This window comes from Desulfovermiculus halophilus DSM 18834 (genome assembly GCF_000620765.1).
Classification (GTDB): Bacteria; Desulfobacterota; Desulfovibrionia; order Desulfovibrionales; family Desulfothermaceae; genus Desulfovermiculus; species Desulfovermiculus halophilus.
Genome location: NZ_JIAK01000009.1, coordinates 57,672 through 114,804, shown reverse-complemented (window position 1 = coordinate 114,804; position 57,133 = coordinate 57,672). Strand labels below are relative to the sequence as shown.

At 58.4% G+C, this 57,133-nt stretch carries 50 protein-coding genes and 4 tRNA genes (2 of these 54 only partly in view); 26 read left to right on the top strand and 28 right to left on the bottom strand.

The window, feature by feature from the left end:
* Positions 1-1,322 carry the 3' portion of a TrkH family potassium uptake protein gene (locus tag N902_RS0106040; RefSeq protein WP_027370204.1) on the top strand. 127 nt of this gene lie to the left of the window's left edge, so 1,322 of the gene's 1,449 nt are visible here — the last part of the coding sequence; its start codon lies off the left edge, out of view; the stop codon is at positions 1,320-1,322.
* Positions 1,323-1,328: 6 nt separating this feature from the next.
* On the opposite strand, the gene N902_RS0106035 is transcribed toward N902_RS0106040, so the two are convergent.
* From N902_RS0106035 to N902_RS0106000, 8 genes are all read right to left on the bottom strand, one after another.
* The gene (locus N902_RS0106035) at positions 1,329-1,661 is read right to left on the bottom strand and encodes an STAS domain-containing protein (RefSeq protein WP_244147377.1); all 333 of its coding nucleotides are present in this window, start codon (positions 1,659-1,661) and stop codon (positions 1,329-1,331) included.
* Positions 1,658-2,080 (bottom strand): ATP-binding protein, encoded by a 423-nt coding sequence (locus tag N902_RS18630; protein WP_051564366.1) that lies wholly within the window; start codon positions 2,078-2,080, stop codon positions 1,658-1,660. Before N902_RS18630 ends, N902_RS0106035 begins: the two co-directional genes overlap by 4 nt.
* Positions 2,070-3,218: a SpoIIE family protein phosphatase gene (locus tag N902_RS0106025; protein WP_034621891.1), complete on the bottom strand. Its 1,149-nt coding sequence runs from the start codon at positions 3,216-3,218 to the stop codon at positions 2,070-2,072. The genes N902_RS18630 and N902_RS0106025 overlap by 11 nt, the downstream gene beginning before the upstream one ends.
* Before the next feature lie 39 nt (positions 3,219-3,257).
* Complete coding sequence (gene dtd, locus N902_RS0106020; protein WP_027370201.1) at positions 3,258-3,719, bottom strand: D-aminoacyl-tRNA deacylase; 462 nt, start codon at positions 3,717-3,719, stop codon at positions 3,258-3,260.
* A 2-nt stretch (positions 3,720-3,721) separates the two neighbouring features.
* Positions 3,722-4,123, bottom strand: coding sequence for a 6-carboxytetrahydropterin synthase QueD (queD, locus tag N902_RS0106015; RefSeq protein ID WP_027370200.1), 402 nt, complete (start codon positions 4,121-4,123; stop codon positions 3,722-3,724).
* Entirely contained in the window at positions 4,074-7,610 is a 3,537-nt protein-coding gene (gene dnaE, locus N902_RS16655) for a DNA polymerase III subunit alpha (protein WP_084287874.1), read from the bottom strand. The genes queD and dnaE overlap by 50 nt, the downstream gene beginning before the upstream one ends.
* A gap of 142 nt (positions 7,611-7,752) precedes the next feature.
* A complete protein-coding gene (gene gap, locus N902_RS0106005) occupies positions 7,753-8,751 on the bottom strand; it encodes a type I glyceraldehyde-3-phosphate dehydrogenase (RefSeq protein ID WP_027370199.1) in 999 nt (332 codons plus the stop codon).
* 203 nt (positions 8,752-8,954) lie between these two features.
* A complete protein-coding gene (locus N902_RS0106000) occupies positions 8,955-11,192 on the bottom strand; it encodes an AsmA family protein (RefSeq protein WP_027370198.1) in 2,238 nt (745 codons plus the stop codon).
* Between the two features lie 155 nt (positions 11,193-11,347).
* Here N902_RS0106000 and N902_RS0105995 point away from each other — a divergent pair, with 155 nt between their 5' ends.
* Positions 11,348-12,106, top strand: coding sequence for a TlyA family RNA methyltransferase (locus N902_RS0105995; RefSeq protein ID WP_027370197.1), 759 nt, complete (start codon positions 11,348-11,350; stop codon positions 12,104-12,106).
* Here the strand turns inward: N902_RS0105995 and amrB are convergent.
* Positions 12,099-12,908, bottom strand: a complete 810-nt coding sequence (amrB, locus tag N902_RS0105990) for an AmmeMemoRadiSam system protein B (RefSeq protein ID WP_027370196.1) — start codon at positions 12,906-12,908, stop codon at positions 12,099-12,101. The two genes, N902_RS0105995 and amrB, sit on opposite strands and share 8 nt — an antisense overlap.
* 383 nt (positions 12,909-13,291) lie before the next feature.
* Here amrB and N902_RS0105985 point away from each other — a divergent pair, with 383 nt between their 5' ends.
* Positions 13,292-17,488, top strand: a complete 4,197-nt coding sequence (locus N902_RS0105985; RefSeq protein WP_027370195.1) for an acyl-CoA dehydratase activase — start codon at positions 13,292-13,294, stop codon at positions 17,486-17,488.
* 230 nt (positions 17,489-17,718) lie between these two features.
* Here the strand turns inward: N902_RS0105985 and N902_RS0105980 are convergent, their stop codons facing one another.
* From N902_RS0105980 to N902_RS0105970, 3 genes are read right to left on the bottom strand one after another with little or no spacing between them, the layout of a single operon-like run.
* On the bottom strand, positions 17,719-18,309 hold the full coding sequence (locus N902_RS0105980; protein WP_027370194.1) for an indolepyruvate oxidoreductase subunit beta: 591 nt from the start codon (positions 18,307-18,309) through the stop codon (positions 17,719-17,721).
* Between the two features lie 3 nt (positions 18,310-18,312).
* Positions 18,313-20,151, bottom strand: a complete 1,839-nt coding sequence (iorA, locus tag N902_RS0105975; RefSeq protein ID WP_027370193.1) for an indolepyruvate ferredoxin oxidoreductase subunit alpha — start codon at positions 20,149-20,151, stop codon at positions 18,313-18,315.
* A 17-nt stretch (positions 20,152-20,168) separates the two neighbouring features.
* The gene (locus tag N902_RS0105970; protein WP_027370192.1) at positions 20,169-20,849 is read right to left on the bottom strand and encodes a tetratricopeptide repeat protein; all 681 of its coding nucleotides are present in this window, start codon (positions 20,847-20,849) and stop codon (positions 20,169-20,171) included.
* A 99-nt stretch (positions 20,850-20,948) separates the two neighbouring features.
* On the opposite strand from N902_RS0105970, the gene N902_RS0105965 reads away from it, so the two are divergent.
* The 3 genes from N902_RS0105965 to nadD all read left to right on the top strand — a co-directional run bounded on the left by N902_RS0105965 (position 20,949) and on the right by nadD (position 23,926).
* Entirely contained in the window at positions 20,949-21,707 is a 759-nt protein-coding gene (locus N902_RS0105965; RefSeq protein ID WP_027370191.1) for an MBL fold metallo-hydrolase, read from the top strand.
* A 258-nt stretch (positions 21,708-21,965) separates the two neighbouring features.
* The gene (locus N902_RS0105960) at positions 21,966-23,225 is read left to right on the top strand and encodes a glutamate-5-semialdehyde dehydrogenase (RefSeq protein ID WP_027370190.1); all 1,260 of its coding nucleotides are present in this window, start codon (positions 21,966-21,968) and stop codon (positions 23,223-23,225) included.
* 23 nt (positions 23,226-23,248) lie between these two features.
* On the top strand, positions 23,249-23,926 hold the full coding sequence (gene nadD, locus N902_RS16650) for a nicotinate (nicotinamide) nucleotide adenylyltransferase (protein WP_084287871.1): 678 nt from the start codon (positions 23,249-23,251) through the stop codon (positions 23,924-23,926).
* 188 nt (positions 23,927-24,114) lie between these two features.
* On the opposite strand, the gene N902_RS0105950 is transcribed toward nadD, so the two are convergent.
* Positions 24,115-25,023: a hypothetical protein gene (locus N902_RS0105950; RefSeq protein WP_027370189.1), complete on the bottom strand. Its 909-nt coding sequence runs from the start codon at positions 25,021-25,023 to the stop codon at positions 24,115-24,117.
* Positions 25,024-25,053: 30 nt separating this feature from the next.
* Between N902_RS0105950 and N902_RS0105945 the strand changes: the two genes are divergently transcribed.
* Positions 25,054-25,920 carry a glycosyltransferase family 2 protein gene (locus N902_RS0105945; RefSeq protein WP_034621887.1) on the top strand — a complete coding sequence of 289 codons (867 nt, stop codon included), beginning with the start codon at positions 25,054-25,056 and terminating at the stop codon, positions 25,918-25,920.
* Positions 25,921-25,938: 18 nt separating this feature from the next.
* On the opposite strand, the gene N902_RS0105940 is transcribed toward N902_RS0105945, so the two are convergent.
* The 7 genes from N902_RS0105940 to N902_RS0105910 all read right to left on the bottom strand — a co-directional run bounded on the left by N902_RS0105940 (position 25,939) and on the right by N902_RS0105910 (position 30,146).
* The gene (locus N902_RS0105940) at positions 25,939-26,295 is read right to left on the bottom strand and encodes a molybdenum cofactor biosynthesis protein MoaE (protein WP_027370187.1); all 357 of its coding nucleotides are present in this window, start codon (positions 26,293-26,295) and stop codon (positions 25,939-25,941) included.
* 108 nt (positions 26,296-26,403) lie between these two features.
* Positions 26,404-26,721, bottom strand: coding sequence for a TusE/DsrC/DsvC family sulfur relay protein (locus tag N902_RS0105935; RefSeq protein WP_027370186.1), 318 nt, complete (start codon positions 26,719-26,721; stop codon positions 26,404-26,406).
* Positions 26,722-26,993: 272 nt separating this feature from the next.
* On the bottom strand, positions 26,994-28,751 hold the full coding sequence (locus tag N902_RS0105930) for a YcaO-like family protein (RefSeq protein ID WP_027370185.1): 1,758 nt from the start codon (positions 28,749-28,751) through the stop codon (positions 26,994-26,996).
* 385 nt (positions 28,752-29,136) lie between these two features.
* Positions 29,137-29,865: a class I SAM-dependent methyltransferase gene (locus N902_RS0105925; RefSeq protein ID WP_027370184.1), complete on the bottom strand. Its 729-nt coding sequence runs from the start codon at positions 29,863-29,865 to the stop codon at positions 29,137-29,139.
* 43 nt (positions 29,866-29,908) lie between these two features.
* Positions 29,909-29,983, bottom strand: a tRNA-Gly gene (locus N902_RS0105920).
* A gap of 7 nt (positions 29,984-29,990) precedes the next feature.
* A tRNA-Cys gene (locus N902_RS0105915) sits at positions 29,991-30,065 on the bottom strand.
* A gap of 6 nt (positions 30,066-30,071) precedes the next feature.
* A tRNA-Gly gene (locus N902_RS0105910) sits at positions 30,072-30,146 on the bottom strand.
* Positions 30,147-30,405: 259 nt separating this feature from the next.
* Here N902_RS0105910 and dksA point away from each other — a divergent pair.
* From dksA to N902_RS0105870, 8 genes are all read left to right on the top strand, one after another.
* The gene (dksA, locus tag N902_RS0105905) at positions 30,406-30,768 is read left to right on the top strand and encodes an RNA polymerase-binding protein DksA (protein WP_027370183.1); all 363 of its coding nucleotides are present in this window, start codon (positions 30,406-30,408) and stop codon (positions 30,766-30,768) included.
* A 102-nt stretch (positions 30,769-30,870) separates the two neighbouring features.
* Positions 30,871-32,403 carry an NFACT RNA binding domain-containing protein gene (locus N902_RS0105900; protein ID WP_027370182.1) on the top strand — a complete coding sequence of 511 codons (1,533 nt, stop codon included), beginning with the start codon at positions 30,871-30,873 and terminating at the stop codon, positions 32,401-32,403.
* Positions 32,404-32,482: 79 nt separating this feature from the next.
* On the top strand, positions 32,483-33,448 hold the full coding sequence (locus N902_RS0105895) for a response regulator (protein WP_027370181.1): 966 nt from the start codon (positions 32,483-32,485) through the stop codon (positions 33,446-33,448).
* Positions 33,445-34,044, top strand: coding sequence for a 16S rRNA (guanine(966)-N(2))-methyltransferase RsmD (rsmD, locus tag N902_RS0105890; RefSeq protein WP_027370180.1), 600 nt, complete (start codon positions 33,445-33,447; stop codon positions 34,042-34,044). Before N902_RS0105895 ends, rsmD begins: the two co-directional genes overlap by 4 nt.
* Positions 33,990-34,487, top strand: coding sequence for a pantetheine-phosphate adenylyltransferase (gene coaD / locus N902_RS0105885; protein ID WP_027370179.1), 498 nt, complete (start codon positions 33,990-33,992; stop codon positions 34,485-34,487). The genes rsmD and coaD overlap by 55 nt, the downstream gene beginning before the upstream one ends.
* A gap of 3 nt (positions 34,488-34,490) precedes the next feature.
* The gene (gene miaA, locus N902_RS0105880; protein ID WP_027370178.1) at positions 34,491-35,435 is read left to right on the top strand and encodes a tRNA (adenosine(37)-N6)-dimethylallyltransferase MiaA; all 945 of its coding nucleotides are present in this window, start codon (positions 34,491-34,493) and stop codon (positions 35,433-35,435) included.
* Between the two features lie 86 nt (positions 35,436-35,521).
* Entirely contained in the window at positions 35,522-36,421 is a 900-nt protein-coding gene (locus N902_RS0105875; protein ID WP_027370177.1) for a hypothetical protein, read from the top strand.
* 544 nt (positions 36,422-36,965) lie between these two features.
* The gene (locus N902_RS0105870) at positions 36,966-37,862 is read left to right on the top strand and encodes a hypothetical protein (protein WP_153304149.1); all 897 of its coding nucleotides are present in this window, start codon (positions 36,966-36,968) and stop codon (positions 37,860-37,862) included.
* Between the two features lie 68 nt (positions 37,863-37,930).
* Here the strand turns inward: N902_RS0105870 and N902_RS0105865 are convergent, their stop codons facing one another.
* Complete coding sequence (locus tag N902_RS0105865; RefSeq protein ID WP_027370175.1) at positions 37,931-38,143, bottom strand: twin-arginine translocase TatA/TatE family subunit; 213 nt, start codon at positions 38,141-38,143, stop codon at positions 37,931-37,933.
* A gap of 295 nt (positions 38,144-38,438) precedes the next feature.
* On the opposite strand from N902_RS0105865, the gene N902_RS0105855 reads away from it, so the two are divergent.
* The 10 genes from N902_RS0105855 to N902_RS16635 all read left to right on the top strand — a co-directional run bounded on the left by N902_RS0105855 (position 38,439) and on the right by N902_RS16635 (position 47,724).
* Positions 38,439-39,332 carry a hypothetical protein gene (locus N902_RS0105855; protein ID WP_034621883.1) on the top strand — a complete coding sequence of 298 codons (894 nt, stop codon included), beginning with the start codon at positions 38,439-38,441 and terminating at the stop codon, positions 39,330-39,332.
* A gap of 43 nt (positions 39,333-39,375) precedes the next feature.
* Positions 39,376-40,038, top strand: a complete 663-nt coding sequence (locus tag N902_RS0105850) for an HAD family hydrolase (RefSeq protein WP_027370173.1) — start codon at positions 39,376-39,378, stop codon at positions 40,036-40,038.
* 51 nt (positions 40,039-40,089) lie between these two features.
* Positions 40,090-40,389: a YggT family protein gene (locus N902_RS0105845; RefSeq protein ID WP_027370172.1), complete on the top strand. Its 300-nt coding sequence runs from the start codon at positions 40,090-40,092 to the stop codon at positions 40,387-40,389.
* Positions 40,390-40,563: 174 nt separating this feature from the next.
* A complete protein-coding gene (locus N902_RS16645) occupies positions 40,564-40,875 on the top strand; it encodes a DUF167 domain-containing protein (RefSeq protein WP_051564361.1) in 312 nt (103 codons plus the stop codon).
* A gap of 36 nt (positions 40,876-40,911) precedes the next feature.
* Positions 40,912-41,154, top strand: a complete 243-nt coding sequence (locus N902_RS0105835) for an HP1242/YdcH family protein (protein ID WP_027370171.1) — start codon at positions 40,912-40,914, stop codon at positions 41,152-41,154.
* Positions 41,144-42,835, top strand: a complete 1,692-nt coding sequence (gene ilvB / locus N902_RS0105830; protein ID WP_027370170.1) for a biosynthetic-type acetolactate synthase large subunit — start codon at positions 41,144-41,146, stop codon at positions 42,833-42,835. The genes N902_RS0105835 and ilvB overlap by 11 nt, the downstream gene beginning before the upstream one ends.
* Before the next feature lie 86 nt (positions 42,836-42,921).
* Positions 42,922-43,407, top strand: coding sequence for an acetolactate synthase small subunit (ilvN, locus tag N902_RS0105825; RefSeq protein WP_027370169.1), 486 nt, complete (start codon positions 42,922-42,924; stop codon positions 43,405-43,407).
* Between the two features lie 47 nt (positions 43,408-43,454).
* Positions 43,455-44,444, top strand: a complete 990-nt coding sequence (ilvC, locus tag N902_RS0105820) for a ketol-acid reductoisomerase (protein ID WP_027370168.1) — start codon at positions 43,455-43,457, stop codon at positions 44,442-44,444.
* 47 nt (positions 44,445-44,491) lie between these two features.
* Positions 44,492-46,645 (top strand): GspE/PulE family protein, encoded by a 2,154-nt coding sequence (locus tag N902_RS16640; RefSeq protein WP_244147376.1) that lies wholly within the window; start codon positions 44,492-44,494, stop codon positions 46,643-46,645.
* A 53-nt stretch (positions 46,646-46,698) separates the two neighbouring features.
* On the top strand, positions 46,699-47,724 hold the full coding sequence (locus N902_RS16635) for a cation diffusion facilitator family transporter (RefSeq protein WP_084287867.1): 1,026 nt from the start codon (positions 46,699-46,701) through the stop codon (positions 47,722-47,724).
* 103 nt (positions 47,725-47,827) lie between these two features.
* Here N902_RS16635 and N902_RS0105805 read toward each other — a convergent pair whose 3' ends face one another.
* From N902_RS0105805 to N902_RS0105780, 6 genes are all read right to left on the bottom strand, one after another.
* Positions 47,828-48,961, bottom strand: a complete 1,134-nt coding sequence (locus N902_RS0105805) for a 2-aminoethylphosphonate aminotransferase (protein WP_027370167.1) — start codon at positions 48,959-48,961, stop codon at positions 47,828-47,830.
* The gene (locus tag N902_RS0105800) at positions 48,951-49,694 is read right to left on the bottom strand and encodes a phosphocholine cytidylyltransferase family protein (RefSeq protein ID WP_027370166.1); all 744 of its coding nucleotides are present in this window, start codon (positions 49,692-49,694) and stop codon (positions 48,951-48,953) included. Before N902_RS0105800 ends, N902_RS0105805 begins: the two co-directional genes overlap by 11 nt.
* Positions 49,695-49,728: 34 nt before the next feature.
* Complete coding sequence (gene aepY / locus N902_RS0105795) at positions 49,729-50,868, bottom strand: phosphonopyruvate decarboxylase (RefSeq protein WP_027370165.1); 1,140 nt, start codon at positions 50,866-50,868, stop codon at positions 49,729-49,731.
* On the bottom strand, positions 50,865-52,469 hold the full coding sequence (gene aepX, locus N902_RS0105790; RefSeq protein WP_027370164.1) for a phosphoenolpyruvate mutase: 1,605 nt from the start codon (positions 52,467-52,469) through the stop codon (positions 50,865-50,867). The genes aepY and aepX overlap by 4 nt, the downstream gene beginning before the upstream one ends.
* A gap of 6 nt (positions 52,470-52,475) precedes the next feature.
* On the bottom strand, positions 52,476-53,717 hold the full coding sequence (locus N902_RS0105785) for a LicD family protein (RefSeq protein ID WP_153304148.1): 1,242 nt from the start codon (positions 53,715-53,717) through the stop codon (positions 52,476-52,478).
* A gap of 153 nt (positions 53,718-53,870) precedes the next feature.
* Positions 53,871-53,947: transfer RNA gene (locus tag N902_RS0105780), tRNA-Arg, on the bottom strand.
* A 273-nt stretch (positions 53,948-54,220) separates the two neighbouring features.
* Here N902_RS0105780 and N902_RS0105775 point away from each other — a divergent pair.
* A complete protein-coding gene (locus N902_RS0105775; protein ID WP_027370162.1) occupies positions 54,221-56,224 on the top strand; it encodes an oxidoreductase in 2,004 nt (667 codons plus the stop codon).
* Positions 56,225-56,296: 72 nt separating this feature from the next.
* On the opposite strand, the gene mutL is transcribed toward N902_RS0105775, so the two are convergent.
* A protein-coding gene (gene mutL, locus N902_RS0105770; protein WP_034621878.1) for a DNA mismatch repair endonuclease MutL crosses the window boundary here: on the bottom strand, positions 56,297-57,133 show its final stretch. 939 nt of this gene lie beyond the right edge of the window; only the last 837 of its 1,776 coding nucleotides appear in the window; the start codon falls outside the window, past its right edge; it ends in the stop codon at positions 56,297-56,299.

Genomic DNA, 57,133 nt, shown 5'->3' with positions numbered 1-57,133 from the left:
TGCTGATCAGTACAGCGGCAGGGGGTGGGCTCTTTCTCGCCTTTCGGATGGATAAAGGGCACACGGTCACCCATCGGGAGGGGATGTGCATTGTCGCTCTGGGATGGATAGGGGCCGGGCTGTTCGGGGCCCTGCCTTTCTGGCTCAGCGGCAGCATTTCCGGGGTTACGAACTGCATTTTTGAGACATTTTCAGGGTTTACCACCACTGGATCCACAGTTCTCGAGGACATTGAAGCCTTGCCGGCAGGCATTCTTCTCTGGCGGAGCCAGACCCAGTGGATGGGCGGCATGGGCATTGTCCTTCTGTCCCTGGCTATCCTGCCCTTTTTGGGAGTTGGGGGGATGCAGCTGTACAAGGCCGAAGTTCCGGGGCCGACGCCGGATAAGCTTCGTCCCCGGGTTCGGGATACGGCCAAGCTGCTGTGGCAGGTGTATCTTCTGCTTTCCGTCTTGGAGTTTGGGTTCCTTCTGGCCGGGGGGATGCCGGTTCTTGATTCCCTGCACCACACCTTCACCACCATGCCCACCGGGGGGTTCTCCCCGAAAAACGCATCAATCGGGCACTACAACAGTGTGTATATCGACACGGTGATCACGGTCTTTATGTTTTTGGCCGGGGTGAACTTCGCCCTGCATTTTCGGCTCCTGCAGGGCAGGCCGTCCGCCTGGTGGCAGAGCCCGGAGTTCAGGTTCTATCTCCTGGCTACCCTGGGGGCTGGCCTGGTCGTCACCCTGAGCATATATGGTGCTGTCTATTCCAGTCTGGGCCAATCCCTGCGTTTTGGCCTGTTTCAGGTGGTGTCCATTATTACCACCACAGGCTATGGAACGGCGGACTACGAGCTCTGGGGTCCTTTAGTACAGTTTCTGCTGGTTGTGTGCATGATCGTGGGCGGCAGCGCCGGGTCCACAGCCGGGGGGGTGAAGTGCATGCGCCTGATCGTCCTGATCAAGCAGGTTCAGCGGGAAATCATGCGTCTGGTCCATCCCCGGGCAGTCGTCCCGGTCAAACTGGGGGGGAAAGGCGTATCAGATGAGATCATAAGCGGCATTGTCGGTTTTTTTCTTCTCTATCTGGCTCTGACCGCCATTGCCGTATGCATTTTGACTGCCCTGGATGTGGATATGCTGACCAGCTTCGGGGCGGTTATCGCCTGCATCAGCAATATCGGCCCCGGCCTGGGGGAGGTGGGCCCCACGGACACCTTCGGCCACCTCCCGGACCTGGGCAAATGGGTCCTGAGCTTTTGCATGCTTCTGGGGCGTCTGGAGATATACACAGTGGTCGTTGTTTTGAGCAGGGAGTTCTGGAAGAGCTGATCAAGCTCAGAGATTTCCCTCCGGGATTTCGTCCTCCTGTTCCAGGATATGAAAAAAATCAATCAGCTTGACCAGGTTCAATGTCTTGCGGACTTGAGGTGAGGGGGCCAGGAGGTAGAACTCCTTGTTTTTCGTTGTCTTGCGATTGTTGATATGGACCAGAAACCCTATGCCGGAGCTGTCCAGGAACACCGTCTGGGACAGATCCATGACCAGGACCATGCAGTCATCTCCGCTGAGATACCCCTCGATCTCGTCCTTCAGGCTGTCTATAACCTCCAGGGTCAGCTCCCCTGAATAGCGGAGGATGCAGGCCTGCCCTTTTTTTTCTATGCTCATCCTTTCCATGCACGCTCCTCTATAACTCGTTCCATGCTCAGGGTGTTCTGGCCCTGGGCGTATTGATAGGCAAAAGAGTCCACCAGCCGGGAAATAATGAACAGGCCCCGTCCGCTCTCGTCCTGAGGGGCGGAGGATCGAATGGATTGTTCCGGCCCCTGGAATGGAGGGCCGTTGTCCCGGACTTCCAGGCGGATCCGCTTTCTGGGGTCGATGTGGATATGCACCTCCAGCTCCCCGCCGGCATCGCGGCCGTAGCTGTGGAGCAAAACGTTTGTGCATGCCTCGTGGAGCACGAGACGCAGATCGTAGATCAACTCCTGGTCATGGATCCAGTGCTGGAGAAAGTCGGCGACAGATTTGGTCAGGGCGTTGATCTGCTCCGGGGCAGCCAGGGACTGGTAGATTTTATGGGCCATTGTTTTTCCAGTGGATCCACAACGCACTGCGATCATCCGGGAAGGACGGTCGTCCGTCCAGGCCTTGCACCATCTGGGCTTCAAGGGTCTCCATAGAGAAGTGCGGGGTGCACAACAGCTCCGAGGCCAGATTCAGGAAGTTGGTCAGGCCGAAGCGCTGGGTCGGGGAGACCATCCATTCGTAGTATCCGTCAGTGAACAGGAACAGGCCGCAGCTCTCGGAAATATCCAGAGTGACCGGCTGGAACTCGAGGTCAAAAAAACCCAGGATGGTGCTGGTGGGCTCCAAAAGATCAGTGTGATTATTGCGGCTGACAATCAGTCCCGGGCAATGTCCGGCATTGATATAGGTGATCACATTGTTGGTCTGGTCGATGTCCGCAGCGAACATGGTCACAAAGTCCATCTCCTGGCCCAGGATGTCGATCAGCTGGGTGTTGATCAGGTCAAAGGTCTGGGCCAGATCCAGGTAGTGGACTTCCGTGGTTCTGGCCAGGGCCCTGACGATGCCCATCAGGAAGGCTGCCCTGGCTCCGTGGCCGGACACATCGGCGATGACCACCCTCAGGATGTTGTTTTGGACGCTGAAAAAATCGTAGTAGTCTCCGCTGGCCCGGCCTGACGGGTAGTAGGCGCTCTGAATGGCCAGATCCTGGGTGTAGTAGCAGGACTTGGGGATGAGCTTGTTCTGCAACGAGGCAACGGTATCAAACTCCTGGGCGATGCGCTCAAAGGCTGCCCGGAGCTGCTTGTTCAGCCGGATCTGGCGTTTGGCCACATTGATTCTGGCCTTGAGCTCTTCGTGGTCGAAGGTCTTGACCAGAAAGTCGTTGGAACCGAGGTTCAGGGCCTGGGTCTTGGTCTCCACGTCAGCAACCGAGGTCAGGGAGATGATGTACAGATCGTTGTCCCCTACCTGGTTGCGAATGGAGCGGATGATGTCCTTTCCGTCGCAGCAGGGAAGATTCAGGTCCAGGATGAGGATGTTGGGCTTGAACTCTCTATATTCCTGCAGGGCCTTGTGACCGTCTTCGGCCATGCGCAGCTGATAATTCTGACCTTCAAAGATAGAATTCAGGCTGTCCCGCCAAACCGGCGAGTCATCTATGATCAGGATTTTGATCTCGTTGTTTTGCATGCAAGCGATAGTCCAGGGATAGAAGAAATGGGCTCCCGGTCACTGATTGCTGTCCAGGGTCAAGGTAAAGGGGCCCCAGTTGCAGAGCTCAATCTCCATGTCCTGCCCAAACGCCCCACTGGCCACGTTGCCCGCAGCCCTGCGGCTCAGGCCTTGGACAAAGGCATCAAAAAGTGGATGGGCCCGGTCTGGAGGAGCGGCGGACGTGAAGGAGGGACGCCTTCCTTTCCGCCAATCAGCATACAATGTGAATTGGGAGACTGCCAGGATAGACCCGTTCACCGCATTGAGGCTGACCTCAGATCGTCCCTTATGGTCCGGAAAGATACGCAAGCTCACGATCTTGTCAAGGAGGGTGGACCAGATAGGAGTCTGGGGCAGATCCGGTCCATCCTCCCGCCCGAATCCGACCAAAACGACCAGGCCCTGCCCGATGCCGGCATGTTCGGCGCCGCGTACCGTGAGCCGGGCCTTTGTCACCCGCTGGAGGACAATACGCATGTTCAGACTTCGCTGTAGATGGCTTCTGAGCTGTGTTTTTCCGCCACCCCTACTTCCCTGATCTGGACCGGATGATCCATGAGCAGGGATTTGAGCCGGGTGTAGATGTATTTGGCCAGGTTTTCAGATGATGGGTTCTCCCGGGCAAAGGGCTCCAGCTCATTGAGGTGGCAATGGTCCAGGGTGTCCAGGACGGAGGCCAGCTTTTTCTTCAGCTCCTTGAAGTCCATGAGGATTCCTGTCTTTGGTTCCAGCTGGGAGCCCTGAACTTCAACCCGGACCTGAAAGTTGTGTCCGTGCAGCTCCTCGCATTTGCCCTGATAGTGGTGCAGCTGGTGTGATGAGCTGAAATCGTCAGTGATTCGCAGCCGGAACAACGGCTGGGGAGGTGTGGTCTGGGGCATGCGTTCCTCGTTGCTTTACTGTCTGTTTCCAATTGGCGATCTCCTGCTGCAGGCCGGCACCGGGCAGGATACAAAAGTTGGGACCGAGTTGTAAACGGCATCGTCCATGGGCATAGGCGATGGTCACATGGACAGGGTTTTTGCCCGGATGGCAAAGAAGGATCTCCTCAAGCTGCTGCCAGTCCCGGGAGGTGATCTGTGGACCGGGAACCTGGATATGGTAGGGCTCATCTTCAGGGAGCTCGACGTTTTGCAGAAAGCTCACCGACTGGGCCAAAAGCTTGACCTGTTTGGGGCCTTCTTCGTTTCCGGACTTTTCTCTGTCCTGGGTGACGGTTGCGGTGCAGAACAGGGGCTGGTCCACGTCCAGATGGGCCTTGACCTGGGCATAGATTTCAGGAAACAGGGTCATTTCCCCTGTTCCGGTCAAATCCTCCACCTGACAGAAGGCCATGCGGCTCCCCTTCCTGGTGGTGATCTCCTTGGCCGAGGTGACCAGGACCGCGGTCTTGACCTCGGCCTCATTGGAGAGCTCGGCGCACTCTTTGAGGCCGGTAATCCCAAGCAGCTGGAGGTGATCCTTATACTCCAGCAAGGGGTGTCCGCTGAGAAAGAATCCCAGGGTCTCCTTTTCGAAGCGCAGCCGTTCTTCCTCAGACCAGTGGACGATATCCGAATCCGGGATGGTCATCCCGATGCCGTTCCCGGCTTCGGGTGTCTGATTGGGGGAGGAGACGATGCTGAGCAGGGACAGCTGGCCCCGGCTCTTGTCCTTGTGTGTCTTTTGAGCCTTGGCCACAACCCGGTCCAGGGCGGCAACAAGGGCCGCCCGGCTGGATCCGAAGCAGTCCATGGCTCCGCTTTTGATCAGGCTCTCCAGGACCCGCTTGCTCACCTTGCGCAGATTGACCCGCTGGCAGAGGTCAAGGAGGCTTGCATAGGCCCCGTTTTTTTCCCGTTCTTCAACCAAAGCATAGATCGCCGAATCACCCACGTTTTTGATCCCGGACAGCCCGAAGAGGATGCCCTGGTCGGTGACGCTGAAGGGGTGGATGCTGGAATTGATGTCCGGCCCCAGGACCGGGATGCCCATTTCCCGGCAGGCGTGGATGTGGCTGATGACCTTGTCTGTGTTGCTGACCTCGGAGGTGATCAGGGCAGCCATGAACTCCCAGGGATAATGGGCCTTCATATAGGCGGTCTGATAGGAAATCAGGGCGTAGGCAGCGCTGTGCGACTTGTTGAATCCGTACCCGGCGAATTTCTCGATCAAATCGAAGATGTAGGCGGCGGTCTCCTGGGGCAGCCCGTTTTGTTCGGCTCCGGCCAGGAACTTGTCCCGCTGTTTGGCCATCACAGCCGGATCCTTCTTACCCATGGCCCGGCGCAGGATATCGCCGTCTCCCAGGGAGTAGTTGGCCAGCTCGGACGCGATGCGCATGACCTGTTCCTGGTACAGGATCACCCCGTACGTCTCTTTGAGCACGGGCTCCAGCTTGGGGTGGGGGTACTCGACCTCGATCTCGCCGTGTTTGCGACGGATGAAGTCCGTGACCATGCCGCTTTCCAGAGGTCCGGGCCTGTAGAGGGCCAACAGGGCGATGATGTCTTCAAAGCAGTTGGGCTGCAGGTCTGTGAGCACCCGGCGCATGCCCGAGCTCTCCAGCTGGAAGACCCCGTCGGTTTGGCCCTTGCAGAGCAGGGTGAAGGTGGCCTGGTCGGTCAGGGGCAGGGTGTCCAGATCCGGAACATCGTTGTATCGCCTCCGGGCCAGATTGAGGGCGTCGCTGAGAACGGTCAGGGTCTTCAACCCCAGAAAGTCGAACTTGATCAGCCCGACCTTCTCCACCTTTTTCATGTCGTATTGGGTAACCACTTCCCCCTTTTTCCCCAGATACAGAGGGAGGTATTCCCGCATGGGCCGATCCGAGATGACAATCCCGGCCGCATGGGTGGAGGCGTGCCTGGCCAAGCCTTCCAGGCGCCTGGATATGTCGATGAGCTGAGATATGCGCTGGTCGCTCTCCATCTTGGCCTTGAGCTCAGGCTCCTGCTCCAAGGCCTTGTCAATGGTCATCTTCAATTCGTCCGGGATCAGCTTGGCGATCTTGTCCGTCTCGGCGAAGCTCATGCCCAGGGCCCGGCCGACGTCCCGGACCGCGGCCTTGGCCTTCATGGTCCCAAAGGTCGTGATCTGGGCCACAGAGTCCTTCCCGAACTTGTCCGTGACGTACTTGATGACTTCTTCCCGCCGATTGTAGCAGAAATCAACGTCAATATCCGGAAGGCTCTCCCGTTCCACGTTCAAGAAGCGCTCAAAAAGCAGGGTGTACCGGATGGGATCCAGGTTGGTGATCCGCAGGGAGTAGGCGGCCAGACTGCCCGCGGCCGAGCCTCGTCCCGGACCGACCGGGATGCCCTGGGCCTTGGCCCAGTTGATGAAGTCCTGGACAATGAGAAAGTAGCCGGCAAAGCCTTTGCTGCAGATGATTTCCATCTCTTCCCGCAGCCGGTCCCAGTATGGCTGCTCGTCCTGGACATAGGGCAGGTGATCCAGGCGCTCGCGCAGCCCCTCCCGGCACAAACGGGCGAATTCTTGGTCCAGGCTCCGGCCTTGGGGGGGCTCGTACACAGGAAAATGGTGCCGGCCGAGCTCGATTTCCAGGTCGCATTCTTGGGCGATGGCCCAGGTGTTTTCCAGGGCTTGAGGGCAATGGGCGAATTCCCGGGCCATCTCCTCCGGCGGACGGTAGTAGAGCTTGTCCGTATTAAACCGCATGCGCTTTGAGTCCTGGACGCAGGCATTGGTCTGGATGCAGAGGAGGATGTCATGGGCCTGCACATCGTCCGGGCCTAGATAGTGGCAGTCGTTGGTGGCCACCAGGGGCAGGTTGCAGGCAGTGGCCAGATCCAAGAGTCTGGCGTTGAGCTCGTCCTGTTCCGGAATGCCGTTGGCCTGAAGCTCCAGATAGAAGCGGCCGGGGAAAAAACCGGTGTACTGATCAACGGTTTCCTTGACCTGTTCCAGACTTTTGCCCTGCATGAGCTGAGCCGGGACTTCACCCTTGAGGCAGGCGGAAAGGGCGATAAGGCCTGAATTCCATTTGGCCAGAAGCTCCTTGTCCACCCGGGGCTTATAATAGAATCCGTCCAGATTGGCCTGGGAAACCAGCTTGATGAGATTGTGGTATCCTTCGCGGTTCTGGGCCAGGAGGACCAGGTGGTAGCCGGCCTCGCTGGCTGAGCGGGCGTCCTTGCGCGTGCGGTGGGTAGGGGCGACATAGACTTCGCAGCCCACTATCGGCTTTATCCCGTAGGACTTGGCGGTGGTGTAGAAGTCTATGGCTCCGAACAGGTTGCCGTGATCTGTGATAGCAGCGGCCGGAAGCCCGAATTCTACAGCCTTTGCGCAAAGATCCCGGACCTTTATCGCCCCGTCCAGGAGGCTGAACTCAGTATGGCAGTGGAGATGGACAAAGTGAGTCATGTATAGATGAGGACATGGCTGTCCAGGTTGTTCGGGTCAGGTTGTGCGGGTCAGGAACCGCCAGTGTCCAGCTGTGCCTGCCCCGAGTGGGGCCGGGCATGCGGGCACGCTGAACACTGGATGGGCTTCCTTGTGAGCCGAGCTACAGCATCCCAGCCGCTTTTTCGGTCAGCCTCAAAAGCTGGTGGGTGAATCCGGCCTCGTTGTCGTACCAGACGATGAGCTTCAAGAGGGTCCCGTCGGTCACAGTGGTGGTCAAGGCATCCACCACCCCCCCGTAGATCGACCCGACATAGTCCACTGAGACCAACGGCTGCTCGCAGTAGCCCAGGATGTCCTTCAGCCTGCCTTCCGAGGCAGCCTGCAGGGCGTGATTGACCTCCTGGGCGGAAACGCTTTTGCCCAAGTCGGCACTTAAGTCGACCAGGGAGACGTTGGGAGTGGGCACCCGTATGGCCATGCCGTCCAGCTTGCCCTTCAGTTCCGGAATGACGTCTGCCACTGCCTGTGCGGCTCCGGTTGAGGTGGGGATCATGGACATGGCTGCGGCCCTGGCCCGCCTGAGGTCCTTGTGCGAACCGTCCAGGATGCGCTGGGTCATGGTATAGGAGTGGACCGTGGTCATTGTGCCCCGCAGCAGGCCGAAGCTGTCGTGCAGGACCTTGGCCGCAGGGGCCAGGCAGTTTGTGGTGCAGGAGGCATTGGAGACAATGGTGTGCTCCGGCTTCAAGTCCTGATCATTGACCCCCATGACCACGGAAATGTCGCAGTCCTTGCTCGGTGCGCTGATCAAGACCTTCCTGGCTCCGGAGTCCAAGTGGGGCTGGCAGCTCTTGCGGTCCTTGAACTTGCCGGTGGTCTCCAGGACCAGGTCCACACCATGATCGCCCCAGGTCCATTCCCCAGGGGCATTCCTGGTCACGGCAATCTGCTTCCCGTTGATCTCGAATCCCGTGTCTGTGGCCTGGACCGATCCCTTGTACGTGCCGTGTACAGAATCGTACTTCAGCAAGTGAGCCAGGGATTCATTGTCTGCCCGGGCATTGACGGCCACGAGTTCCAGGTCGGTTCTTTCAGCCAAGATTCTGGTCGCATAACGGCCAATCCTCCCAAACCCGTTGATCCCTATCCGCACGCTCATGAGTCGTACTCCTTGGTTTGTTGATGTGATGCTGGTGTATATGGACCGCAGAACAAGCTGCGGGCTGTGCATGCATGGTTTTTAGAAAAAGACTTCATTCCGGTCATATCCTGTGGTGATGAACAGCCTGTCCCTGCATGTCTGCGGCTGCGGCTTGTGCAGGGCGTTTGTACAGGCCTGCGGGGGAAGAGATGCGTGTTTTGTCAGTTCGATGATCCCCCTCCCAGGAAGCCCTTGAGCGCATCTTTGACCTGTTCGCCGGCGTCCTGCTTGCCTGCACCCTTGGATTCCTCGTTTTCAGAGCTGGAGATGCCGAGCTTTTCCTGCAGCTTTTTGACTCCTTTGTCCACTTCTTCAGAGAGCTTGCCCTGGCCCAGGATCTTGAGCAGAGACTCCTTGTTCAGCCCCACGCGGGGGTCGGTCAGGGTGCCTTGGAGGTCCAGGGGGATCTCTTGGCCTTCCAGCCCGGACAGTTCAGGGTACTGGCCGGAGAGCTCCTTATCGAAGTTCACTTTGAGCAGGTAGTCCATGCTGCGCTGAACCAAATCCAACTGTCCGGAGCCCTGAAGGCTGAACAGGGAGGAGATGAGCTGCACGTCACTCTTGCGGATCTTGCCCTTTGCTATGTCTGCGGCCACCTCCAGGGATGAGAACTTGGTCTGATCGGAGCCGGAGGAGCCCGGAGACTTGCCCTGCAGGGTCAAATAGGTGGAACGGATCCGGTGCAGGATGTCTGTCCCCTGGAATGCGCCGTTTTCTACGTTCAGATTCAAGCTGCCGTCCAGGGTCCGAAGAAGCGAACCGGCGTCCAGGCCCTGACCGGAGACTGCGGTGTGAACCGAACCCAGTCCGGAGAGCAGACTCTTGCCGGTCAGGTCCTGCAGCAGGGACTCAAGGCGCACGGTGCTCAGTTTCGTGTCGGTGCGAATGCTCGGTGTCTGCCCTCTGACATCCAGGGAGGCTGTTGACTCAAGCGCTCCTCCGTACAGCCGGCTGGTCAGAGGTGCAATGTCAATTTTCCCGTCCTGGGCTTGAATGGTCAAGGATACATCTTCAAGACGCATGCCCTTGATCTTCATTTCCCCGATCTGGATCTTGCCCTCTGCACTCAGCTGCCGAAGCAGGCCCACAGGCAGGGCCGCAGCCGGTGTTTCCCCTTCCGTGCCTGGTTTGTCAGTCTTTGTCTCCGGCTTTTTCGCGGTTTGGGCCCCGCCGGCATCGGCCGGGGGAAGATAACGGTCGACATCTATCTTGTCGATCTGGAGGCTGAAGTTGGAGGACGGAACGGACTGGGCAAGATCAACGCTTGCCCGGCCCTGGATGGATGTTTCATCCAAGCCCATGCTCAGTCCTGAAAGGGCAATCGAGGAGGGAGTGGCCTCAAATCCGGTTTCGGCCTGCACTGCGGTCAGGGCTTCCGGATCGGCTGTGGCCAGCGGAGGAAGGTCCATGCGCTGGACGAGCTTTTTGGGGTTAAATGTCGCCACCTCCAGCTGACCGTTCACTGAAGGGGCGGTGAGCATGGATGTCCCTTCGGCCTGTCCAGTGACCTGCAGACCAAATGCGCCCAGGGCCATCTGGGGCATGTGCAGGGCTTCGGTTTCAAGGTTCAGGCTCAGCGAGGTCTGCAGGGTTATCTCGGTTTCTCCGCCGGGAATGGCCTCTCCCGCGGTCCGGCTGGTGAGATCGAGGTCCCGGAGGTGAACGATGCGCTTTTGCATATCCAGCTGGGCTTTGCCAGTGGCCTCAATCTCAGCCTGCAGGCCAGGCTCGGCGTTGTCTACAGTGCAGCTCAGGCTCAAGGGAAACGGATCCTCCAAGCTGACCGGTCCGATGTCAACAGCCAGGTCCTGGACCATGATCTGGGTTCCTGCTTGCTGGTCCTTCCAGGTCAAGCTGGTATCGGTTACAGTTATTTTTTCAATGCTCAATGCAGCCAGGCCGGTGGGAGATCCTGATCCTTTGCTGTCTGCGCCGTTGCCGCTTGAGCTGTCCTGACCCGTCTGATCAGCGGGCTTCTTTGCCGATTTGGAGGCCATCAGGTCCTGCCAGTTTGTTACCCCCTGGTCATTCTTGGCCAGATGCACCTGGCCTCCATCCAAGAGCAGGGTGCCGACCTGGAGATTCTTGCTGAGCAAGGGCAGGAGTTTGACTTTCAGCCCTGCTTTGTGCACTGAAAGCATTGTGTCCGGGGCAAACCCCTGGGCGTTGGCCAGGGCCACGTCCTGGATCTCCAGGCCGATCCAGGGGAAGAAGGACAGGCTCATGGGGCCGTTGAGCTGCACCTCGCGGCCCAGCTGGGAGCTGGCAGCCTGTTCGATCCGGTCTCTGTAGTCGTTGGGGTCAATGAACAGAATAGCTCCGGCAATGAGGAGGATCAGAAGGAGAAGGATCCCACCGATGGTATAAAGACTGTACTTGAACATTTTGGGCATGGACATGGTCTGCGCCTCCTTGGCGGATTTATAAGGTCAATCGCTGCTCAAGCTTCCGGGCTGCGGGGGACGGGAGCCTGCCCAAGAGTCCGGTACGCTCAGGCCGGAGCTGAATAGAAAACGCACATGATTTTAGCACGAAGCTGAAAAGTGAAGCAAGCATGAGAAACCAGAGAAAATGCAGGGCCGACCAGCTCCTGGTCCAGCACGGCCTGGCTTCCAGCCGGGAGCAGGGCAAAAGAATGATTATGGCCGGGCAGGTCTTTGCCCGGGACTCCTCTGGAGAGGAGCGGAAGATCCTGAAGCCGGGCACCCCCCTTCCGGTCGGCACCAATCTGCAGGTTGCCGGGCAGGAGCGGTTCGTGAGCCGGGGCGGTGAGAAGCTGCTCACTGCTTTGGAATACTTTGCCCTGGATCTCCAGGGGGTGGTGGCTCTGGATGTCGGCGCGTCAACCGGCGGGTTTACCGACTGCCTGCTTCAGGCCGGGGCCAAGCGTGTCTATGCTTTGGATGTCGGATACGGCCAGCTCCATTGGCGGCTGCGCAACGATCCGCGGGTTGTGGTTTTAGAGAGGATCAATGTCCGCCATGCCGGTCCGGAGCTTATCCCCGAACCCGTTGACCTCGTGGTCGCGGACTGTTCTTTCATCTCCCTGACCAAGGTCCTTCCTCCGTGCCTGGCCTGGATGGGGCCCGGGGCCCGGGTTTGCGCCCTGATAAAGCCCCAGTTCGAGCTCCCCCGGGGGGCGGCGGTCAAGGGAGTGGTCCGCTCCCCTGAGCTGGAGCAGGAGGCGGTCTGCAAGGTAATAGCCGCTGTCCGGGAAATGGGCCTGTCCTTTCAGGGCCACGTGCCCTCCAGGGTCCGGGGACCGAAGGGGAACCAGGAGTACCTGGCCCTGTTTGTCCGGGACCCTAGCTGACAATCACCCCGGCGTAGCCCACAACATGGGACCTGTCCCCGATGATGTCCCCGGAGGTCGCGTAGCGGACCAGCTCGGCCGTGTCCGCTCCCAGCTCCTTGGCCGCCAGCAGACCGACATACATGGGCAGGATGCCGCACATGCTGATCCGCTCCCGAGCCACCACATCCAGGAGCTTCTCCGGATCGCAGTCCAGGATGGCCTGGAGGGCCATATCGTCTTTGGCCTTGGCCTCGTCTTCGGGCAGGAAATGGCTCATATCCGAGCTGACGACCAAGGTGACCCCGCTTTTCCAGCTCTTGAGCACTTCGGCCATATTGTGGGCCATGCGCTGCAGCTTGTCCCGGTCAAAAAGGGAGATGCAGACCGGAACGATCTTCATTTCGGGGTTGGCGGCCCACAAGAACGGAAGCAGGACTTCCAGGGAATGCTCCGCCCTGTGCGCTTCCGGATCGGCTTTCAGTTCCGGATCGGCGCTGATGAGCGCCTGGGCCAGCTCGGCGTCGACTTCCAAGGCTGCGTCCGGCAGCAGCCACTTGCCCTCGGGCCATACCGCAGCGGATTCGCCCTGCCCGGTATGGTTGGGGCCCAACAGAAGGGCAGTGGGGGCCAGATCCGTTCTGGCCAGGGCGGCCCCAGCCACATGTCCGGAAAAGACATGTCCGGCATGGGGGAGCATGATCAGCTTGGCCGGGACCTTCTCCACTGTGGTCTCCGCCTGCATATACTCCCTGACTTTGGGTTCCCATTCCTGTTTCGTGCCGGGGTAGAACTGTCCGGCAACTACCGGCTTCCTGTCCATTCGCGCCTCCTCAGGCTGTCTGGTCCATAGTTCCTAAGCAAAAAACAAACTACGTTTATTTGAGTGCCCTGCACGGGGCAGCAATTCAGGCTCGACTGGTGTGCGGCCCAGATTCGACGTCCGGTCCCACGGGGAGCGGCATGAGCACAATATCTTCTCCTTGAAGGAATAAGACCTGCGTGCCTGCTGTCAATTCGCCGCTTGTATGCTCGCGCATTGCTTGCATCAAGGTCAAGGCGGATTTGGACATTACCGGGAAATCGTTGTAGTCTCACCCGGAAAAGAGAGATATTCGGGAATGTTCACCTCCACGGACCCGTAAGGTCGCTGCCAGAACAGGTCTGATTGTGGTCGAAAGAGAGACAACAAGGCGAGACCGGAGAATGCATACACACATCCATTTCGGTTTGGACGTTGGATCGGGGTCGGCGAAGGCTGTGGCCCTGGATACACATGGCCGGGTGTGTTTTTCAACCTACAGGCCTACTCAGGGCAGGCCGCTGCAAATGGCTGCCGCAATACTTTCCGATCTCGAGAGCCGCTTCCCGGCGGAGCGGATTGCCAGCATGACCTGCACCGGAACTGGGGGCAAACGGGTGGCCTCCATCCTGGACATTCCATTTGTGAACGAAATCATCTGTCACGCCAGGGGAGTGGAGGAAGGCTTCCCTCAGGCCCGGACCGTGATCGATATCGGCGGCGAGGATGCCAAGCTGATAGTCCTTCGTCCCAAGCCGGAGGGTGGGCTCTCTATTCACGATTTCGCCCTGAACACAGTCTGCGCAGCCGGTACCGGCGCATTTTTGGAACAGCAGGCCGCCCGGCTCGGCTACGACATCCAGACCTTTTCCCGCCTGGCCGAACAGGCGGCGAATGTGCCCACCATCGCCGGCAGATGCACGGTCTTTGCCAAGTCGGACATGATCCACCTGCAGCAGAATGGCGTTCAGGACGATGAGATCATCGCCGGGCTCTGTTTTGCCATTGTCCGCAATCTGAAAACGAATATAGCCAAGGGCAAGGAGATCGTTTCCCCCCTGGTTTTTCAGGGCGGTGTGGCCGCCAATCTCGGGGTGAGGCGGGCGATCAGGGAGCTGTTGGTCGACAGCCCGGAGGAGCTGATTGTTCCGGAGCATTTCAAGGTTATGGGGGCAATGGGCGCGGCCTTGTATGGCCGGGCAAGGCCTGAGGCTTGGGGCTATCCCGGGGCTCGCCGTCTGGAAGAGGCTTTGAGCCGCAGGCCGTCGTCATCCACCCGCCGGCTGCCCCCCCTGCATGCAGTGCAGTCGGGCAATGCTGCGGGACGGGCGGACACCACCCGGGGTAAGCCCCGGACCGGGGAAGCGGCCCTGGGCATAGATGTGGGGTCGGTGACCACCAAGATGGTCCTTCTCGATGCTCAGGCGGGTCAGGACAATGAGCTCAAGGTTCTGGCCAAGACCTATCTGCCTACATCCGGACGTCCCTTGGAGGCGATAGCCGCCGGACTGCGGGATATTGAGTCCACAGCTCCGGAGGGGATCCGGATCCGGGCGGTCGGGAGCACCGGATCGGGGCGGGCCCTGTGTTCCGCTTACGTGGGCGGTGACGTGGTCCGCAACGAGATAAGCGCTCAAGCTGCGGCAGCCACTTGGCTGGAGCCGGATGTGGACACCATTTTTGAGATCGGCGGCCAGGACTCCAAATATATCCGGCTGGATAAGGGGGTGATCGTCGATTTCGCCATGAACAAGGTCTGTGCCGCTGGAACCGGCTCCTTCCTTGAGGAGCAGGCCCATAGACTGGGCGTGGCTATCGAGGACTTCGGAGATCTGGCTCTTTCCGCCCCGGCTCCGGTTAAAATGGGCGAGCGGTGTACTGTCTTTATGCAGTCCGATCTGGTCCACTATCAGCAGCAGGGGGTGGACAAGGCGGATCTGTCCGCCGGCCTGTGCCACTCCATTGTGGCCAACTATCTGAACAAGGTGGTCGAACAGCGGCCTGTGGGACGCAAAGTCTTTTTCCAGGGCGGTACGGCCCTGAATCAGGGCATAACTGCCGCCTTTGCCAAGGTCCTGGAGCGGGACATAGTTGTTCCGGAGCACAATGAGGTGACCGGAGCCATCGGCGCGGCTCTGCTGGCCATGCGCCAGCACGAGGGGCCGAGCAGCTTTCTGGGCTTTGACCTCTCCCAGCGCCGGGCACAGACCAAGTACTTTATTTGTCCCGGCTGTCCCAATGCCTGCGAGGTGCAGAAAATCAGCTTTCAAAACCAGGACAGGCCCCTGTACTTTGGTCACCGCTGTGAACGCTACGATCAGATCCACAGCTCTGCCGGAGATGAGCCCCTGGACGTGGTCCACCAGCGGTATCAGCTGCTGCAGACGCATGTTCCGGCCCCAAGCTCTGAACCAGGCTCGGCGCACCGCATCGGCCTGCCCAGATGTCTGTTCTTTCAGGAGTGGCTGCCATTTTTCCAGACCCTTTTTTCCGAGCTGGGATATGAGGTGGTGTGCAGTGAATCCACGACCCGCAGACATATCAATATCGGTTCCGAGCGGATGGCCACCGAGGCCTGTCTGCCCATGAAGGCGGCCCACGGACATATCCAGGACCTTATATCCCAGGGGGTCTCCTCCATTTTCCTGCCCCAGATCCAGGAGCTTCCGGCCTGGTTCGGTTCAGCCCAGACAGGTACCATCTGTCCGTATGTCCAATCCTTGCCCTGGGTCATCCAGTCGGCCTTTTCCCTGGAGGCCGAAGGCATCGAGCTGATCTCTCCCGCCCTCCGTCTGGGGCATATGCCGTCTCCTTCAGCAGGGCAATGGAAGGGGCTGGCCCGGACCCTGGGGCTTTCCTGGCGGGGCATGCGCCAGGCCCTGGATCGAGCATGGCAGGTCCAGGCTGGGTTTGCGAAGCAGGTCAGAGAGTACGGACAGGATGTCCTCGCCCAGGTCCGAAACGGCAAACGGGCGGTGCTCCTCATCGGGCGGCCGTACAACGCCCTGGATCCGGGAATGAACATGAATGTATCCTCCAAGCTGCGCAAGCTGGGGATGCCGACCCTGCCTCTGGACTGTCTGCCCCTGGAGGAGGGGATGGATGAGACGGGGCGGACAGACGACCTGGGGCAGATGTACTGGGCTTACGGACAGAAGATCCTGGCCGCGGGCCGCATGCTGACCAAGTATCCGGGATTGATTCCGGTTTTTGTGACCAATTTCTCCTGCGGGCCGGATGCCTTCATCCTGCATTTTTTTGAGCGCCAGCTGGGAGACCGCCCCTATCTGGAGCTGGAAATCGACGAGCACACTGCCGATGCAGGAGTGCTCACCCGGCTGGAGGCCTTTCTGGACAGCACAGCCGGGACCCAGAATATTGCCGGTTCCCGGCCGCCTTTTATTCGCTCCGCGTACACCTTCCACCGGGAGCGGGTCCTCTATCTGCCGCCGATGACCGATCATTTGCACGCCTTTGCCGCCGCTTTCCGGGCCAACGGAGTGGAGGCCAGAATCCTGCCGGCCTCGGATGAACAGAGTCTGCACCTGGGACGCAGGCATACCAAGGGCAAGGAGTGCCTGCCTGCGGTCTTGACTACCGGCGATCTGCTCAAGGCGGTTCAGAGTTCGGACTTCGATCCTGACCGGGCGGCTTTTTTCATGCCCGCAGCCGGGGGACCCTGCCGTTTCGGCCTCTATCATCAGCTGCACCGCCTGGTATTGGATCAGATCGGCATGGGCCAGGTTCCGGTCTTTTCTCCCAATCAGGGCAGCACCCTGTATCAGGAACTGGGGGTGGTGAGTAAGAATTTTACCAAACTGGCCTGGAAAGGGGTGGTGGCTGTGGACCTGCTTCTAAAGCTCCTTTTGGAGACCAGGCCGTATGCCCGGGACAGGGAGGAGTGCAATGCCCTGTATGCCACCTGGCTCGATGCCATCAGTCACGCTGTGGCCGCTGACCAGGATTTGCGTCCTGTGCTGGCCCGGGCTGCGGAAGGATTCGCCCAGCTGCCGGTTTCCGGGGCCAGGCCAAAGCCGGTGGTGGGCATTGTCGGAGAGATTTACGTCCGTTCCAACCCGTATGCCAATGAGCACCTGGTCCGGCGCCTGGAGGATCTGGGCCTGGAGGCCTGGCTGCCGACAATCGGAGAATGGATTCACTATGTGAACCATACCGGGAAGCGTCAGGCCAGACGGAATCGGGAGTTCGCGGCTTGGTTCAAGCTGGAGGTGGAGTCCCTGGTCCAGTCCCGGCTGGAGCGCAGTCTGCTTCAGGCCGGAAACGGATGGCTGCGTTCTCTCCCCGAACCGGAGACCCGGGCCCTATTGGAGGCGGCCAGCCCCTATATATCGCCTGAGTTTGAGGGCGAAGCGGTGCTGAGCATCGGAAAAAGCGTGGACTATCTGGACAAGAATGTTCAGGGCCTGATCAATGTCATGCCCTTTACCTGCATGCCCGGAGGGGTGGTGGACGCTATTCTGCCCAGACTGCGGCTCAAAGCGTCCGTTCCCATGCTCTCCCTGGCTTATGACGGTCAGACCGATACCAATATCCAGAATCGGCTGGAGGCCTTTGCCCATCAAGTCAAGCAGCAGGGATGAGAAGGGGAGAATTCCTGCCCTTCGCCGTCATGGCCCGGATTTCTCGAACAAGCCGTGATCATGCTCTCCGAACAATCCAAAGGGTAGGACCGACTTGCCGGGAGCATGCAGAATAGCCTCCGTCATCCCCGCGCACGCGGGGATGACGGCAGAAGAGACGGCAAACTCTTATGTAGGCAATTCCACTTTCTGTGTCCAAGAGCCAGAAAATAGTATTCGGCCTGGAGGTGCTACTGCTCACGTGCCGCGTCAAAGCCGAGCTGAGAGGCCTTCAGGTTGATGTCCACTATCTTGGCCGGCAGGTGGCTGGTGATGGCCTGATGCAGGGCCTTGAGGGTAAAGGGCTGGATCTCGGCTGCGCACAAGGCCCCCAGCAGGACCATGTTCGCGCACTGGACCGTTCCGGCCTGGGCAGCCAGGCTCTTGCAGGGCACAAACCTGGCTTGCCCCGCGCATTCCCTGCTGCTGATCTGGACATCCTCCAGATCCGGGTAGGTCTCCCAGCCGGTGCTGACCCCCACCGGCTTGGTCGGCTCGGAATTGCTGACCAGGACGCCGCCCCGCCGCAGATAGGGCAGGGCGCGGAGGGTTTCCAAGGGTTCGAATCCCAAAAGGATGCTTGCCTCTCCGGGCGCGATCTTGGGGCTCATATAGCCGCCGAGGAGCAGGGCGGACTCCACAACCCCTCCCCGTTGGGCCATGCCATGGATTTCGCCGGCACAGACCTCTATTCCCTGATCCAGGGCCAGCAAGCCCAACAGGTTGGTGGCCGTCAGGGTGCCCTGTCCGCCGACGCCGGCCAAAAAGACCCTCGACTTCATATCCTAGCTCCTTTTCCTGGCTTTTATGGACGGGGCGATCTGCACGCAGAGCATGCATCCGCTGCACTGGTTTTCGTCAATCTGGATCTCTCCATCCTGGACGTAAAAGGCCGGACAGGCCAGCTCCTCCAGGCAGCGGCGGACATCGTCCGTCTGTTCAGCTACATAGGCGGTCTGGGGGTTCTTACGGCCCAGAGTCCGACGGGCAAAGAGCACGCAGGGCTCCTTGGCAATGATCACCCGCACCCCGTCTTTTTCCTTGTAATCCTTGAGAATATCCAAAGTCTTTTTCAGGTTGGAGGGCCGGACCGTGCTCACTTCCTGGACCCCGCAGCCGCGGATGACCTGTTCGATGTCCACCTGTGCAGGGTTGGGGCCGTGCCTGGTCTGGTCAACCCCTGGATGCGGCTGGTGCCCGGTCATGGCCGTGGTTGAGTTGTCCAGAACCACGAGCAGGAGATTGTGCCGGTTGTGAATCGCGTTGATCAGTCCGGTGATTCCGGAGTGAAAAAAGGTGGAGTCTCCGATGTAGGCAACCACCGGCTGGCCTGTGGCCTGGGCCATGCCCGAGCCGCCGGATACGGAGGAGCCCATGCAGAATAAGAAGTCAGCGGCCCGCAGGGGGGGGAGAAAGCCCAGGGTGTAGCAGCCGATGTCTGTGGAGTAGATGGCGGTGTCCCCAAAGACCTGGCGCACGGCATAATACATGGATCGGTGGGAGCAACCGGGGCAAAGGTTGGGCGGTCTGCCGGGCAGTCCTTCCCGGGTGGAGCACAGATCTGGCTCTTCCGGAGCCTGACCCTGGAAACGAAGCAGGGCCTGGCGGACAGACTGGGTGGAGTACTCCCCGAGTTGGGTCAGGTTCTCATCCTTGCCCTGGACCAGTACCTGCAGACCGTGCTTTTGGCATACAAGGCGGACCTGATCTTCAAGCATGGGCTCCAGTTCCTCCAGAATCAAAACCGAATCCACGCTGTGCAGCAGGTCGAGGACTGCCTGCTCCGGAAAGGGGTAGGTGATGCCGAGCTCCAGAATCCGGAAGGACTCCTGCAAGTCCATGTCGGCCAATGCGTCATGCAGGTAGGCCCGGGAAATGCCGGAAGCGATGATCCCCTGGGAGCCCTGCCCGGAATGCCTGGTCCAGGAAGACTGGCCGATTTCCTCTTGAATGGAGGACAGGTTGTGCAGCAGGGCCGGATGGCGTTGCCGGGCGATTGCCGGCAGGGGGACAAACCGGGAAGGGTTCTTGACAAAGGTGCCCCGGGTTTGAGCGCCGCGCAAAGGGCCGAAGGTAACCGGTCCACGCAGGTGATTGACCCGGGTGGTTGTCCGGAGCAGGACAGGCTGCTCCCATTTGGCGGACAGGAGCAGGGCATCCCTGGTCATATCCTTGGCCTCCTGGGCCGAGGCTGGCTCAAAGCAGGGCAGCCCGGCCAGGCGGGCGTAATAGCGGTTGTCCTGCTCGTTCTGGCTGGAATGGCATCCGGGGTCGTCGGCACTCAGAAGGACCAGCCCTCCAGGGGTGCCGATGTAGGCCAGGCTCATCAAAGGATCAGCAGCCACGTTGACCCCGACATGCTTCATGGTCACCAGGGCGGGGACACCGCCCAGGGCGGCTCCGCCCCCCACCTCCAGGGCCACTTTTTCATTCACCGAGTATTCAAAGTAATAGTCGGCCTCAGGGGCCAGGGAAAAAAAGGTGTCCGGGGCCTCAGAGGATGGAGTCCCGGGATAGCAGGTGACGCATCCGACTCCTGCCTCCAGGGCGCCGCGGACAACGGCTTCATTGCCCAGAAGGAGATGAGTGGAGCCTGGTTCTGCACTCAAGAGGGAATGGGACATGGTCAACTCACCTTGGGTTACGATTGTGGATTGTGTGCTTTGCTCTGCAAGGTCTTGATCTTGTGTTCAATGAACTCGTCAGGCCGGGCGTCCAGGGCTCTCATATCGGACAGAGCCCGGTAGGCCTTAAGGGCCTGCTCCCATTGTCCGGCCTGCTCAGCAACAGCAGCGATTTTCATCTGCAGGCTCCGTTGGTAGCGCTCCGGGGCCTGCCCCGAGGCCTGCCGCAGAAGCTCCAGGGCCTCGGAGGACTTATCCATCCGGGCCAGGGCCGTCCCCAGGCCCAGGGCGGCAACGGTCTTCAGATCAGTATCCGGTGCGTTCTCCCGGATGTGTTCCCAATGGGGAACAGCCCGCTCAAAGGCCCCTTCCTCCATGCACAGCCTGGCCAGCTGCAGGTGCAGGGCGTTGTGCATCTTTGCCGGGGCCTTGGGGACAAATTCCTCCAGCCCGCGGATCCGGTCCATGCCAGATTGCTCGGACATGATCCGGTCCACTGTCTGCTGTGCATTGCGCAGGGTGCGGGTTTTATAGTAGGAATATCCGCTGACCAGGGCAGCGACGACTATGACGGCGGCAATTACCAGGCCGATGGTCTTGATGTTGTCGGTCACCACCTTGGCCCACCCGGCAGCTGGAGCAGATGCTGACTGGGAAGTACTGGTGTCCTGAGGATCTTTGGGATCGGAGGCGGACATATGGTCTCCTTTTTCTGCATGCTGTTGTCGGCGCAAACCAGAACCTTGTAATCAGAATAGAATCAAAGGTCAAAGGGTAACAGTCAATCCGGAGGGGGCATGCAGGTTGTATTTCTGGGAGTGGGGGAGGCCTGCGACGGCCGGCTGGGCAACACCTCCATGCTGGTCCGCACGAACAGCTCCTGCATTCTGCTGGACTGCGGCTTCAGTGTTGCCCATGCTGTGTTTTCAGAGCTTTATTCTGCAAACGATTTGGATGCGGTCTGGATATCCCATTTTCACGGGGATCATTTTTTCAGCCTCCCTCTGCTTCTGCTTCGGCTGTGGGAGAGCGGGCGGGATGCAGCGCTGACAATCCTCGGCCCCCCGGGGGTTGAGGATATCGTGCGCCAGAGCGTTCGGCTGGCCTACCCCAGCTTCTGGGACAAGTTCACCTATCAGATCGATTTTCGAGAACTCCTGCCCGGGCAGGAGGTTCGGCTTGCGGATTGTTCGTGGAAGACCGCCTGGACGCAGCACTCCCGGCCCAACCTGGGGTTGCGCCTGGATGGACCAGGAGCCAGTCTGTACTACAGCGGGGACGGTCGGCCCGGGGATGGGACCTGGGATCTGGCCCGGGCCTGTTCCCTGATCGTGCACGAAGGCTTTCAAGTGGATCAGGCCGTGCATGGGCATGGAACAGTCCGGGAAGCCGTGGACCTGGCTGTTAGATCCGGGGCAAGGCAATTGGCGGTTGTCCATATGCAGCGGGACGAGCGCCAGGCCCGGGGGGCAGAGGCCCGGGCCCTGCTGCAGGCGATGCCCGGTGGATCGGGCTTATTGCCTCGGCCCGGAGACAGGCTGAGTCTTGGATGTTGAACGTGTCCATATCGTTACTGCTCCAGCGAAATTTCGGCTCTTTTCCGTCATTCCCGCGGAGGCGGGAATCCAGTTTTTTCTGTATGGTCATGACCTGTCAGTCTTTCCACTAGATTGTCACGCGTCCCGGGTGGTTGCGATGTTTCCAGAAATCTGGGCCGGGCAATAGTGAAACGACGGAAAGGGCATGAGCTCTTGTCTTTCGATGGGGTACAAAAACATGAAAAATATAGCTTTGGTCTGCAAGGAGGTCTTTCTATGACCGATCAGGATCAGGTGCAGAAGGCAGCCCGGGATGTTCAGCAGGCCTCCCGGATGCTGGGGACTCAGACCAGCAGGATCAAGGATGCGTTTCTTAACCGCCTGGCCGGGCTCTTGGAGAGTGAAGGCCGCGACGTGCTGGAGGCCAATGCCCGGGATGTGGCCCGGGGGCGGGAAATGGGCCTAAGTGCGGCCATGCTGGATCGCTTGAGCCTGAATCCCGGGAAGATGGAGGACATGGCCCATGCGTGCCGGGAGGTGGCCGCGCTGGAGGATCCGGTGGGCGAAATTGAGCACATGTATCAACGCCCAAATGGCATGAAGGTCGGCCGGATGCGCATCCCCCTGGGGGTTGTGGCCATGATTTACGAGTCCAGGCCCAACGTGACCGTGGAGGCGGCCATCCTCTGCCTGAAGGCCGGGAACGGCTGCATCCTGCGGGGCGGATCCGAGGCCCTGGGGTCCAATCAGGCCCTGGGCCGGCTTATTTCCAGGGCTTTGGTGGACAGCGGCCTGCCGGGTGAAGCCGTGCACGTGGTTCCCACTGCGGACCGGGAGGCAGTGAATACCTTGCTCGGGCTGGACGAGTTCATCGATGTGGTCATTCCCCGGGGAGGAGAAGGCCTGATCCGGGCGGTCACGGAACGGGCTGCAATGCCGGTGCTTAAGCACTACAAAGGGGTGTGCCACATCTATGTTGACCAGACCGCGGACCCGGAGCAGGCCGTATCCATTATCCACAACGCAAAAGTACAGCGGCCCGGGGTGTGCAACGCCTTGGAATGCCTCTTGGTCCATGCCGATGCAGCAGCTGAAATCCTGCCCCGGGTGGCACAGGCCCTGGGCGAGGATGGGGTGGTCTTCAAGGCCGATCCGCAGGCGGCACAGTACTTGGGGGCCAGGGCCGAGCCTGCGCAGCCTGGTGATTTCGGGCATGAGTTCTTGGACCTGTGCCTGGCCGTGCGCGTGGTCCAGGATCAGGATGAGGCCCAGGAGCATATAGCCGAGTATGGATCAGGTCATACCGAAGCCATTCTGACCTCCAGGCACGACCGGGCCATGCGCTTTGTTCAGGAAGTGGATGCCTCCCTGGTCGCGGTGAACGCCTCCACCCGGTTCAACGACGGGGGGCAGCTGGGGCTGGGGGCTGAGATCGGAATCTCCACCTCCAAGCTCCACGCCTACGGACCGATGGGGGTGAAGGAGCTGACCAGTACGAAATTTGTCCTTTTGGGCCAGGGACAGATCCGGGAGTAGCCAGGGGCGGAAAGAATCGAGGTATGGCTTTCACTAAGGGGTTGGATGGCATGAAGGTCGGGCTTTTGGGCGGGAGCTTCAACCCGGTGCACAACGGACATCTGCGCCTGGCGGTGGAGGCCCTGGAACAGGCCGGCCTGGAAAAGGTGGAGCTGGTTCCGGCGTATATCCCCCCGCACAAGGAAAAGGAGCAGGTCCCCAGCTTTTCCTTCCGGTGCCGGTTGATTGAGGCGGCCGTTTCCCGGATGCCGGGCCTGGTCTTAAATCGGATGGAAGGCCAGAGGGCCGGGCCCTCGTATACAGTCGATACTCTGGTCCAGTATCACCACATGCACCCGGACCGGGAGACCTTTTTTGTCATCGGCTGCCCGGACTTTGTGCAGCTGACCAAATGGTTCAGATGGCGCAAGCTGCCCGAACTCACGCACTTCATTGTCGTGGCCCGGGAAACAGGTGACGAAGAACTGCTGGACCGGTTTATCGCCGCCACCTGGCCCCAGGCCGGAAAACACGGGCAGGCCGAGTGGCGTGTGCCCCCGAAGTGCCGTGTGCAGCGCATCCAGGCCCCAAAGCTGGAGCTAAGCAGTACGCTGATTCGGGAGAAGATGGCAGCCGGGAGAAGCATTCGCTATCTGGTCCCTGATCCGGTCTGGGAGGAGCTGAACGGACCCGATACAGCTCAAACCGGCTCAAACACATAGCCCAAGACTGATATTATGAGCTCATAAACGGCCATGATCTCTTCCCGGCTGTTGCCCGGGATGTCCAGTGTGCAGTAGCGGAAGCTCTTATGATCTTTCCGCCGGCCCGGTATTTTCTAATCCCGCCAAGGGGGGATCCCCCCCACCCGGCTACTTACGTGCAGGTCACTGCTTTCTATTTGCCTGAGCTAATCATACACGTGAGTGCCGGGACCCTGCTGGAGCTGAAATGTGCTTTCCTGGCAGGTTTGGTCGAAGCTTCCCGGGACACGCCCATATAGGGCCAGACTGATATCGTTGATGATCCGGATTTCTCTTTGAGCGGCTGCTGTGTCTATGCTCAGCATGGGCAGACGCTGCATGAGCAGGGCCTCCATGGCTTGGCTGGTGCGCTGTCTTTCCAGAAAGGCGGCTCTGTCCAGGCTGTGCTCCAGATATTCCTTCTTGGCCGCCAAGGCCTGGGCCATGTCCTGGTCCTCCGGGCATTCCTGGACAAAAGCCAGGGCAAAGGTGAAGTATTCCGGGAACAGTGGGGAGGAGGCCGGCACATGGGTCAGCACTGCGGCCAAAAAATCGGCTCTGGCCCCGGCAAGCCGGACATTGGCCAGACGCATCCTGACCCGGACCCAGGCCTGCCAGGATTGAGGGACGTTCCCGGCCACAACCTGCTCCAGGTTGCCGGGCAGGGAGAACCCTGGGCGCAGCCGGTCAACTATGCCTTGCATCATGTCCCGGTCCAGGTCCAGGACCATATGTGCTCCGTCCGGGAAGGTGATGCGGGCCTGGGGGCAGGAGTGCATCAAGGCCCGGACCAGTTCATCCGTATCTTTCCGGCTGCTGTCCCAGGCCTGCAGAGCGGTCTCTATCGCCTCCCGCTGCTGAAGGGACGGGGATAGAAGCAGGTCGCGGAGAGATTCAAGCTCAGGATCAGAGGGATCAGCCCGGGTGGCTACGGCGGCCCGGATTTCAGCGCTGGTGTCCAGGCCAAGTGTGGACTGGGCAAAATGAAGTATGTCGGCGTCCGCCTGAAAGGACGACAGGATCAGATCACAGACGGCTTGGGGCAGGTCATGGGGGTGTTCTGAGCTAGAGGTCATCGGAATACTCCCGGGGCAAAGCAAAAGATTATGCACAAGATTGCTGCTTCTCCTCTCATATCAGTAATCATACCCACCTACAACCGGGCCGGCACCCTGCGGCGGGCGATGGATTCTGTGCTCCGGCAGACCCATCCCAATCTGGAGCTTGTGGTGGTCGACGACGGATCGGAGGATGCAACGGGCGAGATTGTATCCGGGATATCCGATCCCAGGGTCACGGTCCTGGCCCAGCCCCATCAAGGAGTGGCTGCTGCCAGAAATACAGGCATCAGTGCGGCCTCAGGGGAGTATATCGCCCTCCTGGACTCCGACGACACATGGGAACCGGACAAGCTGACAGCCCAACTGGCATTCACCCGCAACGGGGGGTGGGAGATAACCCAGACCGAAGAGGTCTGGATCCGGAATGGGCGGCGGGTCAATCCGGGAATGCGCCACCGCAAGCCCAGCGGATGGATCTTTGCCCCCTCCCTGGAGCTGTGCCTGGTCAGCCCCTCCAGCGTCCTTATCAGCCGTGCGTGCTGGGAGGCGGCCGGCCCTTTTGATTCGAGGCTAGTGGCTTGCGAGGACTACGACCTCTGGCTGCGCTGTGCTCTGCGGTATCCGGTCGGCCTGGTTCCCCGGAAGCTGGTCACCCGGTATGCAGGTCACCCAGACCAGTTGTCGGCTCGGATTATCGGTTTGGATCTGTACAGAATCATGAGCCTGTGCACGCTGCTGTGCACAGAAGAGCTGAGTCCGGAACAGAGATCATTGGCAGAATATCAGCTTGGGCTGAAGGGGCGAAGATATGTGCAGGGGTGCCTGAAGCGGGCTAAGGATGAGGAAGCGCGGCGGATCGTGAATATGGCCTCCCGGGCCGGGGTGGATCTCTTCGACCCGGTCTCGGGCTGAGGCGTGATGGGTGTTATGTCAGGTTTCGACTTTGTGCATGGCCTCGGACTTGATGCGGTTTAAAAGCTCAGACAGCACAGGATGGACGTTTTCCCGGATGTCGCCGGCGACAATGATAAACAGCAGATCCTGGCCGGGCTGGAAGTCGCCCTGGTTGGCCTGGACCAGGATGCGGAATATGCCGGGCCGGGCCTCATACTCCCTGCGCAGGGCCTCGATCCGGTCCTGATCCGGAGTGACCCGCAGGGAAGCGACCGTGTCTTTGCTTTCCCTGGAATGTCCACGAACCACGCCGTTGTGGATCAAGACCATTCCGACCTGATCCGAAAATCCCGGCTCCTGCTTGAGCTCTGTCAGCGCTGTACTCAGATCCATAGAAATTCGGTCATGGATGAAAGCTGATGGTGATTGTTGGCCCGCACAAAGAAGTGGAAAAAGAAAGGCGGCCTCTGCCGCCTTTCTTTTTCGTGTCCGGCTGATTTTTTAGACACATCCGGTGGGTTTGGGCAAGCCGGCCATCTTGCAGGCGCCCTTGCCAGGACCGGAGGGGAAAAGCTCGTAGATTTTCTTCAGCTTGAAGCCGGTCACTTTGGACAGGATGCGGACCATGGGGGCAATACCGTTTTTCTTGTAGTAGTCCTGCAAGAAATCGATGACCTTGCGGTGCTCATCAGTGAGTTCCTTGATGCCTTCGGATTCCTTTACATAGTCCACCCACTCAGGGCTCCAGTCATCAAAGCTCTGCAAGAAGCCGTCTTCGTCAATTTCGAATGTTTTTCCTTTGAACTCGACAGTTGCCATGTGTCAACCTCCTTGACCGTCAGTTTATTGAGAATTGGCTGGCGTGAAACCAGAAGCCAAAAACATGTCCGCATCTGGGACCTGTTTTTGAAACTTGCTGGAGAATGGGTAATTGAAATTCACCCCACCGTCAAGTGGAGAGGTCCTGCGTACCAACGCATAAAGCATACTCTATAGAAGCTGGCGGCCTTCCTTGTCAAGGGCCGGCGGCCAGGCTTCAGGAAAGGGTGTTCCGGTGCTGTTGTCCAGGTCCCTCGTCGGTGAAACTTTATTCACCCTGGCTCCCTGTCCTGCTTTCCGGCCAGGAGTTCTTCCAGTTCGGCGCGGGCGGTCTCCATACCCGGATCGAGCTCCAGCCCCGCCTGCAGACAGGAGAGGGCCTCGTGGATCTGCCCCGCCCTCTTCAGGCACAGGCCAAGGTTGACCAGGTCCATGGCTGAGCCAGGATCCAGCTCCAGGGCGGACCGGAAGTCCTCGGCGGCCTGTTCATACCGGCCGGTCTTAAAGGCTCCGACGCCGCGCAGGTTGTAGAAGGCATGTACATCCGGGGCGCCCTGGATGGCCCGGTCGAGATGCGGCTTTATCCGGTCCCACTGTGCCTCCCGGCTGAGGCAGAAGGCCTGATAAAAGGCGGCAAAGGCCTTATCCTGGGCTGTGGGCTGGATGTCTTCGGCCCGGGAGAAGGCATCCAGGGCTTGTGAAAACCGTTCCTGGCGCAATGCCAATATGCCCTGAAAAAACGGCAGAAAATGTCCCTGAGGATAGAGGTCCTGCAGGACCCGCAACCCGTGTTCAGCTAGGTCTTCGGGCTGCTGCTCAGCCAGAATCCGGCCCACGAAAAGTCCAAGACTGGCATGGGTGCTGCGTTCACGGAAACCGAAACCGGGAACGATGGAGTAATGGGCGGGGATCTGAAGATCCGGATCAGTTGTACGCACAATGTAGACTGGATATTTGTGCTGGGCAAGGACCTTAGCCACCCTGGAGAGCTCGACCCCCATGTCCGGGTGACTGATGTCCGGAAGGGCGGTGATGGGGACGGCCCGGCCGCGCCGCAGCCAAGCGCACTGATCCAGGGTCTTCGGCTTGGGCAGTCCGGATGGCTCGTAGCGGCTTCCGCTCTCAAAGTCCCCGCCGAGCTGGGCCACCTCGGTCAAGGCCCTGATCGCTGCCTTTTCCGGAGAGGTGGCTGTTCCGGCAGTAAAGACGATTTCGCTGGAGTGCGGAAATGTAGCCGGGTCATAGGCCAGGACCCCGACTGTGGGTACATCAAGTCCCAGGCTGAAATCCTTGAGCCAGACCACAATCCCGTTGCGGTCAAAGGCCGCCAGGAGGTCCTTGAGCACCGGATCGGTCATGGTCTTAGGGTCTATGCTCGGAAGCTCAGGGCATTGGGCATTGATTTCGGCACAGACGTGGCGCTCAATAAGCTCGCACAGCCCCTGCAGCGCAGACTCCACGTCGGTGTTGCCAGCAGAAGACCCATTGAATTCATTGATGGTCTGAAACCAGTTCAGGGGGAGGACGACCTCCTGCCCGGTATGCAGGTCAGAGGCCGGACAAAAATCCCAGGGCACAAGGTCCATGATCTGGACAGCCTCTGAGGAGGGGCGTTCTTCCTGCACCGAACCGAGGATCTCTTGCACCGGGATCAGGGAGGGGCCGAATCTGTCCTCAGCCTGGGACCAGGTCAACTGTGCGCCTTTGCCCCTTTCCCCGGTCCGGGCCAGGAAAGAGAACAGACTGTAGCGCTCGATGAACTCCATCAAAGCCGAGGCCTCAGCCTGGGCCGCTGAGGCTCCCTTGCCCATCTGCTTGCGTGTGGGCATGATCTCCCGGGCCTTGGAGCCGCATATGGACATATACACTGGGATTCCCAGGCGCCCGGTATCCACCCGTCTGGTCCGTTCCAGCAGGTGGTGACCGGTTCGGGCCAAAACGGAGCGGATGTGCCTGACCGTCTGTTCCGGAGAAACGGCCTTATCCAGATCCCGGGTGTATCCTTTGGTGCATGAAGGGTGCTGTAACATCGGCTGAAGCACTTGGTTTGCGGGCCTTGGGTTCTCTTCCCTCATTCCCGGGAAGGCGGGAATCCAGGTCTCTTGCGAGAGGAGAAAGCGCTTGACAGAAGAAGACGCTCCTCTGGATTGCCCGGCACTCACTTGCAGTTTTTCGACGCAGCCAGTGGATCTTTGGAGTTTGCCATCTCTTCTGTGTGCCCACTTTCGGCCCGGTATTTTCTAAGCCCCGCCAAAGGGGGATCCCTGCTCCCTCCCGGCTACTCACGTGCAGGTCACTGCTTTCTGTGTGAGTGAGGGTATCATATACGTGAGTGCCGGGCTCTGAGTAAGAGGGGGTGGAGCTTCCATCTGTCCCTGTGTTGGGCATGAAACCTCACTCCCTGAGTTAAGGAGCCTATTTTCTGGTCATGCGCAGGATGCGGCACACATGCCGTTCCGGTTCATTGGAATGCGGCGATGTTTCCTTGTACCCCAGGGACTTCTCCTGAAGGTTGAAGGTCTTTTCCGCCAGGGCGTAAAATCCCTGGGACCGGAATATATGGCTCTTGGCCAGCAGGATTTCACCTTCCGGGGTCAGGTGGCTGTCCAGGAACTGGACCAGGGGGCTGTAGGTGGATTCCCGGTACAGGATTTCAGACCCGATTATACGCTCGAAGCGCTGAGGCATGCGGTCAGTGGTGAAGTCGACATCGGCCAGCTGAATCCTGTCCTCCAAGTCGTTCTTCATGACGTTGATGCGGGCGAAGAGCAAGGCGTCGGGGTGACAATCTGTCAAGGTCACCCGGGCCCCCATGCAGGCGGCCACCATGCCGCAGACTCCGATTCCGGCCCCGAGCTCCAGAACATTCAGGCCGTTGACTCCGCAGGTGCTCAGGATATGACTGAGCAGCATGGACGTGGGCCAGATCTTGGCCCAAAACGGCAGCTCCAGACCATCCTGTGTTCCGGAGGAGGCAGCCAGCTGTTCGATATAGGCCTCCATGTCCTTGATCTGGAGGACGCGTAGTTGCACATCCCCGATGCCTATGGTCTCGAACTCCACGGGGTACTTGGACTTGGCCAGGCTCAGCAGGTCGTCGAGTCTGGCACCGGAGGATAAAGCCGGATTGGTGGGTGTGGGCATAGATAAAAAAAAGCCAAACAAGGTTTGGCTTGGGATACATATTTGGAGCGGGAAACGGGATTTGAACCCGCGACTTCAACCTTGGCAAGGTTGCACTCTACCGCTGAGTTATTCCCGCTCATGAATGGAGGCGGCATCCGGATTCGAACCGGAGAATGGAGGTTTTGCAGACCTCTGCCTTACCACTTGGCTATGCCGCCTCAGGATGGAGCGGGAGACGGGATTTGAACCCGCGACTTCAACCTTGGCAAGGTTGCACTCTACCACTGAGTTACTCCCGCCCGTGACGAACGAAATATTTTGTACGGGAAGTGGCCCTTGCTTGTCAAGCAGGGGTGCTTCAGGTTGGCAAGCTGGGATCATTTCCAGCTCAGGGGGGATACGAAGGTGGTTCGAGGGTCTCCTCCTGCCCGAAAGAGACCGGGATTGAGAAACAAATCTATGCTTTCCCCTTTACTTTTCTAACCTACATACGATAAACGAGGTTTGCCGATTGACATATACATCGCTTTGCAGAGATCCGGCGAAGGAGGAATGATTATGAAACAGAGCGATATTCAATATTTTCGAAATGTTTTGGAAAAAATGCTTGAGGAGATCCAGGAAAAGGGGCAGAGTACCATTGACGATATGTCCGGATCGGCCCAAGTCTATGCCGACCCTGCAGACAGGGCATCCCAGGAATCGGATCAGTTTTTCACCCTCCGGCTGCGGGACAGGGACCGCAAGCTGATCAGTAAAGTCAATGCCGCACTGGAGCGGATTGAAGACGGGACATACGGAGTCTGCGAGGAGTGCGGCGAAGAGATCAGTATTCCCAGACTCAAGGCCCGTCCGGTAACAACCCTGTGCATTCACTGCAAGAGCCAGCAAGAGGAAGATGAACGTTTGGGACAGAAATGACTCCGCCCGTCCCATGGGCATCGGGAACCGAAGGGTTCTGGGTCGGATCCCGATCTGACCGGAACATGGTCAAGCGGTCCTTAAGCCAGGCTTTGAAGGGGCATGGAGGCAAATTTTTTTCGGTTTTTTGCCCACCACGTGGGACATGGCCTGACAGGAAAACGGGTGGAGAAGGTCTATATACCTGTGCCCGGTGTCTGGACCATGAAGCTCGGTTCCAGACAGCATCTGATATGTGCGGCCTCCAAGCGCGGGCATGCCCTTTTTATCTCCTCTCATAAGCCCTCCAATCCCCGGAATCCGCCGGCAGAGGTCGGCTGGTGGCGGAAACGGATCCAGGGCCGCAGGATCGTGGCTTGGACAGTGGACTGGCCGTCACGGCGCCTGGCCCTAGGGCTGGATACAGCTCCGGCCTCCTGGGTCATCCTCAGCCTGGACGCCGGCCTGACCTGGGTGCACGAGCTGGACTCCGGTTTTGGGCGCGATCCTGAATGGCCGTCCTGGGATGAAATAATGACCCAGCCTCGAGTTTTCCGCCGGTATCCTCAGATCTCCCCCCCGTTACGACACACCTTGTCTGCCCTGGATGAACAGAAAGGCCGCGAGCTGTTGACTTTCCTTCAGTCCACCGCCCCTGCGGAGGTGTTTACTTGGGCCAGGTCTGCGCAGGTGCAGTCCAAAGACTGGCTTGTCCCCTGGTCGATCCCATCCAGTCTTTTCCACCGGTTCTCCAGTATAGAAAGCTACAGGGATCCAGTCCAGGCAGCTGAAGACTATGGGTGGAGGGTGCTGGAGTGCATGGACCGAGATCAGGAGGAGACCAGGACGCAAACCGCGCGGGAGGAAAAAAAACTGCGCAAGCAGCTGTCCAGGATCGCTGCCGACGAAGACAGGCTGCGGGATATGATTGAGCGCAGGAAACAGGCCGAACTGATCAAAAGCAATCTGTACTGCATAGATCCGGAAGAAAAAACCGGAAGCCTGGTCCTGGAAGATGAAGACCGCGGGTTGCATTCCCTGAGCTTGGATCAGCGTCTGAGCATACGGGAAAACATGGAACGCTGGTTCAAGCAGGCCAAGAAGGGGGCCCGGGGGCTGCCTCAGGTTGCCGCCAGGCGGCGGCAGATCGAGGATTCCCTGGCTGCTTTGCATGCCGGCGGCAGGAAGGCAGAGGCAATCGACAGCCCGGTTCAATCCGAAGTCCGGCCTGCGGCTCGGAGCGGGGCCAAGGCAAAGGACTCGCTTGAGGCTGCACACATACAGCGCTATCGAAGCAGCGACGGGTATGCCATTCTCAGGGGAAAGAACAGCCGGGCCAATCACCATCTCTTGACCCGGGTTGCCCGGCCTCACGATCTGTGGTTTCATGCGGCCCACGGCCCAGGGGCCCATGTAGTTGTCCGCCGGCCGGGTCCGGCCGGTGAAATCCCGGAATCCAGCCTTTGGGAAGCTGCCGGTATTGCTGCTCTGCGCAGCCATTTTTCCGGGGCGGACACGGCGGAGGTCATGTGCGCCGAGGTCAAGCACGTTACCCCGGTAAAGGGCGCGGGCCCGGGGCAGGTGACCGTACGCGAAGTGCTGCAGACCTACAGAATCAAATTGGATCCTGAACTCGAAAAGCGGCTGCGGCCCTGATCCAGCAAGGTGTGTACCGGGCAGGCTCCTGCTGCACGACTGGACCGGCCCCTCCCGGCGCAGACTGCATGGAGATCGTATGCAGACATCCCAGGCGGAACATTGGGCCGTGCTTCTTCTCGATCCTGACGACGGACATGCCGGTCATGTCCGGGAGCTGCTGGAGGCACAGGGCTTGGAAGTGGTCTGGGTCAAACGGCACCTCTCCGGGCTGTCTGCCCTGGACGAGCAGGACTTTTCCCTGGTCCTGGCCTCGGTGGAAGGTCAGGATGTGGACGGCCTTGAGTTCTGCTCCCTCCTGGCCCGCAGGCAGGAACGGAGAAGCAAGGGGGTCCCGCTCGTTCTGCTCATGGGCCGGGAACGGCACAGAGAAGCCCTGGCTGCCACCGATCCGGCGGGGAAGGACTATCTGGTGGAGCCCTGTCTGGATGCCGAGATAGTCTGGCGGGTTATGCACAACCTGCCGGGCAGAGGCAAAGCTTCAGCTGAGGGCGGCTTTGCGGATTGGATCCTGACCAGCCGGGAGCTTGCATCTGTACTAGATCAGGAGGTCAGCCGAAGCAGCAGGAATTCAGACGGCTTCGGGCTGGTGATGATAAAGCTTACTGGCTGGCCGCTTTTATCCATGGACTATGGACCGGCCGGAGCCCTGGTGGTGGAAGATATTATTGTCCGACGGATTCAGGACCTGGTCCGGGTCTACGATCGCCTTTTTCGTATTGAACAGGGCCGATTTGCAGTGCTCCTGCCCCAGGCGTCTTTGGACGGGATCCGGGGATTCATGCACCGGATATACAGTGCGTTGTCGCACATCCTGCACACCGAGGCCTTTGCCCAGGACGAGCTGGAAGCCTTGTGCATCCAAGGCCTGCGGGTTCAGACCGACAGGTGTTCCAGACCTCATGCCCGGAGCGTACGCGAGCTGCACAGGTTTATACTCAATCAAGCCAGGTCGGAACCAAACAGACCGGGACTGGTTCAGGTCACCCTGAACGCCGATGGACTGACCTTGGACCATGAAATCGGCCGGGATGTGGAGTCATGAGCGTACGCATTGCAGCCGGGCGGTATAAAGGGCAGGTGGTAACAACGGTTTCCGGTCCTGGATATCGTCCGGCTATGGACAAGGTCCGTCAGGCCCTGTTTTCCATGCTGGAGTCCCGGGGGGCGTTTGGGGAGGAGATGCGGGTGCTGGACCTGTTCGCCGGCAGCGGGAGCCTCGGATTGGAGGCCTTGAGCCGGGGGGCCTCGGAGGTCTGGTTTGTTGAACACTCGCAAAAGGCCGTCCGGGCCTTGCGGGAAACCCTCGCCAGGCTTCAGGTGCCCAAGCGACAGTTTCGGATCGTCGCCGGCAAGGTGGCTCCAGCTCTCCGCCGCCCGCCGGACACGCCCTTTGATCTTGTTTTAGTGGATCCTCCCTACGGACACGGTTTGCTCATGCCTGTCTTGGAAGGTCTGCTGGATCGAGCCTGGCTGAGCGGGTCTGGGTGTATCGCGGCCGAAGTCGAAGCCGAGCTGACCCTGGACGATCTGCCCGGACTCACCCTTGAAGTGAACCGAACCTATGGCCAAACAAGGATAGGTGTATGGAAAGCCCAAAGCCGAAGACCGCAGTCTATCCCGGAACCTTCGACCCCCTGACCAATGGACATGTGAGCATTGTCCGCCGCGGCCTGGATGTTTTTGATACCATCGTTTTGGCCATTGCCAAGGATACACCGAAACAGCCCCTGTTTCCCCTTGAGGAGCGGGTTGTTATGGCCGAAGAGGTGTTTGCCCATTTTCCCCAGGTGGTGGTGGAGCCCTTCAGCGGACTGCTGGTGGAGTATGTGGACAATCGGGGGGCACAGGTTGTTCTTCGCGGGTTGCGGGCCATCTCTGATTTTGAGTACGAGTTCCAAATGGCCCTGATGAACCGCCGCCTGAAGAGGGATGTGCACACCTTGTTCATGATGACTGATTATAAATGGCTGTTTACCAGCTCTTCGATCATCAAGGAGACCGTCAGTCTGGGGGGGGACGTGCAGGGGCTGGTCCCGGAGCCTGTCTGGCTTCGTCTGCGGAAGAAGTATGCGGTTCAATAGCCTATGGCTGCACATTCTGTTCCCCAGATCCTGTGCCTGATCGGTCCCACCGGTACAGGCAAGAGCTCCCTGGCCCTGCAGATTGCGGAGCGGGCTGGTGCCGAGATCGTGAATTGCGATTCAAGGCAGGTCTATGCCGATTTTCCGTGCATTACCGCCCAGCCCTCGGACCGGGACCGGTCCCGGTGCGCGCATCATCTCTACGGGTTTTTGCCCACTGAAGAAGCGATTGATGCCGGGCGGTTTATTGCTCTGGCCCGGCCGGTTCTGGAGGATATCCATTCCCGGGGCAGGCTGCCTCTCCTGGTGGGGGGGACCGGACTCTATTTGAAGGCATTGATCTATGGGTTGGCGCCGATTCCGGAGATCCCCTCCGAAATACGTGAGCGGATCGAGGCCGAATGCAAAGAGCTGGGGCCTGAAGCCCTGCACCGCAGACTGCAGGAAGTGGATCCGGAATCTGCTGATCGGCTCCATTTCAGGGACAGGCAGCGCATTGCCCGGGCCCTGGAGGTTGTTGCGGCTACCGGAAAATCCCTGACCTGGTGGCTTCGAACGTATCCCTGTGATCAGCCCAGGTATTCCGCCTTGAAAGTGGGCCTGTGGACCGATCTGGAGGACTTGACCCCCCTGCTCAAGGCGCGGATCGGCAGGATGCTGGACAGGGGGGCCATGCAGGAGGTGGAGGCTGCCTGGAAGGGATGTTCAGATGAGCATGCCCCGGGATGGTCCGGTATCGGCTGCTGGGAGCTTTTGCAGGTTTTTTTGGGCCGCTGGTCCCAGGCTGAGGCCGAATCCGTCTGGGTGAAAAATACCCGGGCCTACGCCAAGCGGCAGCTGACCTGGTTTAAAAAAGAGCAGGATGTTCAATGGGTTCAGCCCGGAGATGTCCCCGGGTTCTTCAATTCCCGGCTCTGGGAGAAGGTATGCGGGCTGATGACGGAGTAAGTGGCCTGCGGCTCTGGGGCTGCGGTAGGAAGGAGCAAGGACCCGAGGGACGTATGCCCTTGCGTTGCAGATGAGGAAGACAGATTATGAGCAGAAGGATATGGATTTGGTGCGCCCTGGTTTGCTTGATTCTAACCGTAGCCCAGGGGCCGGTCCAGGCCGGGGGAGTGTTGATCGAGGACCTGGGGCCGGCCAGGATGGATTGGGAAAACAAGGTCCTTACCGCCCGGGGATACGCAGAGTCCGGACTGGGAGAAGGCAAGCAGGAAGGTGCTCAGCCCGGCAGGTCAGAGGTCCGGCAGGCCAGGATCCGGGCCCAGAACGGATTGTGGAAGGGCCTGCAGCTGGTTCGGGTGGACGGCGCCCGAAGGGTGCAGGATGTCCTCCGGGACGATCCGGATAAGGTTCAGGCCTTGCGTGAGCTGGTGCACACCGCATTTGTGCAGGCCCTGGAGGATACGCAAGAACCCAGAAAAACGGGATATGAGGCCAGGCTCTCATTGACCGGTGAAAGCGCGTCGGTGTGTATTCCGGCCCAGGCATGGTATGAAGATAAGGAAATGTTCTCTGTGCAGGGGAACGCAACAGCCAGGACCGGAGATTCCGGGTTCAGCGGTCTGATTGTCGACGCCAGGGGCTTGGGCGCAAAACCGGCCCTGATCTGTCGGTTGTATGACCAGCAGGGACGGCTGATTTTCGGACCGTCCATGATGTCCAGGCAAAGGGGGATAGAACAGGGAGTGGTGGGCTACAGTTCGAGCATGGAGCAAGCCCGGGCCAGCTCCAGAGTCGGTGAGTCTCCTTTGCAGGTTCGGGCTCAGGGTGTGCACAGGGGTACGGTTTCTGATTTCGATCTTCGGGCAGAGGATGTCAAACCCCTGTGGGTTACCGGGAGCGCGGATATATTGCAGCACGGAAAGGTGATTGTCGTTTTGCAGGATGAGCATGGGGATCGAGTTGTCGAGTATCCATTGGAAGGCCAATAAGGATGTGCTGGGCACGCACGGCAAGTCTCTCCAGAGGGAGAGAGGGCGTGGGCTTTGGCCTGCTGCACGTATTACGACAGCGACACTTTGATATGGCCTTGCCGGCCTGTAGCACAAGAAAATGTGCGGGCCTGCCGCTCACGGCACACAGAAGAGACGGCAAACTCTTATGTATGCAATTCCATTTTCTGTGTCGAAGAGCCAGTATTTCCCGGGCATACATTGTTTGGGGCAAGGGGGAAAACCAAAAAGATGGAGTACGACAGCGACACTTTGATATGGCCTTGCCAGGGCTTGGTCCGTGGCCACGATTTTGGCCGACGCATCCAAGGCTCGCTCCGGGCGCTCGGCCCTCACTGCATTATGACCGCGGCTGACTGCTTGTTTGGGGGCTCTTGAATTTGTGAGGACCGACCGCTTATCCTCCACTTCGCCAGGAAGCGTTACCGGCCTACATCGAAAGGCCACGGACCAATCCCCGGCTTCGATCATGGACATTGTGAGTTCAGGAAAATGTCGCTGTAGAGGTATAAAGGAAATCGAAATGTTTCGTAGATCGCCGATACGGTATGGGATGTGCATGCTGCTTTTGGCGGCGGTTGTGGGAATCGGCCCGCAGGGAGAGGTTCGTGCAGGGGAGCAGATCGTGCGCGTAAAGGCCGGGGAGTCCGGGTCGCCCCGGGGTCAGGCCATGCTCGAGGCGGTTCTTCGCGAGGCGGACACGATTCTTCCGTACAGCCTTGGTTCGGACAGAAAGAGTGGTTTGGCCAGGTTTCTCAGCTCCAGACATGAGGAATACGTCTTGAGCTATTCCCGGCAGACGGACGAGCAAAACCAGGAGCAGGTCTGGCAGGTTCAGATCAATACCCAGGCCCTGGCCTCTCTGCTCAAGGATCTTGGGGTCTACTACACCGGACAAAAGAGGCTGGGCTATCGACTGGAGATGTCCGGCAGAGGGCAGGGGCGCATAGCCCAATTGGAGGATCTCTCAGGGTGTGTTCAGCAGGGTGTGGTCTATCCAGTCCTGAAGGTGCAGTCCGGAGGCGACCGGTTCAGAGGGGTCCTGGAAACCCAGACCTCCACCTGGACCGCAAGCCGGAAAAGCCTGGATGAGCTGTGGCAGGCTCTGTGGTCCAAGTATTTCTCATCCTCGGAAGGGATACGGCCTTTTGTGCACCGGGTTCAGGTGCAGATCAAAGGCTTGAGCACTGTGAGCGCGGTTTCAGGGTGCTCCAGGCAGCTTCACGACTGGCATCAGGCTGTAGCCCAGGCTGACTTGGTGCAAATCGAGATCGCATCCGGCGGGTTATTGGGATGGTGGGACGTACTGACTCCGGAGAAGGACAGGCTCAGGAGCAGACTCAATGCCTATACCCGGGTACGTGGACTGCAGTGGGAGGAAAGAGCCGGAGATGGAGAAGAAGAGCAAAAAGAAGAGTAACTGGAGCCCTTAGCCTCCTCTCCCAGGGATGACAGGACGAACCACAGTGGACCACACGGCTTTTGGCATCAGGAGGAATGGTGTGTGTTGTCTTCCTTCGAGGAAGAGGACTTGGATTGGGGCGAGGAGATGTCGATTTCATCCGGCTCGTCCGAAGCCTTCTTGAAATTGCGTATCGCCTTTCCCATGCCGGCCCCTATTTCCGGCAGCTTGTTTGCACCAAAGATGACCAGGACAATGGCCAGGATGATAATGAGTTCCGGGATGCCGATTCCGAACATAAAGCCTCCTCATGTGGGCAGTGGACCAATTCCGTATTTCTTTGCTCTTCTGTGCAGCCTTTGTACGCTTTCTGGCCGGTGTTCGCAACCGCAAAACAGCCCGGTCGGATGCAGAAGAAATGATTGCCAAATGAAACAAGGCCTTTTATAAAAGCTGTTTTCGCCTCCCGCTGGCCCAAGAGGTGTGCTGATCTATGGAGTGAGTGAATATCAATGTAACATGCTGAAATGCAAGTTGTTATGAGTACCTGAGGCCAGGGAACATCTCATCCTCAGGTCCCAGGACTGCTGCACATTGGCCATAGTGACGATTGCGAACCGTTCAATTCCGGTTTCCGAATCCAAGAAACACAAAAGACAGCCCGAGTCCACCATGCATGCCGTCTATTTCCCGTATATGCATCCTGCCTTGGCCCCGGCCACAGCTCCTGAATGGGTGAGCTTTCTGTCTCCGGGCATGCCCAATGATGCGCCGGCGCATCCGGTCTTTTCTCCCCAGGGACTGCCTATGCCGGAGAAAGAAAGCGTGCAATATGCCCGGAAGGTGCGGGAGTTTTCGGCTCAGTTCCGGAATCTGAAGGAATTGAGCGCGATCAGCACCGGTGGCATCCAAACTCCATTTTATCAGGGAACGGCCCGGGCCCTGGGAGATGATTTCAAGACCTACCTGGAGCCGGAAGACCACCGCAGCGAGGAAGAGCAGAGGTTGCGCCTGCAAGGGCAGATGAATCTGATCATGGCCTGGATAATAGAGGAAGAGGTCCTGGGTCTTTGCAGTCTGGAAGATGCATTTACCTCCTTTCAGCACAAGATGGACCAGACCCTGGGAGTGGAGGAAGGTTTTGGCGCCCGGGCCGGCGGACTGTGGACCAGTCATGGGGATTTCTTGGTCCATTGGACGAAGCTTTTGCCCTGGTTTCTCCTGTTTCTGGGAGCTGAAGACGTCTTGGTCGTGCATCACGGCGAGATGGTCTCGAGCTGGAAAGATTGGGGGGTAAGCTTTGAGCCGGCCCGATCCGGCAGCCTGCAGGGATTGGGGCCTGGGCTGGAAGTCGGTGAACAAGCCGGGATATCTACAGGAGTAAGCACAGGCCGGAATCTGATGATGGATAATCCTCTGCCTGGGGACGACCTTTGGTGGATGGAACGGAAGATACGGATAGTGTGTCTGGAGCAGAATCACGGGTGAGGCGCATGGACTGCGCTCACCGCAAACAGATCAGGCAGAACGTATGTGGCAGGATGTCAGCTGGGTGCGGGGAGTTATTTTCGATTGTGATGGAGTGCTCATCGATTCCAGGGAAGCGAATCTCCGGTTTTACTCCCTGATCCTGGAAAAGATGGGGCTTCCGGGAATGAGTGCCGAGGACGAGATCTATGTTCACATGCATACGGTTCAGGAATCCCTGGCCCGGATTGTTCCCCGGGATCGGCTCCATGAAGCCATGGATGCAGCCGCACATATAAGCTACCGTGAAGTCATGGACTGGGTAAGGCCCCAGCCGGGGCTGATCCAGTTTCTCACTCTGCTCCAGACCGCGGGGATACGGTGCGCGGTGAATACGAACCGAACCACGACCTTGCCCCTGATCCTGGAGCGCTTTGAATTGGTCCAGTTCTTTCATCCGGTGATCAGCGCATCGGATGTAACCTGGCCCAAGCCGCATCCTGAGAGCGTTTATTGGGTCCTGCAGGCGTGGGAGATGTCCCCCCAGGACGTAGCCTTTATCGGCGATTCTCAAGTGGATCAATACACGGCCGAGGCTGCTGGAGTGAGGTTCTGGGCCTATGGGAACCCGGGCCTGGAAGCAGATCGCCATGTCGCGGACTACTGGGGGCTGCATCAGAACTTTTGCCAGGACCAGCCTCATTGCCGGGAAGCCCTTTTATCCTGAACAAGGGCGGAACGAGCTGCAGTTGTTTAACTTTATACCTGGAGGACACGCATGTCGATACTCGGCAACTTACTGCATGCAATAGCATACGTATTGGATACAGTCCTTTTCCTTTACTTCTGGGTGGTCATTATCTCAGCCATTTTGTCCTGGGTGAACCCAGACCCGTATAATCCTATCGTGAGAACAATCCGTTCCCTGACTGAGCCCGCGTTTGCCATGGTTCGGCGGTGGGTCCCGTTCACTTTTGTAGGCGGACTTGACCTCTCGCCCATCATCGTACTTCTGGGGATCAAATTTCTCCAGATCTTTCTGGTCCAGTCCATAAACCAGCTGGCCATAGGGATGTAGCAGGGCTGGACAGGCTCTTCGACACAGAAAGTGGAATTGCATACATAAGAGATGGCAAACTCCAAAAATCCACAGGCTACAGCCAAGAACCGGCTGGACAGATCCGCATCCAAGTTGATGTAAGGGTATGGAATTGACTGAAAATTGATCTCTTGTCACAAAGAGCAGAAGGACATGGAAGAGGCAAAGGAGTGTATCTCCTGCCGGGCCGACAGGTGCCTGGTCAGGCTGTGGGTTCAGCCCGGGGCCAAGAAGAATGAGCTAGGCGGGTTCTATCAGGGATGTCTCAAGGTCCGCCTGAAGGCCCCGCCGGTGGACAATAAAGCCAACCAGGAGCTGGCGGCCTTTTTGGCCCGCCTCCTGGGGGTGAAGCCCAGGCAGATCCAGCTCATAAGTGGACAGAGAAGCAGAAAGAAGATAATCAGTATACAGGTGGATGCTTATCTAAATGCCCAGCGGATACGGGCAGTTTTGGACCCGGAGTAAGGAAACCCTTGTGCAGTTTTGTGAAGGAGGTTGAACATGGAGCAGTATGAATTGGAGCTCATTGCCAAGTATGGGGATATGGACGAGGACTTGAACCGCTTGTGGCAGGAGCACCTGGATTACGAAAAGCAGTTGGATACCTATGAGAACAAGCCCTATCTGACTGCAAGCGAAGAGTCGGAGATGAAACGGCTGAAGAAGATGAAGCTGGCGGGGAAAACAAAGATACAGCATATTCTGGAAAAATACAGGAGGCAGGAGGCCGGGAATGAAGCATAAAGGATCGCAGATCCTGCTCGAATCCATGATCAAAGAGGGGGTGGATACCATATTCGGGTTTCCCGGTGGGGCTGTCCTGGATATCTACCACCAGATCCCCAACTATCCGCTGCGGCACATTCTCACCCGGCATGAGCAGGGAGCCGTGCATGCGGCGGACGGGTATGCCCGGGCCACTGGACGAACAGGCGTGGCCCTGGTCACCTCCGGACCAGGGGCGACCAATACAGTGACCGGAATCGCCACTGCCTATCTGGACTCGGTTCCCTTGGTGGTTTTCACCGGTCAGGTCCCGACCAAGCTGATTGGGAATGACGCATTCCAGGAAGTCGATATCGTGGGCATAACCCGGCCGTGCACCAAGCACAACTATCTGGTCAAGGATGTCAGAGACTTGGCCAAGACGATCAAGGAGGCATTTTATGTCGCCCGTTCCGGACGCCCGGGGCCGGTGCTCGTGGACCTGCCCAAGGATGTGATGGCCGATGCCTGTCAGTTCTCGTATCCGGAACGGATCGCAATGCGCAGCTATAACCCCCACTATGAGCCCAATCTCAAGCAGGTGCGCAAGGCCTCTTCGCTGCTCAAAAAGGCCAAACGGCCGGTGATATTTGCCGGTGGAGGGGTGATCGCATCCAATGCCCATGAGGAGCTGACCTGGATGGCCAGGACCCTGCAGATCCCGGTGACCACCTCCATGATGGGCCTTGGAGGATTCCCGGGCAATGATCCCTTGTGGCTGGGCATGCTGGGCATGCACGGAACCTATGTGGCCAATATGGGCATCAACAACTGTGACCTGCTTATCTCAGTCGGGGTGCGTTTCGACGATCGGGTGACCGGAAAGCTGGAAAGCTTCGCCCCTGAGGCCAAGCTGGTCCATATCGACATCGATCCGACGTCCATTCGGAAGAATGTTTCCGTTGATGTGCCCATTGTGGCCGATTGCCGGCTGGCCCTGCAATCCCTGCGCACTGAAGTGGAAAAGCTCCTGGAAAGCGAGGATCTCAGCACCCGGTATGCGCCCTGGCGGGAAAAGCTCATGGCCTGGAACCAGGCCCAGCCGTTGTGCTGCCCGGAGGGAGGTGACAGGATCAAGCCCCAGGCAGTGGTTCAGAAGCTGTACGAAATAACCCAGGGTGAGGCCATTGTCACCACTGAGGTGGGCCAAAACCAGATGTGGGCAACCCAATTCTACCGTTTCCATCAGCCAAGGACCTGGATTTCTTCCGGCGGTCTGGGGACTATGGGGTACGGATTTCCTGCGGCCATAGGGGCCCAAATCGCCTTTCCCGACAAGCTGGTCCTGGATATAGCCGGGGACGGCTCCATCCAGATGAACAGCCAGGAGCTGGCCACTGCAGTCAGCTACGGTCTGCCGGTGAAGATCATCATCTTAAACAACGGGTACTTGGGTATGGTCAGGCAATGGCAGGAGCTCTTCTACGACCGGAACTACTGCTCGACCTGCATGCACCACAATCCGGACTTCGTTCGACTGGCCCAGGCCTATGGCGCCGAAGGCTACCGGGTGGAAAGGATGGAGGATCTGGACCAGGTCCTGCGACAGGCCCTGGAATCCAAGCAGACGACCATTGTGGATGTGGTGGTTGAACAGGAAGAGAATGTCTACCCCATGGTTCCGGCCGGTGCCGGGCTCAGCGAGATGCTTCTGGTCTAAGGCAGTGTCCGCGTCAAGCATATGGATGCGGTCCGGGTTGAACCCGGCTGAGATTGATATACGGGGTCAAAGACGAGGAGTGAAGCATGCGGCATACCCTCTCGGTTTTGGTGGAGAATGAACCCGGCGTCCTTTCCAGGGTGGCCGGGTTGTTCAGTGGACGCGGTTTTAATATCGAGTCCCTGAATGTGGCTCCGACCCTGGAGCAGGGCATCTCTTTGATGACCATAGTCACCGACGGCGAAGAGCAGATCATTGAGCAGATCATCAAGCAGCTTCGGAAGCTGATTTCGGTGATCAAGGTCGTGGACATGAACGAGATCAAGTGCGTTGATCGGGAGATGGTCTTGCTCAAGGTCAATGCCATGGAGCAGTACAGGGCGGAAGTCTTGCGGATTGTGGACATCTTTCGGTGCAAGGTTGTGGATGTCAGCCCCTCGGAGCTGACCTTGGAAGCTACGGGGGACAGAGGAAAAATCAGTGCCTTGATCCAATTGCTCCACCGATTCGGGATCAAGGAAATCGCCCGGACCGGCAGCGTGACCATGCGCCGCAGCATGCAGGTGGACTAGGGCTGCACAGGGCCGGGTCCGGGCCCGACGAATAAAGGAGGAAGACGATGCGCGTCTTTTATGAACAGGATGCAGATCTGAACTTGCTGGCAAACAAGACTGTGGCCATTATCGGCTACGGGAGTCAGGGACACGCCCATGCCCAGAATCTGCGCGATTCAGGGGTGAATGTGGTGGTCGGTCAGCGCCCCGGGGGGAAGAACTATGAACTGGCCAAGGAGCACGGGTTTGATCCGGTCAGCGCAGCCGATGCGGCCAACCAGGCCGATCTGATTCAGATTTTGGTCCCTGACCAGCATCAGCCCGATGTGTATGAAAACGATGTTCGGCCTCATCTGGACCAAAACAAGGTCCTTGTTTTCAGCCATGGATTCAATATCCACTTTGAGCAGATCGTGCCTCCGCCAGAGGTGGATGTGGTCATGATTGCGCCCAAGGGCCCGGGGCATCTGGTCCGGCGCGAATATGCCGAGGGCGGCGGGGTACCCAGTCTGGTCGCCGTGTATCAGGATGCCACTGGTCGGGCCATGGATACGGCCCTGGCCTATGCCAAGGGCATCGGGGCCACCAGGGCCGGAGTGATCGAAACCAGCTTCAGGGAAGAAACCGAAACCGATCTTTTCGGGGAGCAGGCGGTACTGTGCGGGGGGGTGACCTCCTTGATCAAGGCCGGATACGACACCCTGGTTCAAGCCGGATATCAGCCGGAGATCGCCTATTTTGAGTGCCTGCATGAAATGAAGCTCATTGTGGATCTCTTCTACGAGGGCGGATTTCAGAAAATGCGTCATTCAATCAGCGATACCGCTGAGTTCGGCGATTACCTCAGCGGGAAGCGGGTGATCAACGATCAGGTCAAGGCGGAAATGAAAGATATTCTGGCCGATATCCAAAACGGGAATTTCGCCAAGGAGTGGATCCTGGAAAACAAGGCTGGATTGCCGGCATTCAAGGCCATGCGTCGGGTTGAGCGGGAACATGGCATTGAACAGGTTGGAGAAAAGCTCAGGGCAATGATGCCGTGGCTGCAGAAGTAACATGCCCCAAGCCTTTGCTCGCTGCGCCTGGAAGGTGAACCATCCGTATGCGCAGTGAGCAAAAGACACAACGCAGCTTGTCAGGTGACCCTCCGGACCGGATGCTCTCTCACGCCCAGGAACTGTATCGAAGCGGCGAGTATGAGCAGGCTCAACGCATCCTCTTTTCCCTGGTAGAAAGCGGGGATAAAAGCTTTCATACCCTCAAGTTTCTCATCGGCTGCTTTGAGAAGAGACAGGAGTGGAATGAGGCCGTCGAGCTGCTCACCTCTCTTCCTTTGCAGGCCTACCCGCCCAAAGAGTCTGCGGCTCTGCATTTTCGTCTGGGCCGTGCATACCTGAAGAAAGGGCAGCACAGCCTGGCCAAGCAGAGCTTTTGGCAGATCAAGCGCCTGGTTCCGAACTTTCCCGGCCTGGAAGATGTTTTGCGGGAACTGGATCAATCCCGGGTCCAGTCCAAGACCAGATACGACTATCTTCTGGAACAAGGGCTGGTGACCAAACAGCAGCTGGACGAGGCCCTGGAGCGCTGTTCCTCCCAGGACCGGGATCCGGATCAGTATCTCATGGAGCAGTATGCCCTGAGCAAGGAAGACGTGGGGCGTTCCCTGTCCCGGTTCTATGGTGTCTCCTTTGTCGCCTTTGATCCGACCGTTGATCTGCCCTTTGACATATTCGAGAACCGGAATCTGGATCCGGACTTTCTGAAGAAGTATCACTGGGTGCCCTTTGCCCGCAATGGACCGTCGATTCAGGTATTGACCGACAATCCGTATGATTTGGGCAAGGTGGACGAAATCAAGTTCATCCTGGGCACCAGCCGGGTCGAGTTTTTGGTGGCTCTGCAGCAGGACATAGCAGCCTTTGTTGATCGCTTTTTTCAGGAAATGTCCGGCGGAACCGAGCTCGCCCAGTTTGAAGAGGAGGTCGATTCCGAGCCTGAGCAGGAGGAGGCCTCGGATCTGGAGAGCATGTCCCAGGATGATGACAGCGAGGTGGTCCGGCTGGTCAATGCGCTGCTCATCGAGGCCTGGAAGCGGGGTGCTTCGGATATTCACGTGGAACCGAACAGTGTGTCCAAGTACTGCGCGGTCCGGTACAGGGTGGATGGCACATGCCACGAGTTCCGCAAGCTGCGCTTCGGTCTCGGCCGGCCGATCATATCCCGGATCAAGATCATGGCCCGGCTGGATATCGCTGAACGCAGGCTGCCCCAGGACGGAAAGATCAAGGTCAAGCTGCCCAAGGTCAATCGAGTGGTCGAGTTTCGGGTGGCCACTATTCCCACGGTGGACAACCAGGAAGATGTTGTCCTTCGTCTGCTGGCCTCGGGCAAGCCCATGCCCTTGGAGTCCCTGGGGCTGAGCGAGTACAATCTGCGGCATATGCAGCGCGTAGTCGCCCAGCCCTACGGCATGATCCTGGTGGTCGGCCCTACCGGATCGGGCAAGACCACCACCCTGCATTCAGCCATCAGCACGATCAATACCCCGGAGAAGAAGATCTGGGCAGTAGAGGATCCGGTGGAGATAACCCAGGAGGGGCTGCGTCAGGTTCAGGTCAACTCCAAGATCGGACTGACCTTTGCCTCCACTCTGCGGTCCTTTCTGCGGGCCGATCCGGACGTTATCATGATCGGGGAGATGCGGGACAGGGAGACAGCCCATATCGGGGTCGAGTCCTCGCTGACCGGACACCTGGTCTTTTCCACCCTGCACACCAACTCAGCCCCGGAGACCATTACCCGTCTTCTGGACATGGATCTTGATCCCTTCAACTTTGCCGATTCCCTGCTCTGTGTCCTGGCCCAGCGCCTGGTCAAGACCCTGTGCCCGAAGTGCAAGAAGGTATATACTCCGAGTGCAGAACAGCTGGCAGAGATCAAAACGGAATTCGGTCCGGAGTGGGAGAGGGCGGTTCCGGAAGATGTGCGCAAAAATCCGGTCCTGGCCGAGGCTGTGGGGTGCCGGCATTGCCTGGGCGGGTACAAGGGCAGGATGGGCATCCATGAGCTCATGATGTCCACCCCGGATATCAAAAACCTGATCAAGTTCCGCAAACACACTCAGGAAATCCTGGCTCAGGCCAAAATCGACGGGATGACCACCCTGAAGCAGGACGGCATGATCAAGGTCCTGCAGGGGCTGACCACCATCGAGCAGGTTCGGAGCGTGGCCGGTGGAGAGACCGGAGGCGTGTAGTTCCGGATGACCGGGGCGGCCGGTCAAAACTTATCCAGGGAGTGGACGATCTGATGACCAGAGTGTCGGTCATGGTGCTGACTGTGGGCCTGGGGGCCGTGCTCATGGGCCTTAAGTTCGGGGCCTATCTGCTGACTGGTTCGGCCGGAATTCTCTCCGATGCCCTGGAGTCGATCATCAACGTGGCCGCCAGCGGCTTTGCCCTGTACAGCGTGTATCTCAGCAGCCGCCCCCCGGATGCCAATCACCCATATGGCCACGGGAAGATAGAGTATTTTTCTGCGGGGTTTGAGGGGGCGCTCATCGTTCTGGCCGCTGTGGCCATTCTGTTTCAGGCCGTTCCCCGCTTTGTCGATCCGCGGCCCCTGGCTCATCTGGGCGGGGGAATGCTTCTGCTCGCCGGGGCCGCGGTGGTCAATCTTCTCTTGGCTTGGCTGCTGATCCGGACCGGGAAGAAAGAGAACTCACTGCCCTTGAGCGCGGATGGAAAGCATCTGCTCGCGGATGTGGTCACCAGTATCGGGGTCCTGGTCGGCCTCATCCTCGTTGGTTGGACCGGACTGACCTGGCTCGATCCTCTTGTGGCCTGCCTGGTGGCGGTAAATATCCTGTACACCGGGTCCAAGCTTTTGCGCTCCTCCCTGGGCCAGCTCATGGATGAGGCGGATCCGGAGCTGCTCCAGAGGATTGTCCAAGTCCTCAATGCCCGGCGCCGTCCGGAATGGATCCACGTTCATCAATTGCGGGCCAGGCGCTATGGCCCGAATATCCATGTGGATCTGCATGTTGTTTTGCCCAGATTCTATGATCTGACCCAGACCCATCAGGCAGTCACGGAGATTGAGGATGTGGTCAAGGCGGAACTGGGCCCGGAGGCCGAAGTCATCGTCCACCCCGACCCGTGTTCCGATCCGTGGTGCCGGGTCTGCAACCGTCCGGAATGCGAGAATCGATCGGCGCCTACTGCGAATCCTGCTCCCCCCGGGTTTTCCCTGCACGAAGCCACAATGGCCCACCCAGACACCCCGGAACTGGTGGATGCTGGCATTTCTCAGGGGCCTTTCCCCGCCGGTCGCTGAAAGCCTGAGCTTGCTTGAAGGTAAGCTGAAGCGCTGGTCACCCTCTTGCTGGGAAAGGCGCCTTGAGCATTGTAAAGGGGATGGGGTGGGGACAGGATGCGATCTACAAATCCTGACCTGATGCAGGCCGAATCCCTCGGTCTTGGAGATAGGTGCCAAGGATGTCGATGAAATCATGGATATCCCGTGGGGTGATTGCCCCGATGTTGGCAATTCGGAACGTGCCGATATCTTCGATTTTGCCGGGATATATGGTGAATCCCCTGCCGTAGAGATAATCGTGCATGTCGTCGAAATTGTAGGCAGGATCCTCAGGCTCAATAACCGAGGTGATCAAATGGCCTTGGCAGTGCTCCGGAAGTAAGCGTCCAAAGCCCAGTTTGTCCAGTCCGGATCGTAGAACCGACCAGCACTCTCTGTATCTGGCGATTCTCCCGGACAGGGTTTCCTCAAAAAACTCATCCAGGGCTTGATCCAGGGCGTAGATCGTCTGAACCGGAGGTGTAAACCGCATTTGACCGTTATGTTCGAAGGATGCGTCCTGTTCGGCAAGATTGAAGTAAAAGTTTCTCTTCGGATAATTCGCGGTCTTATGAATGTTCTTTTTCTTGGTGATGACAAAAGTGATTCCAGCCATCCCCTGGAGGTTCTTGTTTGAGGTGGAGACCAGGTAGTCGAATCCATCGCGCTGGATATCGATATCCATGCCAGCAAAAGAGGAAACGGCGTCGACCATGATTTCAACTCCCCGGGCATGAGCGATTCCGGCCAGCTCCACGGCCGGATTGATCATCCCAGTAGTGGTTTCATGCTGGACGACCCCAATATGGGTGATGTCTGGATAGCGATCAAGAATGCCCGTAATCTCGGCGGTGTCCGGGTACTGCTCAGGTCGGATCCGATATTCAACAATCTGCGAGGAGGCAATGTAGCGTTCTGTTATTTGCCTCATCCGCCGGCCGTAGGCCCCGTTGTTCACGATCAATACCCTGCCTGTCTCCGGGATAACTGAGCTGATCATGGCCTCAAGCCCACCTGTGCCGGAAGCGCCAAAGAGCACTGCCCTGCAGTCGTCCCCGCCGTTCACCACTTGGATGATCTTTTTTTGTACCTGCTGCATGAGTCGGCAGAAGTCTTTTTCTCTGGGGCAGATGTCCGGAACTACCTGGGCTTTCTTTACTGAGTCGGTAGTGGTTGCCGGTCCGGGGTTGAGCAGGATGGTTCGCTTAATGTCCATGATTCAGTGCGTTTCCTCCCAATAGGGGATAGATTTCTGTTTTCGCCCGCCGCAAGTGCGCTTCCGTGTCTATCTCGGCCCAAGGCAGATTGTCCATGCGATGCACGTGTACGGGAATCTTTTGTCCCAGGCGGATCAGTGCGGTCTCGTATTCTATCTGGTAGAGTTCAGAACCAGTTGAGGCAAATTGAGAAATCATGGTCTGGTAGGCCTCGGCGCTAAGCCGGGAAATGCCTACTAGTTCACCGTATATCCGATTCAGCTTCAGCTTTCTCTTGGACATATTCACCAGACAAAGCCGATCATCGGTCTCAATGTACACCTCGTCGCCGGAGTATGTCGCCGTGCTGGCCAGAATGACATTGTCGTGTTCATCAGCCAGCAGTGCTTCTACGGCCCGGGCATCATAGATAAGATCGGACTCAAGGAGCAGGAGGTCCTCCTCGATGTACTTCTGCATTGCGTACAGGGTGAAGAAGCTGCCGCTGGATGCGTAGCAGGGATTGTATACAGTCTCTACGCCCGGATATTCTGCGGCCAGGTTTTCGTAGAATTTTGCCCCGTGGCCTGTGCCGATCACAATCCGGCGGATGCCGGCACGGAAAAGGATCTGTAGAGACCGCTCAATAATCGGTTGTCCCCCGATGGGTACAAATCCCTTTGGTTTTCCGCACGACCACGTTCGCAGCCTGCTTCCCAGCCCCGCGGCCATGATCACGGCAAGCTCAGGCATACACGTTTTTCCCTGCGGACAAATGATGTGAGCACTACCTTCGTCCCTGGGCTGCAAAGGCCATGAACCGCTCCTTGATGCGATAAGGGGGGAGGGATGGTCGTTGCAGGTTTGGAGCCGCACCTTTCTGTACCCGCACATGGAGCAAAGTGAGCCGCGGAGTCCGTACCCACTGCTCCAGACGTCCTACGAGGCTTTCCAGCGTGTGGGCTCCAGTCGCCGCCGGGTAGCCGCAGGCATTTGCCAGCCCCGGGAAATCGACATTGTCGGATACTGTGGGCTGCCCTCCGGTGGAATCATAGGCCCCGTTGTCGATGACGATGTGCAGCAGGTTGTTTGGAGCGTAAAAGGCATTGGTGGTCAGGGATCCCAAGCGCATGATCACGGCTCCGTCTCCGTCGAGGGCAATGACTTTTTTATCCGGACGGGCCAGAGCGAGTCCCAGGGCAATTGAGCTGACGCAGCCCATGGAACCGACCATGTAGAAATTGTTGGCGGCATCCTCAATGTTGAACAGCTCCCGACTGGTTTTGCCGGTGCAGGACAGGACAAGGGTGTCCTGGGAGGAAAAAGTGGATATGGTCCGTAGGACGGCAAAACGGCTTGGGAGGACTCCGGGCTCCTCATTTTCCAGCCTCTTTTCAGAAATGCCGGTCCGTTGCCGCACCGGCAGCAGGTCAACACTGGAAAATGTGTCTTTGCGGATAATAAAGAAGAAGATCCCGTTGTTTTGCACCACCTGGTCCGCGGCTTTGAGCTGGGCCAGGGCTTCTTCCGTGCTCCGGCTCAAATAGGCGTAATGAGCATCGGCAACTTCCAGCATGGCTTGGGTCTTGCGGCCGGTCAGCTCGTGCTGGGGGGCATCGGAGATTCCTTCTTCTCCCCGCAGGCTGACGAATCCAAGCAAGGGGATCTGGAAGGGATAGTTTAGCGAGGTCAAAGGGGAAAGGGCATTGGTCAGACCTGAGTTCTGCATCAAAGTGGCTGATTTTTTCCCTCCTAGGACGGATCCGGCGGCCACAGCCACGGCATCACCCTCGTTGGCCGCTTGTATGTATGTGCAGTGGCTTACGGTATAGTTGATCAGATGCTTCAAGAACGAGCAGGGTACTCCGCTGAAGGTATCATACCCCAAGCTGGTCAGTGCTCTTCCAAACTGATAGGTATCAATCACAGAAATTCTCCAACATCTGCGATATCGAGGAGGTTGTCCACGTCCAGCCAGCCGCCCTTGGTGTAGACGACCTGGATGGTACAGGCCGGTATGAGTTCCCGGAGCATATCTGTGAGGGCCAGTTGATTGAAGTTTTCCCATGTGCTCATTTTTTCCAGGGTGTCACGAATCATCCGTGTCCCCTTTGGACTGGAGGCAATGATCCCCGCCCATTCGCCATGGGCTGTCTCGTCATAGACTTTTACTGATATATCTTGAAGATAAATATCTTTGTTCAGGAAGTCGTTGGTGTATGGCCTGCTGCACATCACATGGTCATGCTCTTTTGAACTTGTGTCCTTGTCCGCATCGACCAAAATGCGAATATCCGCCTCTTTGTCCAGCATATCGGTAATCAGATGGGATCGGTATAGGCAGTCCCCATACATGATCAGGCTCTCACCTTCAAGGACGTGCCTGGCCAGATACAGGGAGTAGAGCTCGTTTGTTTCGGCATACGCGGCATTATCGATGGTATTGTAGCCGTCGCCGGATATGGCGCCCTTCATGTATCCGCGGACAACGTAAATGTCATTGATCTTGTGCTTATTAAGCTTGGCAACAGTGTCGTCCAGGATTGCTCTGTTGTTGACCTTAAGCATAGCCTTGGGACGATCGGCGGTCATTTCTCCAAACTGGCTTCCCCGGCTGGCAGCTAGGATGACTGTCTTCGCTCTGCTGTTCTGCAGGGTGTCGTATCTGTTTTCGGCCGCTTCCAGTTCCGGGGCTCCTTGAAGGCGGAATATTTCAGATACTGGTACGATATGGTCTTCGATGGAGGCTACTGATTCTTCGGCATGGATTCTTTGAGCAGCTTTCTGCATAGCTTGTACTGAAGCCCGGACAATATGGTTGGCCCAAATGGCCAGGCTGATCCCCATGTCCTGGAAATGTCCAGTGGGAGTCGAATAGTACTTGGTCGGAACGATGACCACCGGGTGCCGGTCGGCCCATTCGCGCATAAAGGCTTCAATATCCGCGGCGGTCCTTTTCTTGCTGTGGATCAAGACAGCATCTGCCCCGGCCCGGCGATAGGCCTCGGCCCGCTCGATGGCCTGCTTGAGACCAAGTCCGGCTATAAAGGCCTCAACCCGGGCCACGATACAGAAGTCCGGATCGGATTGGGTGTCTTTTCCGGCCTTGATTTTGCCGCAAAAGGTATCGATGTCTTCGAGGGGCTGCTGTTTGCCTTCGATCAGGGAATTGGCCTTGGGAAAGCGCTTGTCTTCAATACACACGCCTGCAATTTCGCGCTGCTCCAGCTTTTTAACCAGGCGGCGAAAGTTGTTGAAGTTGCCGTAGCCGGTATCCCCGTCAAGCAATATTGGGATTTGGGTGGCATCACTCATGAATTCTGCTGTCTCCAGGATCTGGGTCCAGCTGGCCTCATTGCTGTCACGCACTCCAAGGGCGGCTGAAATCGAGAGCCCGCTGCCCCAGATGCCTGAAAATCCAGCCTCTTCCACGATCCTGGCGCTCAATCCGTTGTGCGCCTCGCAGATGAACTCCAGCGATTTGCTGGTAAGCAATTCACGCAGCAGAGTAGTTTTGGCTTTGTTCATATGAGCTCATATTCCTCTTTCAGCAATAGCGCTGTCATCAAGCCCGGTTCGAAATGAGGGATCCGGCTCTCGCCAGTTCCCATAGCGGATCTGCAGATATTCCTCAACATGGGCAGGAATGCATACTGTCCGCCCTTCCCATTGGATGGTATCCAGCCGGTCGAAGAACTTGGCCGGGACCTTTTTCAGCATGCCGCAATCCAGCCATACATACTCATCGCCAACCCTGTATTTGGCGATGAGGTCTCCCCAGGGCCGAGGTGTCTTTGGTCTGTGTGGGAGAAGCGGAAGGTACCGGTATACGTATCTCTCTATCTGTCGTAACGGTGAGCCGAATTTGAATTTCCGGCATGAAGTCGGCAACCAGGGGGTATGTCCGGTCTTGGGAATCAGTATGTACTGGGGCAGAAAGCGGTACCTGCTGCGTAGAACCAGGGGAACGCTCTCACCGGCGATGCCCAGGTCCACGTCATTGTCCCAGGGAATAAGGTCCCCTTCCCGCATAATGCCCAGCAATGTCCCATCATCCAGCCAATAGCGGACCCCAACCTGGTTGAAAATGTCAATGGTCCGCAACAGAAATTTCTTCATATTGTCCAGGGCGTTACCGGTCAGAACCGGCTTGGGCTGACTTTTCGCTTGCCGGGGCTTGAAGGGAACTTGAGCCAGCCTTTGTTCAGAAGCAATGGAGCAATCGTCGATGGTGGAGAACCAGTATCTTTTGGGTGTTTTCCACTCCCCGTACCTGGCGCGTAGATAGGCTTCCGGTTTTTTGGGAACCGGATAGGCTCTGCCATCTATAACTACTCTGCTCCTTTCTACCAGGAGATGGGCAGGTACTGCCTTGCATGTTTTGTGGTCCACCCATCTATATTCCGAATCTGTTTTATGCTTTATGGTGATATTAACGCACAAAGGATTTTTGTGGCTGCTCTGCCAGGTATACATGATCTTTGCCCGGCTGATGGGTTGGCCAGTCCACTCCCGGCCGGTCTGATCGGCAACCAGCTTCATTCGAAACAAACGAGGCAAGTCCTTTTGTGCTGCTCTCAGGGTAGGAAGGTCCTTGGCCTCGATCCCCAGATCTATATTGGTATGCCAGCCAGATATTCCGTTTTCCCGCCACAGACTGAGCAGGGTACCGGACTCGAGCCAGTAGGCAATGTTCAAGCTCTCCAGGATGTCTGCTGTACGAATCAGCATCTTTTTGCTGCCGGAGTGCATTGTGTATGTGGTGTCTGTATGCATAAATATTTCAATGTTGTGGTGGATAAAAGAAATGCTCAAGAAACTCCATCCACCCTAGATGATTCTAAATGAAAATCTACTCTGTGTCGAATGGCCAACAAAAAAGGGGGTACAGTCTGCTTTCAGATGCATCCCGTAACCCCCCTGACATACTGGTGCCCCCGGGGCGATTCGAACACCCGGCACCGAGATTAGGAATCTCGTGCTCTATCCTCCTGAGCTACGGGGGCGGGAGAGGACCGTTCGGTCCGGCGGACATAAAGGGCAAAGCTGTTTTCGGTCCCGCCCTGTTCTATGAACAAGGCAGAACTTCAATGCCGTATCCGAGCGCTGTTGTCAATGTCTCCGAGGAAAGGACGCCCGGTTCCGGGACTAAAGCAGTTCGGAACTGGCCGGAAGGCATCAAAGAAAGGGCACGCCCATCATTGACAGTAGACGACCGGTCTATTAGGACCAGGATACCGGCTCAACAAACCCATCAAGCCAACTCACGAGGAGGCGTCATGCACGATCCCCTGTTTCAGCCCATAACCATCAACTCTCTGGAGATTGCGAACCGGATCTATATGCCTGCCATGCACCTGAACATGGCCGATCAGGGACAGGTGACCGAGCAAATCCAGGGCTTCTACGCCCACAGGGCCCAGGGCGGGGCCGGAATCATCTGTGCCGGGTATGCGACCATTGATGAGCAGTCCGGGTCCAGCCTGAATATCGGGGCCCACAACGACGATTTTATCCCCGGACTGTCCGCATTGGCCCGGACCATTGAGGAAAACGGGGCCAAGAGCTGTCTTCAGCTCAATCATGCCGGGCGGTACAATTTTTCTTTTTTTATGGACGGCAAGCAGGCTGTTGCTCCTTCTGCCCTGGCCTCCAAGCTGACCGGCGAGCGGCCCAGGGCTCTGGAAATCCACGAAATACAAGGGATCGTCCGCAACTTCGGCCGGGCCGCGGCCAGGGTGCGGGAAGCGGGGTTTGACGCCGTCGAGATCCTGGCCGGTACAGGCTATCTGATCAGCGAGTTTATTTCGCCAGTCACCAACCTGCGGGAGGACGAGTACGGGGGGAGCTTTGCCAATCGGATGCGCTTTCCCCTGGAAGTCCTGGGTGCAGTCCGGAAGCAGGCCGGGGCGGATTTTCCCCTGGTGGTCCGGATGAACGGCAATGATCTGATGCAGGGAGGGATGAGCAGCAGTGATCTGCTGGAGGTTGCTCAAAGGTTGGCTTCTGACGGGTTGGTGGACGCCCTTCATGTCAATGTGGGCTGGCACGAGGGCCGGGTTCCGCAGATCACGGCCAGTGTTCCCAGGGCTACGTTCGCTTATTTGGCCCGCCGGATCAAGGAACGAACCGAGGTGCCGGTGATAGCCAGTCACCGGATCAATGATCCGGATGGAGCCCGGGAGCTGGTCGGCAGCGGTATGTGTGACATGACGGCCATGGGCCGGGCCCTGATCACTGATCCTGATCTGCCGAACAAGGCCAGAGAGGGCAGGGAGCAGGATATTGTGCACTGCATCGGATGCGCCCAGGGCTGTTTCGACAATATATTCCGTCTTAAACCTGTGGAGTGCCTCTGCAATCCCCGGGCCGGTCACGAACTGGAGACTGATATATCTCCCAGTGCAGAGCTCAGAACCATCCTGGTCGTGGGCGGAGGTCCGGGCGGAATGAGTGCAGCCCTGGCTGCCAGGGCCAGAGGACACCGGGTGGTCATATGGGAAAAGTCAAACCGGCTCGGCGGTCAGCTGTGGCTGGCTGCCGCTCCGCCAGGACGGGAAGAGTTTGCTGTTTTGGCCCGGGACTTGTCCCACCAAGTGCATGCTGCCGGAGTCGAGGTCATCCTGGGCAAGGAAGCTTTTGCCGCCGATATTGCCAAGTTCGGCCCGGACGAGGTGATTGTGGCCACCGGGGCTGAGCCCGTCATCCCGGATCTTCCAGGTGCGGACCTGTCCCATGTGGTTCAGGCCTGGGATGTTTTGGGCAAGAAGGAATGGCCCGGGCGGCGGGTGGTTGTGCTCGGCGGTGGCGCCGTGGGCGTGGAATCGGCACTGGCCTTGGCCCGGCGGGGAACGCTGGGCGGTGCTGAGCTCAAGTTTCTACTCGAGCACCGGGTGGAGGACTGTGACTATCTGCGCAAGGAGTGCCTGCACGGTACCCACGATATTGTTCTGGTGGAGATGCTGGAGCGCATTGGGCAGGATATCGGGAAGAGCACCCGCTGGACCATGCTCCAGGAGCTTCACCAGCTGCAAGTCAAGGTCAAGACCAAGACCAGGGCGGTTGGGATTGAAGAGCAGGCTGTCCGGGTCGAAAAGGATGGAGAGCAAATCAGAATACCCGCAGACAGCGTCATCCTGGCCCTGGGGTCACGGCCGTACAATCCTTTGCAAAGCGAGCTGGAGGCCGCGGGGCTTTCCTGCCGGATGGTCGGGGATGCCCAGAACGTGGGGCAGGCCATCCACGCCATTCATACCGGTTTCGCCGTGGGACGGGCAATATGATCGATACATGGCAAAGCCGGTGACCGGTTCCGAGCTGGAGTGGTCTGCCGCAATCTGCCCATCGGAACAGGCTCACCCCTGGCGCTTAAACATCCGTTCCAGATCCTGTTCCCCCAGGGCGACCACCGCTGGTCGCCCATGGGGGCAATATTCCTTTTGGGGTGTGCAGGTCCACAGCCGGATAAGCTCCAGCGCCTCCTGCGCGGACAAGGTTTCACCGGCCTTAATCGCCTGCCTGCAGGCCATCATCTGCCACAGCTCTTCTTGAGAATTGACCTGCTGGCCCAGGATCTGATCCAGAAGCTCCTTGGCCCGGGCGGGGTCCAGATGGACTGGGACGGCCCGGACAAGCACCGTCCCGGCCCGAGAGTGGTCCAGCTCGAATCCTATCCGGCGCAGGGCGGGAATAACCCGTTCCAGGTGCTCTTCCTCACTGGGATGCAGAGCGCGCTGCACGGGGACGGCCAGGGGTCTTTTGGCTCCCTGTTCGCCCTGGGTTGAAAACCGGTGATACAGGATGCGCTCGTGGGCTGCGTGCTGATCAATGACCACAAGTTCGCCTCGGACGGTGCTGAGCAGGAGATAGTTGTTGTGGATCTGCCCCAGATAGGTCAGTCCCTGCACTTCAGGCCGGGCCGGGGCGTGCGGCACGGAGGGCTGAGGGAATGTCTCGCCGTGGGCGTCTGCAGTTTCGGAGGGGACACCGTTATCCGTATGCCGGTCTTGGTGATCCACATCTGACGGAGCTTCGTGAGCCCCTGGAGCTGCGAAATCCTCAAAGGTCTGGAATTTGTACCTGGATTCCTTGGGAGGGACAGAGCTTTCAGTTGAGGCCGGGTTGGGTTCGACTTGAAAGCTTGACCTGGCCAGGGCCGAGGCAACTCCCTTGTGCAGGAGGCTGAAGACCCG

Bases quoted from the DNA above. Each gene is read 5' to 3' on its own strand.
- rsmD (WP_027370180.1), top strand. From the start codon at position 33,445: ATGAGCGTACGCATTGCAGCCGGGCGGTATAAAGGGCAGGTGGTAACA.
- N902_RS0105800 (WP_027370166.1), bottom strand. From the start codon at position 49,694: ATGCCTGAGCTTGCCGTGATCATGGCCGCGGGGCTGGGAAGCAGGCTG.
- N902_RS0105875 (WP_027370177.1), top strand. From the start codon at position 35,522: ATGAGCAGAAGGATATGGATTTGGTGCGCCCTGGTTTGCTTGATTCTA.
- N902_RS16640 (WP_244147376.1), top strand. From the start codon at position 44,492: ATGCGCAGTGAGCAAAAGACACAACGCAGCTTGTCAGGTGACCCTCCG.
- N902_RS0105945 (WP_034621887.1), top strand. From the start codon at position 25,054: ATGCACAAGATTGCTGCTTCTCCTCTCATATCAGTAATCATACCCACC.
- N902_RS0105865 (WP_027370175.1), bottom strand. From the start codon at position 38,143: ATGTTCGGAATCGGCATCCCGGAACTCATTATCATCCTGGCCATTGTC.
- N902_RS0105925 (WP_027370184.1), bottom strand. From the start codon at position 29,865: ATGCCCACACCCACCAATCCGGCTTTATCCTCCGGTGCCAGACTCGAC.
- iorA (WP_027370193.1), bottom strand. From the start codon at position 20,151: ATGTCCCATTCCCTCTTGAGTGCAGAACCAGGCTCCACTCATCTCCTT.
- N902_RS0105995 (WP_027370197.1), top strand. From the start codon at position 11,348: ATGAGAAACCAGAGAAAATGCAGGGCCGACCAGCTCCTGGTCCAGCAC.
- N902_RS0105895 (WP_027370181.1), top strand. From the start codon at position 32,483: ATGCAGACATCCCAGGCGGAACATTGGGCCGTGCTTCTTCTCGATCCT.
- queD (WP_027370200.1), bottom strand. From the start codon at position 4,123: ATGCCCCAGACCACACCTCCCCAGCCGTTGTTCCGGCTGCGAATCACT.
- N902_RS0106000 (WP_027370198.1), bottom strand. From the start codon at position 11,192: ATGTCCATGCCCAAAATGTTCAAGTACAGTCTTTATACCATCGGTGGG.
- coaD (WP_027370179.1), top strand. From the start codon at position 33,990: ATGGAAAGCCCAAAGCCGAAGACCGCAGTCTATCCCGGAACCTTCGAC.
- miaA (WP_027370178.1), top strand. From the start codon at position 34,491: ATGGCTGCACATTCTGTTCCCCAGATCCTGTGCCTGATCGGTCCCACC.
- N902_RS0106035 (WP_244147377.1), bottom strand. From the start codon at position 1,661: ATGAGCATAGAAAAAAAAGGGCAGGCCTGCATCCTCCGCTATTCAGGG.
- N902_RS0105805 (WP_027370167.1), bottom strand. From the start codon at position 48,961: ATGGACATTAAGCGAACCATCCTGCTCAACCCCGGACCGGCAACCACT.
- ilvN (WP_027370169.1), top strand. From the start codon at position 42,922: ATGCGGCATACCCTCTCGGTTTTGGTGGAGAATGAACCCGGCGTCCTT.
- dksA (WP_027370183.1), top strand. From the start codon at position 30,406: ATGAAACAGAGCGATATTCAATATTTTCGAAATGTTTTGGAAAAAATG.
- N902_RS0105960 (WP_027370190.1), top strand. From the start codon at position 21,966: ATGACCGATCAGGATCAGGTGCAGAAGGCAGCCCGGGATGTTCAGCAG.
- N902_RS0105900 (WP_027370182.1), top strand. From the start codon at position 30,871: ATGGAGGCAAATTTTTTTCGGTTTTTTGCCCACCACGTGGGACATGGC.
- N902_RS0105870 (WP_153304149.1), top strand. From the start codon at position 36,966: ATGTTTCGTAGATCGCCGATACGGTATGGGATGTGCATGCTGCTTTTG.
- N902_RS0105845 (WP_027370172.1), top strand. From the start codon at position 40,090: ATGTCGATACTCGGCAACTTACTGCATGCAATAGCATACGTATTGGAT.
- N902_RS0105980 (WP_027370194.1), bottom strand. From the start codon at position 18,309: ATGAAGTCGAGGGTCTTTTTGGCCGGCGTCGGCGGACAGGGCACCCTG.
- ilvC (WP_027370168.1), top strand. From the start codon at position 43,455: ATGCGCGTCTTTTATGAACAGGATGCAGATCTGAACTTGCTGGCAAAC.
- N902_RS0105965 (WP_027370191.1), top strand. From the start codon at position 20,949: ATGCAGGTTGTATTTCTGGGAGTGGGGGAGGCCTGCGACGGCCGGCTG.
- N902_RS0105985 (WP_027370195.1), top strand. From the start codon at position 13,292: ATGCATACACACATCCATTTCGGTTTGGACGTTGGATCGGGGTCGGCG.
- N902_RS0105935 (WP_027370186.1), bottom strand. From the start codon at position 26,721: ATGGCAACTGTCGAGTTCAAAGGAAAAACATTCGAAATTGACGAAGAC.
- amrB (WP_027370196.1), bottom strand. From the start codon at position 12,908: ATGGACAGGAAGCCGGTAGTTGCCGGACAGTTCTACCCCGGCACGAAA.
- N902_RS0105930 (WP_027370185.1), bottom strand. From the start codon at position 28,751: ATGTTACAGCACCCTTCATGCACCAAAGGATACACCCGGGATCTGGAT.
- N902_RS0105785 (WP_153304148.1), bottom strand. From the start codon at position 53,717: ATGCATACAGACACCACATACACAATGCACTCCGGCAGCAAAAAGATG.
- aepX (WP_027370164.1), bottom strand. From the start codon at position 52,469: ATGAACAAAGCCAAAACTACTCTGCTGCGTGAATTGCTTACCAGCAAA.
- N902_RS0105950 (WP_027370189.1), bottom strand. From the start codon at position 25,023: ATGACCTCTAGCTCAGAACACCCCCATGACCTGCCCCAAGCCGTCTGT.
- N902_RS0105940 (WP_027370187.1), bottom strand. From the start codon at position 26,295: ATGGATCTGAGTACAGCGCTGACAGAGCTCAAGCAGGAGCCGGGATTT.
- N902_RS0105775 (WP_027370162.1), top strand. From the start codon at position 54,221: ATGCACGATCCCCTGTTTCAGCCCATAACCATCAACTCTCTGGAGATT.
- dnaE (WP_084287874.1), bottom strand. From the start codon at position 7,610: ATGACTCACTTTGTCCATCTCCACTGCCATACTGAGTTCAGCCTCCTG.
- nadD (WP_084287871.1), top strand. From the start codon at position 23,249: ATGGCTTTCACTAAGGGGTTGGATGGCATGAAGGTCGGGCTTTTGGGC.
- gap (WP_027370199.1), bottom strand. From the start codon at position 8,751: ATGAGCGTGCGGATAGGGATCAACGGGTTTGGGAGGATTGGCCGTTAT.
- N902_RS18630 (WP_051564366.1), bottom strand. From the start codon at position 2,080: ATGGCCCATAAAATCTACCAGTCCCTGGCTGCCCCGGAGCAGATCAAC.
- N902_RS0105835 (WP_027370171.1), top strand. From the start codon at position 40,912: ATGGAGCAGTATGAATTGGAGCTCATTGCCAAGTATGGGGATATGGAC.
- N902_RS0105850 (WP_027370173.1), top strand. From the start codon at position 39,376: ATGTGGCAGGATGTCAGCTGGGTGCGGGGAGTTATTTTCGATTGTGAT.
- N902_RS16645 (WP_051564361.1), top strand. From the start codon at position 40,564: ATGGAAGAGGCAAAGGAGTGTATCTCCTGCCGGGCCGACAGGTGCCTG.
- N902_RS0105970 (WP_027370192.1), bottom strand. From the start codon at position 20,849: ATGTCCGCCTCCGATCCCAAAGATCCTCAGGACACCAGTACTTCCCAG.
- N902_RS16635 (WP_084287867.1), top strand. From the start codon at position 46,699: ATGACCAGAGTGTCGGTCATGGTGCTGACTGTGGGCCTGGGGGCCGTG.
- ilvB (WP_027370170.1), top strand. From the start codon at position 41,144: ATGAAGCATAAAGGATCGCAGATCCTGCTCGAATCCATGATCAAAGAG.
- N902_RS0106025 (WP_034621891.1), bottom strand. From the start codon at position 3,218: ATGCAAAACAACGAGATCAAAATCCTGATCATAGATGACTCGCCGGTT.
- dtd (WP_027370201.1), bottom strand. From the start codon at position 3,719: ATGCGTATTGTCCTCCAGCGGGTGACAAAGGCCCGGCTCACGGTACGC.